The organism is Streptomyces sp. 8N706, assembly GCF_052245415.1.
Taxonomy (GTDB): Bacteria; Actinomycetota; Actinomycetes; order Streptomycetales; family Streptomycetaceae; genus Streptomyces.
Genome location: NZ_JBQQBW010000047.1, coordinates 1 through 52,428, shown reverse-complemented (window position 1 = coordinate 52,428; position 52,428 = coordinate 1). Strand labels below are relative to the sequence as shown.

Annotated in this window: 40 protein-coding genes, 1 pseudogene and 1 riboswitch; of the genes and pseudogenes, 24 read left to right on the top strand and 17 right to left on the bottom strand. The window is 71.4% G+C overall.

Translation table 11 applies throughout. From position 1 onward, the window contains the following. Window positions 1–42: 42 nt before the first annotated feature. The 4 genes from sucB to ACTWQE_RS19205 form a co-directional block, all read right to left on the bottom strand. Window positions 43–1,434 (bottom strand): 2-oxoglutarate dehydrogenase, E2 component, dihydrolipoamide succinyltransferase, encoded by a 1,392-nt coding sequence (gene sucB, locus ACTWQE_RS19220; RefSeq protein ID WP_443330204.1) that lies wholly within the window; start codon window positions 1,432–1,434, stop codon window positions 43–45. Between the two features lie 52 nt (window positions 1,435–1,486). Then, entirely contained in the window at window positions 1,487–2,875 is a 1,389-nt protein-coding gene (gene lpdA, locus ACTWQE_RS19215; protein WP_443330203.1) for a dihydrolipoyl dehydrogenase, read from the bottom strand. Between the two features lie 494 nt (window positions 2,876–3,369). Then, window positions 3,370–4,914, bottom strand: a complete 1,545-nt coding sequence (locus ACTWQE_RS19210; protein ID WP_443330202.1) for a leucyl aminopeptidase — start codon at window positions 4,912–4,914, stop codon at window positions 3,370–3,372. Window positions 4,915–5,330: 416 nt separating this feature from the next. Further along, window positions 5,331–6,065 carry an adenosylcobinamide-GDP ribazoletransferase gene (locus ACTWQE_RS19205; RefSeq protein WP_443330207.1) on the bottom strand — a complete coding sequence of 245 codons (735 nt, stop codon included), beginning with the start codon at window positions 6,063–6,065 and terminating at the stop codon, window positions 5,331–5,333. A gap of 588 nt (window positions 6,066–6,653) precedes the next feature. Between ACTWQE_RS19205 and ACTWQE_RS19200 the strand changes: the two genes are divergently transcribed. Continuing rightward, window positions 6,654–7,391, top strand: coding sequence for a hypothetical protein (locus ACTWQE_RS19200; protein ID WP_443330201.1), 738 nt, complete (start codon window positions 6,654–6,656; stop codon window positions 7,389–7,391). Between the two features lie 388 nt (window positions 7,392–7,779). Here the strand turns inward: ACTWQE_RS19200 and ACTWQE_RS19195 are convergent, their stop codons facing one another. From ACTWQE_RS19195 to ACTWQE_RS19185, 3 genes and pseudogenes are all read right to left on the bottom strand, one after another. After that, window positions 7,780–9,675 carry a phosphatidylglycerol lysyltransferase domain-containing protein gene (locus ACTWQE_RS19195; RefSeq protein ID WP_443330200.1) on the bottom strand — a complete coding sequence of 632 codons (1,896 nt, stop codon included), beginning with the start codon at window positions 9,673–9,675 and terminating at the stop codon, window positions 7,780–7,782. Between the two features lie 64 nt (window positions 9,676–9,739). Then, window positions 9,740–10,894, bottom strand: coding sequence for a nicotinate-nucleotide--dimethylbenzimidazole phosphoribosyltransferase (cobT, locus tag ACTWQE_RS19190; protein WP_443330199.1), 1,155 nt, complete (start codon window positions 10,892–10,894; stop codon window positions 9,740–9,742). Window positions 10,895–11,484: 590 nt separating this feature from the next. After that, window positions 11,485–12,693, bottom strand: a pseudogene (locus tag ACTWQE_RS19185) (bifunctional adenosylcobinamide kinase/adenosylcobinamide-phosphate guanylyltransferase). 102 nt (window positions 12,694–12,795) lie between these two features. Between ACTWQE_RS19185 and ACTWQE_RS19180 the strand changes: the two are divergent. After that, window positions 12,796–13,005: a hypothetical protein gene (locus tag ACTWQE_RS19180; RefSeq protein ID WP_443330198.1), complete on the top strand. Its 210-nt coding sequence runs from the start codon at window positions 12,796–12,798 to the stop codon at window positions 13,003–13,005. Between the two features lie 157 nt (window positions 13,006–13,162). Here the strand turns inward: ACTWQE_RS19180 and ACTWQE_RS19175 are convergent, their stop codons facing one another. Together ACTWQE_RS19175 and ACTWQE_RS19170 are read right to left on the bottom strand one after the other, a co-directional pair. Then, entirely contained in the window at window positions 13,163–13,873 is a 711-nt protein-coding gene (locus ACTWQE_RS19175; protein ID WP_443330206.1) for a class I SAM-dependent methyltransferase, read from the bottom strand. 113 nt (window positions 13,874–13,986) lie between these two features. Further along, window positions 13,987–14,583, bottom strand: coding sequence for a DUF3043 domain-containing protein (locus ACTWQE_RS19170; RefSeq protein WP_443330197.1), 597 nt, complete (start codon window positions 14,581–14,583; stop codon window positions 13,987–13,989). A gap of 359 nt (window positions 14,584–14,942) precedes the next feature. Here ACTWQE_RS19170 and ACTWQE_RS19165 point away from each other — a divergent pair, with 359 nt between their 5' ends. From ACTWQE_RS19165 to ACTWQE_RS19145, 5 genes are all read left to right on the top strand, one after another. After that, on the top strand, window positions 14,943–15,722 hold the full coding sequence (locus ACTWQE_RS19165; RefSeq protein ID WP_443330205.1) for a PspA/IM30 family protein: 780 nt from the start codon (window positions 14,943–14,945) through the stop codon (window positions 15,720–15,722). Between the two features lie 35 nt (window positions 15,723–15,757). Next, window positions 15,758–16,036 (top strand): PspA-associated protein PspAA, encoded by a 279-nt coding sequence (gene pspAA / locus ACTWQE_RS19160; protein WP_443330196.1) that lies wholly within the window; start codon window positions 15,758–15,760, stop codon window positions 16,034–16,036. Between the two features lie 164 nt (window positions 16,037–16,200). Further along, the gene (locus ACTWQE_RS19155; protein WP_443330195.1) at window positions 16,201–17,550 is read left to right on the top strand and encodes a sensor histidine kinase; all 1,350 of its coding nucleotides are present in this window, start codon (window positions 16,201–16,203) and stop codon (window positions 17,548–17,550) included. A gap of 214 nt (window positions 17,551–17,764) precedes the next feature. Then, complete coding sequence (locus ACTWQE_RS19150; RefSeq protein WP_443330194.1) at window positions 17,765–18,484, top strand: response regulator; 720 nt, start codon at window positions 17,765–17,767, stop codon at window positions 18,482–18,484. 183 nt (window positions 18,485–18,667) lie between these two features. After that, window positions 18,668–21,934: an efflux RND transporter permease subunit gene (locus ACTWQE_RS19145; RefSeq protein WP_443330193.1), complete on the top strand. Its 3,267-nt coding sequence runs from the start codon at window positions 18,668–18,670 to the stop codon at window positions 21,932–21,934. Between the two features lie 420 nt (window positions 21,935–22,354). Here ACTWQE_RS19145 and nadA read toward each other — a convergent pair whose 3' ends face one another. Further along, complete coding sequence (gene nadA, locus ACTWQE_RS19140) at window positions 22,355–23,542, bottom strand: quinolinate synthase NadA (RefSeq protein ID WP_443330192.1); 1,188 nt, start codon at window positions 23,540–23,542, stop codon at window positions 22,355–22,357. Window positions 23,543–23,804: 262 nt separating this feature from the next. Here nadA and ACTWQE_RS19135 point away from each other — a divergent pair, with 262 nt between their 5' ends. Further along, complete coding sequence (locus ACTWQE_RS19135; protein WP_443330191.1) at window positions 23,805–24,161, top strand: iron-sulfur cluster assembly accessory protein; 357 nt, start codon at window positions 23,805–23,807, stop codon at window positions 24,159–24,161. Window positions 24,162–24,374: 213 nt separating this feature from the next. Here ACTWQE_RS19135 and ACTWQE_RS19130 read toward each other — a convergent pair whose 3' ends face one another. Next, window positions 24,375–26,024, bottom strand: a complete 1,650-nt coding sequence (locus ACTWQE_RS19130; RefSeq protein WP_443330190.1) for a hypothetical protein — start codon at window positions 26,022–26,024, stop codon at window positions 24,375–24,377. A 114-nt stretch (window positions 26,025–26,138) separates the two neighbouring features. Then, a complete protein-coding gene (locus ACTWQE_RS19125) occupies window positions 26,139–26,354 on the bottom strand; it encodes a hypothetical protein (protein WP_443330189.1) in 216 nt (71 codons plus the stop codon). A 377-nt stretch (window positions 26,355–26,731) separates the two neighbouring features. Between ACTWQE_RS19125 and ACTWQE_RS19120 the strand changes: the two genes are divergently transcribed. Then, window positions 26,732–27,706 (top strand): carbohydrate kinase family protein, encoded by a 975-nt coding sequence (locus tag ACTWQE_RS19120; protein WP_443330188.1) that lies wholly within the window; start codon window positions 26,732–26,734, stop codon window positions 27,704–27,706. A 234-nt stretch (window positions 27,707–27,940) separates the two neighbouring features. Here ACTWQE_RS19120 and ACTWQE_RS19115 read toward each other — a convergent pair whose 3' ends face one another. Further along, entirely contained in the window at window positions 27,941–29,353 is a 1,413-nt protein-coding gene (locus ACTWQE_RS19115; RefSeq protein WP_443330187.1) for a cysteine desulfurase/sulfurtransferase TusA family protein, read from the bottom strand. A gap of 960 nt (window positions 29,354–30,313) precedes the next feature. Here ACTWQE_RS19115 and ctaC point away from each other — a divergent pair. The 4 genes from ctaC to ACTWQE_RS19095 all read left to right on the top strand — a co-directional run bounded on the left by ctaC (window position 30,314) and on the right by ACTWQE_RS19095 (window position 34,749). Beyond that, the gene (gene ctaC / locus ACTWQE_RS19110; protein ID WP_443330186.1) at window positions 30,314–31,276 is read left to right on the top strand and encodes an aa3-type cytochrome oxidase subunit II; all 963 of its coding nucleotides are present in this window, start codon (window positions 30,314–30,316) and stop codon (window positions 31,274–31,276) included. Beyond that, window positions 31,273–33,003, top strand: a complete 1,731-nt coding sequence (gene ctaD / locus ACTWQE_RS19105) for an aa3-type cytochrome oxidase subunit I (protein WP_443330185.1) — start codon at window positions 31,273–31,275, stop codon at window positions 33,001–33,003. The genes ctaC and ctaD overlap by 4 nt, the downstream gene beginning before the upstream one ends. Continuing rightward, entirely contained in the window at window positions 33,000–33,398 is a 399-nt protein-coding gene (locus ACTWQE_RS19100) for a cytochrome c oxidase subunit 4 (RefSeq protein ID WP_443330184.1), read from the top strand. The genes ctaD and ACTWQE_RS19100 overlap by 4 nt, the downstream gene beginning before the upstream one ends. 112 nt (window positions 33,399–33,510) lie before the next feature. Continuing rightward, window positions 33,511–34,749 carry an Ig-like domain-containing protein gene (locus ACTWQE_RS19095; protein WP_443330183.1) on the top strand — a complete coding sequence of 413 codons (1,239 nt, stop codon included), beginning with the start codon at window positions 33,511–33,513 and terminating at the stop codon, window positions 34,747–34,749. 236 nt (window positions 34,750–34,985) lie between these two features. Here ACTWQE_RS19095 and ACTWQE_RS19090 read toward each other — a convergent pair whose 3' ends face one another. Then, window positions 34,986–35,387 carry a hypothetical protein gene (locus ACTWQE_RS19090; protein ID WP_443330182.1) on the bottom strand — a complete coding sequence of 134 codons (402 nt, stop codon included), beginning with the start codon at window positions 35,385–35,387 and terminating at the stop codon, window positions 34,986–34,988. Window positions 35,388–35,659: 272 nt separating this feature from the next. Here ACTWQE_RS19090 and ctaE point away from each other — a divergent pair, with 272 nt between their 5' ends. The 6 genes from ctaE (at window position 35,660) to ACTWQE_RS19060 (ending at window position 43,522) form a co-directional block, all read left to right on the top strand. After that, complete coding sequence (gene ctaE, locus ACTWQE_RS19085) at window positions 35,660–36,280, top strand: aa3-type cytochrome oxidase subunit III (protein WP_443330181.1); 621 nt, start codon at window positions 35,660–35,662, stop codon at window positions 36,278–36,280. 75 nt (window positions 36,281–36,355) lie between these two features. Then, window positions 36,356–37,165, top strand: coding sequence for a cytochrome bc1 complex diheme cytochrome c subunit (qcrC, locus tag ACTWQE_RS19080; protein ID WP_443330180.1), 810 nt, complete (start codon window positions 36,356–36,358; stop codon window positions 37,163–37,165). Next, window positions 37,162–38,229: a cytochrome bc1 complex Rieske iron-sulfur subunit gene (qcrA, locus tag ACTWQE_RS19075; protein WP_443330179.1), complete on the top strand. Its 1,068-nt coding sequence runs from the start codon at window positions 37,162–37,164 to the stop codon at window positions 38,227–38,229. Before qcrC ends, qcrA begins: the two co-directional genes overlap by 4 nt. Continuing rightward, window positions 38,226–39,848: a cytochrome bc1 complex cytochrome b subunit gene (qcrB, locus tag ACTWQE_RS19070; protein WP_443330178.1), complete on the top strand. Its 1,623-nt coding sequence runs from the start codon at window positions 38,226–38,228 to the stop codon at window positions 39,846–39,848. Before qcrA ends, qcrB begins: the two co-directional genes overlap by 4 nt. Before the next feature lie 317 nt (window positions 39,849–40,165). After that, window positions 40,166–41,233 (top strand): anthranilate phosphoribosyltransferase, encoded by a 1,068-nt coding sequence (gene trpD, locus ACTWQE_RS19065; RefSeq protein ID WP_443330177.1) that lies wholly within the window; start codon window positions 40,166–40,168, stop codon window positions 41,231–41,233. A 351-nt stretch (window positions 41,234–41,584) separates the two neighbouring features. Continuing rightward, a riboswitch (SAM riboswitch) is annotated at window positions 41,585–41,702 on the top strand. Between the two features lie 392 nt (window positions 41,703–42,094). After that, on the top strand, window positions 42,095–43,522 hold the full coding sequence (locus ACTWQE_RS19060; RefSeq protein WP_443330176.1) for an aminotransferase class V-fold PLP-dependent enzyme: 1,428 nt from the start codon (window positions 42,095–42,097) through the stop codon (window positions 43,520–43,522). A gap of 164 nt (window positions 43,523–43,686) precedes the next feature. Here ACTWQE_RS19060 and ACTWQE_RS19055 read toward each other — a convergent pair whose 3' ends face one another. Then, window positions 43,687–43,968, bottom strand: a complete 282-nt coding sequence (locus tag ACTWQE_RS19055; protein ID WP_443330175.1) for an Lrp/AsnC family transcriptional regulator — start codon at window positions 43,966–43,968, stop codon at window positions 43,687–43,689. A 110-nt stretch (window positions 43,969–44,078) separates the two neighbouring features. Further along, window positions 44,079–44,831 (bottom strand): rhomboid family intramembrane serine protease, encoded by a 753-nt coding sequence (locus ACTWQE_RS19050; RefSeq protein WP_443330174.1) that lies wholly within the window; start codon window positions 44,829–44,831, stop codon window positions 44,079–44,081. Window positions 44,832–45,005: 174 nt separating this feature from the next. Here ACTWQE_RS19050 and ACTWQE_RS19045 point away from each other — a divergent pair, with 174 nt between their 5' ends. From ACTWQE_RS19045 to ACTWQE_RS19025, 5 genes are all read left to right on the top strand, one after another. After that, on the top strand, window positions 45,006–45,245 hold the full coding sequence (locus ACTWQE_RS19045) for a hypothetical protein (RefSeq protein ID WP_443330173.1): 240 nt from the start codon (window positions 45,006–45,008) through the stop codon (window positions 45,243–45,245). A 17-nt stretch (window positions 45,246–45,262) separates the two neighbouring features. Beyond that, entirely contained in the window at window positions 45,263–46,624 is a 1,362-nt protein-coding gene (locus ACTWQE_RS19040; protein WP_443330172.1) for an NYN domain-containing protein, read from the top strand. Window positions 46,625–46,938: 314 nt separating this feature from the next. Beyond that, window positions 46,939–47,961 carry an NlpC/P60 family protein gene (locus tag ACTWQE_RS19035; protein WP_443330171.1) on the top strand — a complete coding sequence of 341 codons (1,023 nt, stop codon included), beginning with the start codon at window positions 46,939–46,941 and terminating at the stop codon, window positions 47,959–47,961. Between the two features lie 225 nt (window positions 47,962–48,186). Beyond that, entirely contained in the window at window positions 48,187–49,227 is a 1,041-nt protein-coding gene (locus ACTWQE_RS19030; protein WP_443330170.1) for an NlpC/P60 family protein, read from the top strand. Between the two features lie 77 nt (window positions 49,228–49,304). After that, the gene (locus tag ACTWQE_RS19025) at window positions 49,305–50,579 is read left to right on the top strand and encodes a hypothetical protein (RefSeq protein ID WP_443330169.1); all 1,275 of its coding nucleotides are present in this window, start codon (window positions 49,305–49,307) and stop codon (window positions 50,577–50,579) included. Here the strand turns inward: ACTWQE_RS19025 and ACTWQE_RS19020 are convergent. Then, complete coding sequence (locus ACTWQE_RS19020) at window positions 50,558–52,171, bottom strand: glycosyltransferase 87 family protein (RefSeq protein WP_443330168.1); 1,614 nt, start codon at window positions 52,169–52,171, stop codon at window positions 50,558–50,560. The two genes, ACTWQE_RS19025 and ACTWQE_RS19020, sit on opposite strands and share 22 nt — an antisense overlap. Window positions 52,172–52,428: the final 257 nt, after the last annotated feature.

Genomic DNA, 52,428 nt, shown 5'->3' with positions numbered 1-52,428 from the left:
GGACCCGGGCGGGGGCGCGGCCGTGGATGCCGTGCGGCGGCGTCAGAGACCGAGATCGACCTCGAACTCGCCCGCCTCCAGGATCTCCTTGACGGTCGTCAGGTAGCGGGCCGCGTCGGCGCCGTCCACCAGGCGGTGGTCGTAGGAGAGCGCCAGGTAGGTCATGTCGCGGACCGCGATGGTCTCGCCGAGCTCCGGGTGGTCCACGACCACCGGGCGCTTGACGGTCGCACCGATGCCCAGGATGGCCACCTGGTTCGGGGGCACGATGACCGTGTCGAACAGCGCACCGCGCGAGCCGGTGTTGCTGATCGTGAAGGTCGCGCCGGACAGCTCGTCCGGGGTGATCCTGTTGGAGCGGACCTTGCTTGCCAGCTCCGCGGTCTTCTTGGAGATACCGGCGATGTTGAGGTCACCGGCGCCCTTGATGACCGGGGTCATCAGACCCTTCTCGGAGTCCACCGCGATGCCGATGTTCTCGGCATCGAAGTAGGTGATCGTGGACTCGTCCTCGTTGATCCGGGCGTTGATGACCGGGTGGGCCTTCAGCGCCTGGGCCGCGGCCTTGACGAAGAACGGCATCGGCGAGAGCTTGACGCCCTCACGCTGCGCGAACGCGTCCTTGGCCTTGCCGCGCAGCCGCATGATGCGGGTGATGTCCACCTCGACCACGCTGGTGAGCTGCGCCTGCTCGAGCAGCGCCTTCTTCATGTTGTCGCCGATGACCTTGCGCATCCGGGTCATCTTGACCGTCTGACCGCGCAGGGGCGACGCCTCGACGGCGGCGGCCTTCGGCGCGGCGGCCTCGGCGGGAGCCGCGGCCCTGGCGGCCTCGGCGGCGGCGAGGACGTCCTGCTTGCGGATACGGCCGCCGACTCCGGTGCCCTTGACGGTCGCCAGGTCCACGCCGTTCTCCGCGGCGAGCTTGCGCACCAGCGGAGTGACGTACGCGCCGTCGCCCTCACGGGACGGAGCCGCCGGAGCCGGCGCCGGGGCCGGGGCGGGCGCCGGAGCGGACGGGGCCGGCTCCGGAGCGACCGCGGCCGGGGTGACGGCCTGCGGCGCCGGTGCGGCCGGAGCCTGCGGCGCGGGGGCGGCCGGAGCCGGGGCGGGTGCCGGGGCCTCCTGCCGCGGAGCCTCCGGGGCCGGGGCGGGCGCCGGTGCGGCCGGAGCCGGAGCGGCGGCCGGAGCGGCACCGGCGGCACCGATGACGGCGAGCTTGGCGCCGACCTCGGCGGTCTCGTCCTCGCCCACCAGGATCTCGAGCAGTGTGCCCGCGGCCGGAGCCGGGATCTCGGTGTCGACCTTGTCGGTGGAGACCTCGAGCAGCGGCTCGTCGGCCTCGACCTTCTCGCCCTCGGCCTTCAGCCAGCGGGTGACGGTGCCCTCGGACACGCTCTCACCGAGCGCCGGAAGGGTTACGGAAACCGCCATGGTTTCGGTTGCTCCTTAACGATCTGTGCGGATGTGGTCGCGCCCGGGACTGCTAGTCGTGGGAGTGCAGGGGCTTGCCGGCCAGGGCCAGGTGGGCCTCGCCGAGCGCCTCGTTCTGCGTCGGGTGCGCGTGGACGAGCTGCGCGACCTCGGCCGGCAGCGCCTCCCAGTTGTAGATCAGCTGCGCCTCGCCGACCTGCTCGCCCATACGGTCACCGACCATGTGGACGCCGACCACGGCGCCGTCCCGCACCTGGACGAGCTTGATCTCGCCCGCGGTCTTCAGGATCTTGCTCTTGCCGTTGCCGCCGAGGTTGTACTTGAGGGCGACGACCTTGTCGGAGCCGTACAGCTCCTTGGCCTTCGCCTCGGTGATGCCGACCGAGGCGACCTCCGGGTGGCAGTACGTCACCCGCGGTACGCCGTCGTAGTCGATCGGCACGGTCTTCAGCCCGGCCAGCCGCTCCGCCACCAGGATGCCCTCGGCGAAGCCGACGTGGGCGAGCTGGAGCGTCGGGACGAGGTCGCCCACGGCCGAGATGGTCGGCACGTTCGTCTGCATGTACTCGTCGACCAGGACGTAGCCGCGGTCGATGCCGACCCCGGCCTCCTCGTAGCCCAGACCCTGCGACACGGGGCCGCGGCCGACGGCGACGAGCAGCACCTCGGCCTCGAAGGTCTTGCCGTTCTCCAGCGAGACCTTCACACCGTCGGAGGTGTACTCCACGCCCGAGAAGCGGGAGCCGAGGGAGAAGTTGATGCCGCGCTTGCGGAAGGCGCGCTCCAGCAGCTTGGAGCTGTTCTCGTCCTCGACCGGGACGAGGTGGGGAAGCGCCTCGACGATGGTGACGTCGGCCCCGAAGGACTTCCAGGCGGAGGCGAACTCGACGCCGATGACGCCGCCACCGAGCACGATCGCGGACTTCGGTACCCGGTCGAGCACCAGGGCGTGGTCGGAGGAGATGACGCGGTTGCCGTCGATCTCGAGGCCCGGGAGCGACTTCGGCACGGAACCGGTCGCCAGCAGGATGTGGCGGCCCTCGTAGCGCTCACCGTTGACATCCACCGAGGTGGGGGAGGACAGCCGGCCTTCACCCGTCACGTAGGTGACCTTGCGGGAGGCGACCAGGCCCTGCAGGCCCTTGTACAGGCCGGAGATCACACCGTCCTTGTACTTGTGCACGCCCGCCATGTCGATGCCCTCGAGCGAGGTCTGCACACCGAAGGAGGCGCCGTCCCGCGCCTGGTCGGCGATCTCACCGGCGTGGAGCAGAGCCTTCGTGGGGATACATCCGCGGTGCAGGCAGGTGCCGCCCAGCTTGTCCTTCTCGATCAGGGCGACGTCCAGGCCCAGCTGCGCCCCGCGCAGGGCAGCGGCGTAACCGCCGCTGCCGCCTCCGAGGATCACTAGGTCGAAAACGGTGCTGGCGTCGTTCGCCACGTCACGTCCTCCATGCATGGGTACGCCGGAGCCGGTCGTCTTCAGACCGGGCGACGGCTGTTGTTCGGCCGCTTTTCTTCGGCCCTTGCGTCGGGCTCGGTGTGTCGATGAGCCTGGGCCCTGTTCCTGCCGAGACAACATCTTCGCACTTGTTGGCGGGCAGCGGGACGCGGGGCCGCGCTGTGAGATGGCTCTCCCGGCCTGCGGAAGGGTTACTCGCGCGTAGCCGGTGCGGATTTCGTCGACGGCGAACTCCTCGCCTCCGGCGGACGCGGGGCTTCCTCCGGCGGGCGCGGGCTCCTCGCCTCCGGCGTACGAGCCGGTCCGGCTCCCGGGTTCCGTCCCGGCTCCGGTGCTCCGGCTCCGCGTCCGGGCGGCGGTTCGGAGTCGTCCCCGTAGGCCCCATCCCGTATGGGTATTAATGGGGCACTAATAGGGCGCATGAGAACGAAGCTCCGCCCGGACCCGCCGTCCGGCGGGCGGCGCCGCGGCCGTCAGGCGAGGTCGCCCGCCGCGGTGCGCTCGGCCAGCCGCACGAGGGTGCGGACGGCGGAGCCGGTGCCGCCCTTGGGGGTGTAGCCGAACGGCGCCCCCTCATGGAAGGCCGGTCCCGCGATGTCCAGGTGTGCCCAGGTGATGCCGTCGCCGACGAACTCCTTGAGGAAGAGACCGGCGACCAGGCCGCCACCTGCACGCTCGCCGATGTTGGCGAGGTCGGCGACCGGGGAGTCCATGCTCTTGCGCAGCTCCTTGGGCAGGGGCATCGGCCAGGACTGCTCGCCCGCCTCCTCCGCGATCCCATGGACGGCGGTACGGAACGCCTCGTCGTTGGCCATGATCCCGAACGTGCGGTTGCCGAGGGCGAGGATCATCGCCCCGGTGAGGGTGGCCACGTCGACGATCGCGTGCGGCTTCTCCTCCGAGGCGCGGGTGAGGGCGTCGGCCAGCACGAGGCGCCCCTCGGCATCGGTGTTGAGCACCTCGACGGTCTTGCCCGAGTACATCCGCAGCACGTCACCGGGGCGGGTGGCGGAGCCGGAGGGCATGTTCTCGGCGAGCGCCAGCCAGCCGGTCACATTGACCTCCAGCCCCAGTCTGGCCGCGGCCACGACGGCGGCGAACACGGCGGCCGCACCGCTCATGTCGCACTTCATCGTCTCGTTGTGACCGGCCGGCTTCAGCGAGATGCCGCCCGAGTCGTAGGTGATGCCCTTGCCGACGAGGGCGAGGGTCTTCTTGGCCTTGGGGTGGGTGTAGGCGAGCCTCACCAGCCGCGGCGGGTTCGCCGAGCCCTGTCCGACGCCCGTCAGGCCGCCGTATCCGCCCTTGGCCAGGGCCTTCTCGTCCAGCACCTCGGCCTTGAGGCCGTGCTCCTTGGCGGCGGTCTGGGCGGCGGCGGCGAAGGCCTTGGGGGTGAGGTCGTTGGAGGGGGTGTTGACGAGGTCGCGGGCGCGGTTGACCTCCGCGGCCAGCGCGGTGGCGCGCTCCGCGGCGGCCTTGAAGGCCTTGTCGCGGGGCTTGGCCCCGAGCAGGGTGACCTCGGCGAGCGGGGTGGTCTTGTCGTCGGCGTTCTTCTTGCCGTTCCCGGTGCCGTTGCCGTTGGAGTTCCGGTAGGCGGTGAAGGCGTAGGCGCCGAGCAGCGCGCCCTCCGCCACCGCGGCCGCGTCCGCCGCGCTCCCGACGGGCAGTGCGAACGCGCCCTTCTTGGATCCCGACAGCGCACGGGCCGCGGCTCCGGCGGCGCGGCGCAGGGCCTCGGCGCCGTACCCCTCGCCCTTGTCAGGGGTGTCGCCGAGCCCGACCGCCAGCACGACCGGGGCCTTGAGGCCGGACGGCGCGGGGAGCTTGGTCACCTCGCCCTCGCCGCCGGTGGCGCCGAGGGTCTCGAGAACGGTGGCCAGCTTCCCGTCGAACGCCTTGTCCACGGCCTCGGCGCCTGACGCGACGACCGGGCCCTTCTCACCCTTGGCGACGCCGATGACGACGGCGTCCGCGCGCAGCGTCGCCGCTGAGGAGCTGCTGAGAGTCAGTGCAGTCACGGTGTTGGGGTTCCTCTTCCCTTGCGTTTCTCGGCCAGTCGGTGGGCCGGCCGCCGCTCGGGCCTGTCGCACAGGCCCAGCCCGCCGCCGTAACGTCGTGCGCACGGCCTCGGGCGCTCCTGCATCGTATTCCGACCGGCTGTACGAAGACGTCGCCCGCCGGAAGCGCAGGCCCGGGGCCCCGGCGCCGCGTGGCTCCGCGCCCCGGCGTACGCCTGCCGGGCGGGCACGGGTGCCGCCGCGGACGGCGCGGCCCGGCGCCGGTGCCCTGGCCCGTACCCGGCCGCTTGCTGTGGTCCCTGCATCACTGGCTCTCGCCGCTGCGGGTACGGCCTCCGAGCGTCTCGTCGACGTCTTCGCGAACGGGCCGCCGCCGAACGGTTGCCGGAACGGAGCGGCAGGCGGGCCGACGGGTGTCAGCCCAGGGCGAGGACCAACAGGGCGGCTGTGGCCGCCGATTCGGCGAGGGCCCCGAAGACATCGCCCGTGACGCCGCCGAAGCGCCGGCGACAGCGGCGCAGCAGCAGCTCGGCGGCGGCCACGGCGGCGAGGGCGGCCAGGGCGTGGTGCACGGCGGCGTACGGGCCGAGGGCCGCGCCCGCGGCCGCGCAGAAGGCGACCGAGCCGGCCGCCACCGCCGTCGCGTCCCGTACGGGGACGGCCCCGGCGACCGCCGCCCCCAGCCCGTCCGGCCGGGCCGCCGGCACCCCGGCCCGGGAGGCGAGGGTGAGGGCCAGTCGGGCCGCGACCGCCGCGACGACGGCCGCGGAGGCGCCGCGCGCCCAGCCCGCCGCGTACAGCTCGGAGACCACCGCGACCTGTGCCAGCAGCACGAAGAGGAGCGTGATGACACCGAAGGGCCCGATGTCCGACTGCTTCATGATGCGCAGGGCGTCCTCGGCCCGCTTGCCGCTGCCCAGGCCGTCGGCGGTGTCGGCGAGCCCGTCCAGGTGCAGCCCGCGGGTCAGCAGCGCCGGTACGGCCACCGTGGCCACCGCCGCGAGCGGCGGACCCCCACCGAAGAGCAGCAGCAGGGTGCCCGAGACGGCGGCGGCGAGCCCGACGACCGCGCCCACGAGGGGGGCGCAGAGCATGCCGCCCCGGGCCGCCTCCCGGTCCCAGCGGGAGACCCGTACGCGGAGCACGGTCAGCGTGCCGAAGGCGAAGCGTGCCGCGTCGTCGAGGGAGACGCGACAGGCCGGAGCGGCGGGGGTCGCTGCGCCGGAGTGCCCGGAGTTCTCGGATGCTTCAGGATCTTCGAGGTTCCGGCGCTCCCCGGATTCTTCGCGACCCTTGAAGTCCTGGGGGTGTCCGGATCCTTCGGGACCGTCGGAGTCCTGGGGCTCCCCGGCTTCGGGATCCTTGAAGTCCTGGGACTCGCCGGATCCTTCGGGATTCTCGAAGTCGTGGGACTCCCCGGGCCCTTCGGACTCCTCGACGTTCCGGGAGTTCTCGGGCTCCCGGGTCCCTTCGGAATCCCCCGAGGCCGTGGAGGAGGCGGACGGTCCGGCGATGTCGGCGCCGACGGGGTCCGCGGAGGGCTCGGTGGAGCCGGACGGTCGGGAGACCTCGGCGGAGCCGGAGGCGGCTGCGGCGGCTGAGGCGTCGGAGGGGCCGGACGGGCCGGGGGCAGGTTCCGGAGTCGTGTCGGTCATCGCGCGCAGGCTATCCCGAGCCCCCCGGCAGTAAATTGCGCAGAGGCGGTCATGCCGGGCATAGCCGAAGCGGGAGCGGGTGTCATGGGTCACTGGTGGGAGAGCAATGTCGCCGAGCCCGGAAAACTGCCTCTGCTCCTCGCGCTTTTCGCCTTCATCCTGACCTTTCTGATCACCCGTTCGATCACCCGTATGATCCGGGCGGGGAAAGGCCCCTTCCGTAACGTCACCCCGGGCGGCGTCCACGTCCATCACGTCGTTCCGGGTGTCATCCTCACCATCGTCGGCGGCTTCGCCGCGATCGCCGGTGGCCGGCACGGCTTCGGCACCGGTCTCGCCGCCGTCCTGTTCGGGGTCGGAGCGGGGCTGGTGCTCGACGAGTTCGCGCTCATCCTCCACCTCGCCGATGTCTACTGGACCGACCAGGGGCGGCAGAGTGTCGAAGTCGTCGTCCTCACCGCGGCCGTCGTCGGGCTGATGCTGGTCGGCTTCCTGCCGTTCGGGGTGAACGATCTCTCCTCCGACGAGCAGCAGGACCGTGCCACCGTGGCGATCACCGTCGGTCTGAACTTCTTCATCGTGCTCATCGCCCTGCTCAAGGGGAAGACCCGGCTGGCGGTGATCGGAGTCCTCGTGCCGTTTCTCGCCCTCTTCGGCGCTGTACGCCTCGCCCGCCCGGGCTCGCCCTGGGCAAAGCGGGCGTACCGCAGGCGGCCGCGCGCGCGGGCGAAGTCCCGGGTGCGGGCATACCGGCACGACAAACGCTGGGACCGGCTGAGCCGTCGCTTCCAGGATCTGGTGGCGGGGTTCCCCGAACGCTGACGGCACAACGCCCCGACGGCCCCCGGCGTCCCGACGGCCCCGACGGCGCGACGACCCCCCGGCGGGCCGACCCCGGGGCGGGACCCTCGACGGCACGGTCTCTCCGGCGGCGCGGCGACCCCCGGGCAGGCGCCGGCCGTACGCGCTGAGGCCGACGGGGCGACGCCCGGCACGGGCGGAGAGCGGCGAGGAGCGGCGGGGAGACGGCCCGCAGGGCAGACGGCCACGGGCGCGCACGGGGCGAAGGCCCAGGGAGCCGGATGCCGCCACGCCGCGCAACTCGGGCACACCGGATACGGGAGAGGAGATACGGGAGACGGGAGACGGGATGGGGCAGACGGGAGACGCGGCGTCGGGAGCGCTCGCCGCCTGCGGCCCCGCCGCTCGCTCAGCGGGGCCGTTTCGGTCCGAGCCGGTGACGGTGGCTCAGCCAGGCGGGCAGCGCGGGAGCTTCCAGGAACCCCTCGGCACGGGCGCTCGCGATGGCGATACGGGGCAGCTCGACGCTCTTCTCGAACAGGAGGTAGCGGGGCTCCCAGATCGGCCGGTACTTCGCGTTGGCCCGGTACAGCGACTCGATCTGCCACCAGCGCGAGAAGAAACTCAGCAGTGAGCGCCACAACCGCAGCACCGGGCCGGCGCCCAGCTTCGCACCGCGCTCGAAGACGGACCGGAACATCGCGAAGTTCAGCGAGACCTGGCTGATGCCGACCTCCGGAGCCCGCTGGAGCAGTTCGATGACCATGAACTCCATCAGGCCGTTCTCGGCATCCCGGTCCCTGCGCATCAGATCGAGCGACAGTCCCTCCGGTCCCCAGGGGACAAAGCTCAGCAGCGCCCGCAGTGCGCCGTCGGCGTCCGTGCATTCGAGCATCACGCAGCGGCCGTCGCCCGGGTCCCCGAGCCGGCCGAGCGCCATGGAGAAGCCGCGCTCGGTCGCACCGTCCCGCCAGTCGTCCGCACGGCGCAGCAGCTCGGCCATCTCGGTCTCCGGGATGTCCTCGTGGCGGCGGATACGGACGGTGTAGCCGGCCCGGCGTACCCGGTTGTACGCCTGGCGCACGGTCCGCATGGCGCGGCCTTCGAGGGTGAAGTCGCCGACCTCGACGAGGGCCTCGTCGCCCAGTTCGAGGGCATCGAGCCCGTGCCGGGCGTAGATGGTGCCGCCCTCCTCTCCCGCTCCCATCACCGCGGGGATCCACGCGTGTTCACGGCACTCGGCGAGCCAGCGGTCGATCGCCCCCGGCCAGGCCTCGGGGTCGCCGATGGGATCGCCGGAGGCCAGCGAGACGCCTCCCACGACCCGGTACGTGATCGCGGACTTGCCCGTCGGCGACCAGATGACGCTCTTGTCGCGGCGCAGGGCGAAATAGCCCAGCGAGTCGCGCTCCCCATGACGCTCCAGCAGCGCGCGCAGCTGCGCCTCGTCCTCCGGGCCCATCGGATCCGTGGCGCGGCGGGAGCGGAACGCGGCCCACACCACGGCGAACAGCAGCAGCGTGCTCATCACATTGATGAAGACATCCACCCAGGGCGGAGGGGAGATGCCCTCGAAGACGGACTCGTCGGCCGCGAGGGAGATCAGCCGCAGCACCGCGTAGTGGAAGCGGTCCAGGAAGGTCGAGCGAGCGCTGTCGTCGGCGGTGTTGCTGACCGTGACCAGGAGCGTCGCGACGAGCGAGGCGGCCAGGAAGCCGCCGGCCGCGACCACCGCCGCGAGCCTGGGGTTGGACCGGTCGCCCGTGGCGTAGAACTCGCGGCGGCCCACGAGCAGCGACACGACGAAGAGGAGGGTGAGGAGAAAGGAGATCCAGTTCTGCACATGCCGGTTGAACTCCGGCAGCGTCATCGCCAGGCACAGGAGGGCGCAGAACGGACTCGCCAGTACGAGGTTGAGGATCCACGCCGCCCGCTTGCGGCGGCGCATCGTGACCGCCAGGAAGAACGTGAAGACGCCCGAGGCGAAACCCGCGGTGAGCAGGTACGGCGTGAAGAACTCGTCGATGTTGTGCCGGCGGACGCCCTGGCCCAGGGACACCCAGACGGCGCCGAGGAGATTGACGAAGGTGACCACGCGCAGATACCAGACGGCGAAGGCGGCACTGCGGGCCCGCGCCCGGCCGGACCTCGGCCCGGCTTCCGCCCCGCGGCCGCGCTCCGCCCCACGGGCCCCCTCCGGCTCCCCGGTGCGCCCCGGCCGGCGCGCCTGTCCAGGCGTACGAGCGGGAGTTGATGCACGGTCAACCACATCGGTGCGATCGTGACTCAAGCGGACGTCTCCCATGAAAAGCGATCATATGGCTCTGAAGTTATGGCGGGAGAACCCAACGATCGCGAGGTGCTGGTGATCAGTCGCGTTCGGAATCCTCCGACGGTTCGTCGGCCGAAGCGGCCGCAGCGTCCGGGCCGCCCAGGTCCGCCGGCTCTGGCGGGTCTGCTGTCGTACCGGGCCCGGCGGACGGACGCTCCGGGAGTTCCGCCCAGAGAGCGGCGGCCGCCTGCACCAGTGGCAGGGCGAGCAGCGCTCCCGTTCCCTCGCCCCCGGTGACGCCGTGGTCGAGCAGAGGGTTGAGCGCCATCCGGTCCAGGGCCTTGGCCTGCGCCGGCTCGCCGCTCGTATGACCCGCCAGCCACCAGTCCGGCGCCCGGAACGCCACCCGCTGGGCGACCAGCGCACACGCGGCGGACACGACGCCGTCGAGCACCACGGGGGTGCGCCGGACCGCGCACTGGAGCAGAAAGCCGGTGATGGCGGCGACGTCCGCGCCGCCGGTGGTGGCCAGCAGTTCCAGCTGGTCGCCGAGGACGGGGCGGGCGCGCCGGAGCGCGTCACGGATCGCCGCACACTTGCGCATCCAGGCGAGGTCGTCGATACGGGCGCCGCCACGACCGGTGACCACGGACGCGTCGGTGCCGCAGAGCGCGGCGATCAGCGCACCGGCCGCAGTCGTTCCGCCCACGCTGAGATCCCCGAGGACGACGAGGTCCGTGCCGGAGTCGGCCTCCTCGTCGGCGACCGCCATTCCGGCGCGGAACGCCTGCTCCGCCTCCTCGGCGGTCAGCGCGTCCTCGATGTCGATACGGCCCGAGCCACGGCGGACCCGGTGCCGTACGACGTCCTCGGGCAGCTCGGCCGGGTCGCAGTCCAGCGCCATGTCGACGACCCGCACGGAGGTCCCGAAGCGGCGGGCGAGTACGGCGACGGGGCTCTCGCCCTCGAGGACGGCCCGTACGAGCCGGTGGGCGGTACCGGCGGGGCGGGCGGACACCCCGAGCGCGGCGATTCCGTGGTCGCCGGCGAAGAGGACGACGCGGGGCCGCTCGACGGGCTTCACCGGCACCGCGCCCTGCGCGGCGGCGAGCCACTCGCCGAGCTCGTCGAGGCGTCCGAACGAACCGGGGGGCGCGACGAAGCGCTCCCGCCGCTCCTCGGCGTCGCGCCGGACGCCGGAGTCGGGGCGCTCGATCACATTGCCGAAGTCGTCGAGATTCAGGCCGCTCATCCGCCGAACCCTACCGGGGCGGCGCGACCGTTGCGTGCCGGGCCCGTGCCACCCGGGCGGAGACCCGATGAACGCCCACGGCGGGGCGGACCGACGGGCCGAATGCCGCTGTGGCGGGCGTCGGAAGGCTCACGGGGGCACCAAGCTCCAGGGGGGCACCAAGCTCCAGGGGGGCACCAAGCTCCACGGGGCCACTCGCTGCCGGGCGCTCCCTGCCACGGGGCAGCGGCCCGCCATGGCAGGGCGCGGGACGGGCTGTCGGCGCGGTGCCGAGCGCGGCCGCCGGACCGGAGGCCCGCACGTGGGCATCAAGCCCTCAGGCGGTTCCTCCGCTGAGGCATTACCTGACGCGGCGGGGGCGGGGGACCGGCGGGGGCCGGTGTGGCGGTCGCTGGGTGACTCCGCCGGCATCGGCTGCCGGTCATCCGGTGCCATGGGGGCCATGCCCTGCGGGCCGTGGTGCTCGCCCGGGGCGGAGCCGCAGCCCGCAGCCGCCGTACGGGAGGTGTGGCTCCGGGCGGAGGCGCGGCCCGCAGCCGCCGTACGGCAGGTGTCGCCGTGCGGGCCGTGCGGCCCCGGGCGGAGGCCGTTCAGCGGAGGGGGAGCGCCTGGCCCGCCACCACCAGGAGGACGTGTTCGCACTCCGCCGCGAAGGCCGCGTTGAGGCGCCCGAGTTCGTCGCGGAAGCGACGGCCGGCCGCGGTCGCCGGGACCACACCGGAGCCGACCTCGTTCGAGACGGCGACCACCCGGCGACGCGTCCCCCGCACCGCCGACACCAGCGCGTCCGTCCGCTCGCGCAGCTCACGGCGGCCGCCCGCCGCCCAGCGCTCGTCGTCCCACGCCCCGGCCGCGTCCATCGCGTCCGTCAGCCACAGCGCGAGGCAGTCGATCAGCAGCGGAGGCCCGTCCTCCGCGAGCAGCGGGACCAGGTCGCAGGTCTCCAGCGTCCGCCAGGAGCCCGGGCGGCGCTCCCGGTGGAGGGCGATCCGGTCCGCCCAGTCGCCGTCGCCCTCACGGGTGCCGCCCGTCGCGACGTACACCACTTCGGGGAACGACTACAGCCGCCGCTCCGCCTCCACCGACTTCCCCGAGCGTGCCCCGCCGAGGACCAGGGTGCGCCGCGGCGGGGCGGGCAGGGCCGCGTACTCGCCGTGCTCACCGACGCGTACGGTCTCCCCGTCCGTCACGGCGCGCGTCCCCGCCGCCGCCAGCCTGCGGCGCAGTTCGGCCCCCGGCGGCACCTCGTGGTCGATGTGGGCGGCGATCACATCGGTGGCCGCCGTGACCGCGCCCGCCGCCCGCAGCCGGGCGAGCGCGTCGGGGCGCACGATCACATCGAGCACGGCCATGTCGTACGGTTCGAGGCCGCCCGCCCCGAGCCCCGCGGGCGACGCCCCCGGCGGGAGGTACAGCAGTTTCTCCCCGTCCGGCCCCGTGACCGCGTAGCCGGTGCCCGGCACGTCCATCGCGACGGCCCGGACCCGATGACCGCTGATCAGCGCCAGCTCCCGCCCGTCCGGCACCCGCCCGGGGGCGGGCAGCCCGGCCGGCACGTCCACGGCCGGCCCGTCGTGCGGGTGCGACAGCAGCACCTGTCGTACGCCGACCAGTGACTGCCCCGCGCGCGCGGCGGCGAGCGCGGCGCCGGGGGTGAGGTCGAGCAGCAGCGCGCCGTCCACGAGCAGCGCTGTGGCGGACCGCGCCTCCTCGCCGGTGGCGGTCGCGCACGCCGCGCACGGACAGTCGGGGCGGGGCAGTCCGCCGGGGGCTCCGGTGCCGAGGAAAGTGAGTTCCACGCCCCGATCGTCTCGCGTCGCCGCGTCACGGGCGCGCGGGGCCACCCGTACAGCCCGTTAGGCTGCGGGCAGCACGTACTCGGAGGGACTCAGGAGGCGGACATGGCGTGGACGTGGCGGTTCGAGAAGTCCGACGGGACGGAGACGGTGCCCGCGGTGGAGCCCGAGGAGTTCAGCACCCAGGGGGACGCGGAGTCCTGGATCGGCGAAGTCTGGAAGGACCTGCTGGAGGGCGGGACCGCACAGGTGACCCTCTTCGAGGACCGCACCAAGATCTACGGGCCGATGAGCCTGCACGCCGAGGAGGCGTAGAAGGGCGGCCGCCAACCCCGCCGCCGGGGCCTCGGAGCGGCCGTCACCGTTGTTCCGGGGCCGACCCCCGATCGGCGCTCCGAGCCGGGCCCCGGCCGGCCCGGGTCCCGCGGCGCAGCTTCCGGTTCCGGCCCGGCCGGATCGGGTTCACCCCGCTTCAGCCCCGGACGCCGCACAGGTGCAGCAGGGCCGCGACCGCGCGATACGGGTCGGTGCGGCCCGCCCGTTCCTCCGCGGCGAGTATCCGCTCCAGCTGCTCGGGGCCCGGCGGCCGCTCGTCGTCGGCGGCGAGGTCGGTGAAGACACGGACGCCGTACCAGGTGTGCAGCGGCGCGCCGATCCCGTCCAGCGTGGTCGTGAGCGCGGACAGCCGGTCGGCGCGCACCCGCAGACCGATGCGGTTGGTGTACGCGGGGGAGTCGAACGAGGCCAGCGCGGTGTCCCAGTCGCCGGCCAGCCCGGGGCGCATCGCCAGCGCGTCGGCGTTCCGTACGAGCAGCGAGAGCAGGCCGCCGGGGGCCAGCACCCGGGCGAGGCCCGCCAGGAACGGGTCCGGCTCGCTGAGGTACATCAGCACGCCATGGCACAGCACCACATCGAAGCTGCCCGGAAGGAAGTGCACGCCCGTCTCGCGTCCGTCGCCCTCGATCAGCCGCACCCGCTCGCGGATGCCCTCCGGCTCGGCGGCCAGCGCGGTCCGGGCCGTCGCCAGCATCCGGGCGTCGGACTCCAGTCCGGTGACCTCGTGTCCGGCGCGGGCGAGCCGGAGCGCCTGTGTGCCCTGACCCAGCCCCACGTCGAGGATCCGCAGCCGCCGGCCCACCGGGAAGCGCCCGGCCATCTGTTCCTCGAGCTGCCGGGCGACCAGCTCCTGGCGGACGGTGTTCCGCAGACCTCCGAGTCCACTGAGCCAGCCCGTCGCCCCACCGGGGTTCCATGCGGCCGACGGTGCGTCCCCGGCCCCCTGGCAGGGCGCAGCGCTCAGGGCCGCTCTCCCCGCTTGACCTGCGGCTTCGGCAGCCGCAGCCGACGCATCTGGAGGCTGCGCATCAGGGCGTACGGCACGGCGCCGCGGAGGTTCTCGTTCGGGAAGCGGCTCCGCAGCTGCTTCTTCAGACGGATGGCGACACCGATCGAGTCGATCACGATCAGTACGATCACGACCAGCCAGAGCAGCAGAGAGAGGTTCTTGACCTGCGGCGACGGCAGCATGCTCAGCACCAGGATGAGCACCGCGAGCGGCAGGAAGAACTCGGCGACGCTGAAGCGCGAGTCGATGAAGTCGCGGGCGAACCGGCGGATGGGGCCCTTGTCACGGGCCGGGAGATACCGCTCGTCACCGCTCGCCAGCGCCTCGCGCTGCTTGGCCAGATCCGCGCGTCGCGCTTCGCGCTGGCGCTTGGCGGCGTCCTTGCGGTTGGTCGGCGTGGACGCCATGCTCCGGCGCTGCGACTGGGCCACGCTGCGCTTGGGAGTGGGGCGGCCCTTGGGCGCCTGCGGATCACGGGGCTGCTGCGGCTGGTCCGCGGTCATCTTGGTGACAGCGGCCTGCTCGTCCTTGGAACGGCTTCGGAACACAAAGCCCAAGGGTACGGGGTCCCGCCGGTGGACCCCAGCCCGCCGTGGGAACGATCCGGCAACGGCATGGCCGACACCAGCGGCACCGGCAACATCACCGGCATCGGCACCGGGGCACGGCGTCCCCCGGCGCCGGAGAACCGAGGGCCGCCCGGACGCCGCCGGGGGCGCCGTCCGGGCGGCCCTCCCTCCCTCTACTCCCTGGGCCGGAGAAGACCTGTGTGTGATCGTCCTGGAGGAGGAGCGCATCCGCGTCCGAACAGTGCGGTAATGGAAGCAGGGCCCGTACTGTGGGGTCTGTAGAACTGAGTGCTTGAGTCCGAGCCCGAAGGGGGCGCGCGAGGCCCATGAGCGGTGTCATGAAGCGGATGGGGATGCTCTTCCGCGCGAAGGCCAACAAGGCCCTGGACCGGGCCGAGGACCCGCGCGAGACCCTCGACTACTCGTACCAGAAGCAGCTCGAGCTGCTGCAGAAGGTCCGCCGGGGCGTCGCCGACGTGGCGACCTCCCGCAAGCGGCTGGAGCTCCAGCTCGGCCAGCTGCAGGGCCAGTCCACCAAGCTGGAGGACCAGGGCCGCAAGGCACTCGCGCTGGGCCGTGAGGACCTCGCCCGGGAGGCGCTGTCCCGCCGGGCCGCCCTTCAGCAGCAGGTCACCGACCTCGAGACCCAGCACCAGACGCTGTCGGGCGAGGAGGAGAAGCTGACGCTCGCCGCCCAGCGCCTGCAGGCGAAGGTGGACGCCTTCCGCACCAGGAAGGAGACCATCAAGGCCACCTATACCGCCGCACAGGCCCAGACCCGTATCGGCGAGGCCTTCTCCGGCATCTCCGAGGAGATGGGTGACGTCGGCATGGCGGTCCAGCGGGCCGAGGACAAGACCGCGCAGCTCCAGGCGCGCGCCGGCGCGATCGACGAGCTGCTCGCCTCCGGAGCGCTGGACGACCCCACCGGTATGGCCAAGGACGACATCACCGCCGAACTGGACCGGATCTCGGGCGGTTCGGACGTCGAGCTGGAGCTCCAGCGGATGAAGGCCGAACTGGCGGGCGGCAGCGGTTCCCAGCAGGCTATTGAGGGTGGGGCTCAGGACCAGAGCGAGCAGCAGCCGCAGGAGCGGCACAAGTTCGACAAGCAGTAGACCCCTCGCCCGGCGAGGCGTATCGGGAGGTCGTCATGATCGTGCGGATCATGGGTGAGGGGCAGCTGGTCCTGGCGGACAGCCACCTCGCCGAGCTGAACAAGCTCGACGACGAACTGCTCGCGGAGATGGAGGGCGGCGACGTGGACGGCTTCCGCCGGACGCTCGGCTCGCTGCTGGACGAGGTGCGCCGGCTCGGCGAGCCGCTGCCCGACGACTCCCTGGAACCGTCCGAGCTGATCCTGCCGTCCCCGGACGCCACGCTCGGAGAGGTACGGGCGATGCTCAGGGACGACGGCCTCATCCCGGGCTGAGAGCGCCCGGGCCCGGAACGCCGGGCCCGGAACGCCCTGGAATCCCGGACGACAGCACTCGCCGGCCCAGGTCACACCCCGCGGCAGGCGTCGTCCCGCGCGGTCCGGTCCGTTCCGGGTGACCGGGCCGTATGGTGCCTGCGCCACCGCGCGAGCACTTACCGTTGCTTCTCGTGACTTCCCTCGCCGTCGGACAGGGCCTCGCCCGCCCGCAGCGCTGGCTGCGTGCCCATCCGCTCGCCCTCGACGCGGCGGTCGCCGCGGTCGTGCTCGCGCTCGTCCTCCTCACTCTGGTGACCGACCCGCAGGGGCCCACCGGCCCCCGTATCGGGGAGCGCAGGCCGGATGTGTGGAGCGTCGGCCTCGCCGGCCTCGCGTGCCTGGCGCTGGTACTGCGCCGCCGTACACCGCGACGCGTTCTGGCCGTCACCGGCGCACTCACCCTGCTCGAGCTGCTGTCCGGCCCCGACGACCTGGGAGCACCGGTCGCCTTCACCGCCGCCGTGGCGCTGTACACCGTCGCCTCACGCACCGACCGGTCCACGACCTGGCGAGTCGGCGCGTTCACGGTCCTCGGACTCACCGCCGCCGCGATGTACCTCGGCACCTGGCCCTGGTACGGGTACCAGAACCTCAACATCTTCGCCTGGACGGGCATGGCCGCCGCGGTGGGCGATGCCGTCCGCAGCCGACGGGCCGTCGTCGACGCGATACGCGAGCGGGCCGAACGGGCCGAGCGGACCCGTGAGGAGGAGGCCCGTCGCCGGGTCGCCGAGGAGCGCATGCGCATCGCCCGCGAGCTGCACGACGTCGTCGCCCATCACATCGCGCTGGTCAACGTCCAGGCCGGAGTGGCGGCCCATGTCATGGACAACCGCCCCGACCAGGCCAAGGAGGCCCTGGCCCACGTACGGGAGGCCAGCCGTTCCGCGCTGCACGAACTCCGTGCGACGGTCGGGCTGTTGCGCCAGACCGGTGACCCGGAGGCCCCCACCGAGCCGGCCCCCGGCCTCGGCGTCCTCGACCAGCTGGTCGACGGGTTCACCCGCGCCGGGCTGCCCGTGGACGTCGAGGTGTCCTCGCTCGCGCCGAAGGGCCCCTGGCACAGCCGCAGTCCGCGGCAGGCGGTCACGGTCGTCGGCGACCTCCCGGCGGCCGTCGACCTGACCGCCTACCGGGTCGTCCAGGAGGCGCTGACCAACGTCCACAAACATGCGGGCGAGCAGGCGCGCGCCACGGTCCGTATCGCCAGGGCACCGGAGTCCCTGGAGATCACGGTCCTCGACGACGGGGTGGGCGCACCGTTGCGGGCGCAGGCGGGGGAGCAGGGCACCCGGCGCGACAGCCGCCCGGACGCGGGTGGCGCGGACGACGGCGGCGGGCACGGCCTGATGGGCATGCGGGAACGAGCCGCGGCGCTCGGCGGGGACTGCGAGGCGGGCCCTCGTTACGCAGGCGGCTTCCGGGTCCACGTACGTCTGCCGCTCACGACCGCGAGGGACACCAGGGATTGACTCCGGTTCCGGTTCCGGTTCCGGGTCCGGCTGCTGCTCGCGAGCGGGGCGCCCCCGTGCCGTCCCGGGCTCGTACAGAGGCACCCTGACGCACCGTGGAGCGCGGCGCTCGGCCCGCCGCGCCCACTCGGTGCGAGCCGGAGGGGAGGAGACAACCGCGGGGCCGTGCTGCCCGCGGCGGACGGGCAGGGGATCCGGTGCTTACTCTGTGCGCATGACCGACGAGCCGCCGAAGCCGCCGACCATCAGAGTCCTGCTCGCCGACGACCAGGCGTTGCTGCGGAGCGCGTTCCGGGTTCTCGTCGACTCCGAGGCCGATATGGAGGTGGTCGGAGAGGCGTCCGACGGCGCGGAGGCCGTACGGCTCGTACGCGAACTCGGCGTCGACGTCGTCCTCATGGACATCCGGATGCCCGGCACCGACGGACTCACCGCCACCCGCGAGATCAGCGCCGACCCCGCCCTGGACGGCGTACGGGTCGTGATGCTCACGACCTTCGAAGTGGACGAGTACGTCGTGGAGTCGCTGCGCTCGGGAGCCTCCGGGTTCCTCGGCAAGGGCGCCGAGCCCGATGAGCTGCTCTCCGCGATCCGCGTCGCGGCGGCCGGTGAGGCGCTGCTGTCACCGGTGGCGACCAAGGGGCTGATCGCCACGTTTCTCGCCCAGAGCGACGGCCGGGCCGGTGGCGGCACCGGTGGAGGGCACGGCCGGGAGGCCGCCCGGCTCGCCGCGCTCACCAGCCGTGAGCGCGAAGTCCTCGTCCTCGTCGCGGGCGGGCTCTCCAACGACGAGATCGCCGATCGGCTCGCCGTCAGCCCGCTGACCGTCAAGACCCATGTGAACCGGGCGATGGCCAAGCTCGGTGCGCGTGACCGGGCCCAACTGGTGGTCGTCGCCTATGAGTCGGGGCTGGTACGCCCCAGGGTGGAGTGAGGGTGGAGAGGGCCGTACTGCGCCTGCGGTACTCGCCCCTGACCGAGAACCGACCTGGGAGCGAGGAAAAACACCTAGCGCATGGCTGATCGTATAAGCGGGCCGTAAAGTCCCGCCGGCCAGAGAGACTGCCCGGCCGCTGAGCCCTCCTGCCGATCAGCAACAGAAGAGAGACCTCCACCCATGTCCTGGCTGTCCAGAATCAGCCTCGTACAGCGGGGTTTGATCGCCCTGATGGCGGTTGTCGCGATCGCCTTCGGTGCCATCGCCATTCCCCAGCTCAAGCAGCAGCTGCTGCCACCCATCGACCTCCCCATGGTCTCGGTGCTGGCTCCGTATCAGGGTGCGTCCCCCGATGTGGTCGAGAAGCAGGTCGTCGAGCCTCTCGAGGACACCATCGAGGCCGTCGACGGCATCACCGGGGTCACCTCGACGGCGAGCGAGGGCTCGGCCGTCATCATGGCCAAGTTCGATTATGGCAACGGCTCGGACCAGCTCGTCGCCGATGTCCAGCAGGCCGTCAACCGGGCACGCCCCGAGCTGCCGGAGGACGTCGACCCGCAGGTCGTCGCGGGCTCCACGGACGACATACCGACCGTCGTCCTCGCCGCCACCGCCGGCGGCGACCAGCAGGCGCTTGCCGACCGGCTCGACCGCAGCGTGATCCCCGTTCTGAAGGACATCGACGGCGTCGGCCAGGTCACCGTGGACGGCGTCCAGGACCGGATCGTCTCCGTCACTCCGGACGACGCGAAGCTCGCCAGGGCCGGTCTCACTGCCGCCGCGCTCGGCCCGGTGCTGGAGGCCAACGGGGCGTCCGTGCCCGCCGGTTCCTTCGCCGAGGACGGCAAGAGCAAGACCGTCCAGGTCGGTGGCGGGTTCACCTCGCTGCGGCAGATCCAGGACCTGCGTGTGTCGCCCGCGGCGGGCGGCCAGGGCGCGGGCGCCGGCGGCGAAGGAGCCGGGGGCCAAGGAGCCGGGGGCCAAGGAGCCGGGGACCAGGGGCCGGGCGCCGGCGGTCAGGGCGCGCCGGCCGGCGGTGACACGGGCGACGCCGCGAAGCCCGTACGCCTCGGCGACATCGCCACCGTCAAGGAGGAGGCCTCCACGCCGACCTCCATCACCCGGACGAACGGCAGGCCCAGCCTCGGCATCGTGATGACAATGGGCCAGGACGGCAGCGCCGTCGCGATCTCCGAAGCGGTCCGGGACAAGCTGCCCGAACTGCGCAAGGACCTCGGCTCCGACGCGAAGCTGACGGTCGTCAGCGACCAGGGCCCGGCGGTCTCCAAGGCCATCGACAGCCTGACCACCGAAGGGCTTCTCGGCCTGCTCATGGCCGTCGTGGTGATCCTGGTCTTCCTGGTGTCGCTGCGCTCCACGATCGTGACCGCGGTGTCCATTCCGCTGTCCGTCGTGATCACTCTGATCGTGCTGTGGAGCCGCGATCTGTCGCTCAACATGCTGACGCTCGGCGCGCTGACCATAGCCATCGGACGGGTCGTCGACGACTCGATCGTGGTGCTGGAGAACATCAAGCGGCATCTGTCCTACGGCGAGGAGCGGCAGTCGGCGATTCTCACCGCGGTCAAGGAGGTCTCCGGCGCGATCACCTCCTCCACCCTCACCACGGTCGCCGTCTTCCTGCCGATCGGTGTCGTCGGTGGCATGATCGGTGCGCTGTTCGGCCCGTTCTCGCTGACCGTCACGGTCGCCCTGCTCGCCTCGCTGATCGTGTCGCTCACCGTGGTACCCGTGCTGTCGTACTGGTTCCTGCGCGCCCCGAAGAGCACGCGCGACGGTGACCCGGAGGAGCAGCGCCGCGTCACGGAGGAGAAGGAGGCGCGCAGCCCGCTCCAGCGGCTGTACGTCCCGGTGCTGCGGTTCGCCACCCGCCGCCGCTTCACCAGCCTGGTGATCGCCGTCGTGGTGCTCATCGGCACCTTCGGCATGGCTCCGCTGCTGAAGACCAACTTCTTCGACCAGGGCGAGCAGGACACCCTCTCGATCAAGCAGGAGCTGAAGCCGGGGACGAGCCTCGCCGCCGCCGACGCCTCTTCGAAGAAGATCGAGAAGATGCTCGACGGCATCGAGGAGATCAAGGACTACCAGGTCACCGTCGGCTCGTCCGGCCTCATGGCGGCCTTCGGCGGCGGTACGGGCGCCAACCAGGCCTCGTACCAGCTCAAGCTGAAGGACTCCGCCGCCTCCGAGGCGACGATCGACACCATCCGCGACGGCCTGGACGGGCTCGGCGAGGGCATCGGCCAGACCACGGTCAACGTCGGTGACGGCTTCGGCAGCCAGGATCTGAGCGTGGTGGTCAAGGCGGCGGACGCCGACGTGCTGAAGAAGGCGTCCGAGCAGGTACGCGGTGAGGTCGCGGAGCTCGACGACGTCACGGACGTCCAGAGCGACCTGGCGCAGAGCGTTCCGCGGATTTCGGTCAGGGGCAACGAGCAGGCCGCCCGGTTCGGCTTCACCGAGGCCACCCTCGGCCAGGCCGTCGGCCAGGCGGTGCGGGGCACCACCTCGGGCAAGGCGGTCCTGGACGACACCGAGCACGACATCGTCGTGAAGTCGGAGAAGGCCGCCACGACGGAGGCCCAGCTGAGGAAACTCCCGCTGGCCACCCCGGCGGGCGTGGTCGAGCTCGGCCGGGTCGCCGAGGTCAAGACGGTCCCCGGCCCGGTCCAGAAGACCCGTATCGACGGCGCGCGGGCCGCGACGATCACCGCGAAGCCGACCGGTGACAACACCGGAGCGGTGGGCGCCCAGCTCCAGTCGAAGATCGACAAGCTCGATCTTCCGGAGGGCGCCACGGCGGAGATCGGCGGTGTCTCGCAGGACCAGCAGGAGGCGTTCTCCTCGCTGGGTCTGGCCATGCTGGCGGCCATCGCGATCGTCTTCATGCTGCTGGTCGCGACCTTCCGGTCGCTCGTACAGCCGCTGATCCTGCTGGTCTCCATCCCGTTCGCGGCGACCGGGGCGATCGGTCTGCTGGTCGCCACGGGCACCCCGATGGGCGTCCCGGCGCTGATCGGCATGCTGATGCTGATCGGCATCGTGGTCACCAACGCCATCGTGCTGATCGACCTCGTCAACCAGTACCGGGCACAGGGCTACGGCATCGTCGACGCGGTGATCGAGGGCGGCCGGCACCGGCTGCGGCCGATCCTGATGACGGCGCTGGCGACCATCTGCGCGCTGCTGCCGATGGCGCTGTCGGTCACGGGTGACGGCGGCTTCATCTCGCAGCCGCTGGCCGTGGTGGTGATCGGTGGCCTGGTCACCTCGACGCTGCTCACGCTGCTGCTGGTGCCGACGCTGTACGCGATGGTGGAGCTGCGCAAGGAGCGCCGCCGCACGAAGAAGACGGCGAAGCGGGCCGGGAAGTCGGCCGCGGCGACCTCCTCGGACGAGCGCCAGGCGGAACCGGCGGGCGTGTAACCCGCGCCGCCACCGGCCACGATGCCGCGGCGCCCGTCCCCGCGCGGGGGCGGGCGCCGCTTTGCTCTCCAGGCCCGTGTGACACCTTCCGGGCCCTCGGCGGCTCCGGAGGGAAGCCTGGATTCCCGCCGGCCCCATGGAGGCGAGGAACCCCGCAGCCCCTGGCCCCCGCCCTCGGCCGCGCACCGGCGTACCCCCGGAACCTGACCGACGACGGATGGTGCGGATCAGGACGCTGTGGACTCCTCGAGGGCGGCGCCCGGGCGGTGGTCGGCGCGTACAGGCAGTGCCCCACCCGGGCACGGCGGTTCGGCACGTCGCACGATCCCGGTAGTCATCCGGCCGCTGTACGACACCGGGGCCCGGTCACGCACCGCACGGTGTGTGACCGGGCCCCGGATGTCCGGCGATCGGCACTGCCTACGGCAGCATCAGCATCCGCTCCAGCGCCAACTTCGCGAACTTCTCCGTCTCCGGGTCCACCTGGATGCGGTTGACGACATTGCCCTCGGCCAGGGACTCGAGCGCCCACACCAGGTGCGGCAGGTCGATCCGGTTCATCGTCGAGCAGAAGCAGACCGTCTTGTCGAGGAAGACGATCTCCTTGCCCTCGTCCGCATAGCGATTCGCGAGGCGGCGGACCAGGTTCAGCTCGGTGCCGATGGCCCACTTCGACCCTGCCGGTGCGGCCTCAAGGGTCTTGATGATGTACTCCGTCGAGCCGACGTGGTCGGCCGCCGCGACGACCTCGTGCTTGCACTCCGGGTGGACCAGCACGTTGACGCCCGGTATCCGCTCCCGTACGTCCCGTACGGACTCCAGCGAGAAGCGCCCGTGCACCGAGCAGTGGCCGCGCCAGAGGATCATCTTCGCGGCGCGCAGCTGCTCGGGAGTGACGCCGCCGCCCGGCTTGTGCGGGTTGTAGACGACGCAGTCCTCCAGCTCCATCCCCATGTCCCGGACAGCGGTGTTGCGGCCCAGGTGCTGGTCGGGGAGGAAGAGGACCTTGTCGCCCTGCTCGAAGGCCCAGTCCAGGGCCCGCTTGGCGTTCGAGGAGGTGCAGATGGTGCCGCCGTGCTTCCCCGTGAACGCCTTGATGTCGGCGGAGGAGTTCATGTAGGAGACGGGGACCGTGACGTCGGCCACCCCAGCCTCGGCCAGCACGTCCCAGCACTCGGCGACCTGTTCGGCCGTGGCCATGTCGGCCATCGAGCAGCCCGCGGCCAGATCGGGGAGTACGACCTGCTGGTCGTCGGTGGTGAGAATGTCCGCGGACTCGGCCATGAAGTGGACACCGCAGAAGACGATGTACTCGGCCTGCGGCCGGGCGGCCGCGTCCCGCGCCAGCTTGAAGGAGTCACCGGTGACATCGGCGAACTGGATGACCTCGTCACGCTGGTAGTGGTGACCGAGCACGAAGACCTTGTCCCCGAGCTTCGCCTTCGCCGCGCGCGCCCGCTCCACCAGGTCCGGGTCGGACGGGGCGGGCAGGTCGCCGGGGCACTCCACGCCGCGCTCGCTCTTCGGGTCGGCCTCGCGGCCGAGCAGGAGGAGGGCAAGCGGCGTCGGCTGGACATCGAGAGTTTGGGCGGTGGTCACTGCACGCACCCTTTCTGTATTCCGCAGACAAGCCTTTTCGTCTGATTGACGCTATCTATCATAACTGCTTCATGTCAGTTTGACGATGGCCATCGTGTCGATGTGACGCATTCCCGGGCGGGAAGGCCCGGGCGGGCAACCCCGTGCCCCGCGGTGCGGGGGTGTGCGAGCATGAAGTCGGAAGAGAACGTGCCAGGCCCCGGAATGAATCCGCGGCCCCGCCGGTTACAGCCGACGGCAAGCAGTCCCTCACAACCCGGGAGAGAAGCAGATGTCCGTTCAGGACGAGAAGACCACCGCGAGTGACGGCATCCTCCTGTCCGACGCCGCCGCGGCCAAGGTCAAGGCCCTGCTGGAGCAGGAAGGCCGCGACGACCTCGCGCTGCGGGTGGCCGTCCAGCCCGGTGGCTGCTCCGGCCTGCGCTACCAGCTCTTCTTCGACGAGCGCTCGCTCGACGGCGATGTCGTGAAGGACTTCGGCGGCGTCAAGGTCGTCACCGACCGGATGAGCGCCCCGTACCTGGGCGGCGCCTCCATCGACTTCGTCGACACCATCGAGAAGCAGGGCTTCACCATCGACAACCCGAACGCCACCGGCTCCTGCGCCTGCGGCGACTCCTTCCAGTGAGTCCCACCGGCGGCCACTGCTGAACACGGGCGGCCACTGCTGAACGCCGAGGGCGGCGGACCATCAGGTCCGCCGCCCTCGGCGTTTTTCCCGCCCGCACGACGTCCTGGACGACGTGTCGGTACGCGTGCCCGAACGACGTGCCGGTACGCGTGCCCGTACCAGCCTCGCGCCCGCAGGACCCGGTACGGCGTCCGGCAGCGCGCCGCCCGCTCACTTCTTCTTCGGGACGTCCCTGCCGGTCGAGGCGTCCACGACCTCGCGGTCGCCCAGCGGCTCGTCGAGCGTCACCTTCTTCTCGAACTGCTTGGCGATCTTGATGCACACCTTCCCGGGCTTCTTCTCCACGCCTGTGACCTGCGCCTTCACCGTGCCGTCCGAGGCGTCGGCGGAAGCCGAGTAGTTACTGCACACCCCGCCCCAGAAATGCAGGGTCAGCGTCCGGCCGTCGACGCTGTACGACTCGATGTGCGTCCGCGTTTTCGCCGCGCCGCCCGGCTTCTCCGGGGACGAGGTGGGCGGTGTTCCGCCGGGAGTGGACCGCGCGATGTACTTCGGCTGGACCGCCGGGTGAGTCACCGTGTACGTGCTCCGCGGGCCGGTCGCGCCGGGCTGCTCCACCTCGAACATCCACGACGGCACCAGGGCCTGCTTCCCGGCCACGAAGTGGATGGCCAGTCCGAACACCGCGTCGCGCACGGTCATCGGCTCCGACTTCGGCGCCGTCTGCGTCTGTGACGTCGTCCCGCCGGCGGACGCGCACGCCTCCGCCCCGGGCTGGTCGCCCCGCCGCTGCTCGCTGTCCGGACCGCTGTCCTTCGGCGCGTCACCGCCCTCGATACCGACGGCACCGTGGTCCGGGGCCGCCGACGCGCAACCGTCGATTCCCACCCTGTCGCCGCCGGAGGACTTGTTGAGCTCCTTCAGCGTCTCCTCGGCGCCGAGCACCGGATAGTCGGGGCCCTTCGTCAGCTCCGTCAGATGCCCGCTTCCCCCGGCCACCTGACCGTCCGAGCCCACCTGGAGCCCGGTGTGCCAGCCGTACGTCGGCAGACCCTCGAACACCGGGTCGGCGTTCACGAGCCGCAGCGCGCCCATGGTCCGGCTCGCGTCCAGCTTCGCGTCACTCAGCCCGATGCTCTTCAGCGCCGGCCCGGCCGCCTTCTTCGCCTCCCGCTCGGAGACCGGCCCCGCACCGTCGCCCTCGCCGTCCTTGGGCTCCTGCGAGAGGTCGCCCGGAGCCGGGCAGCGGGCGTCGGAGGCCGAGGAGGAGGTGCCGCCCTTCTGGTCCTTCGGCCCGCTCATCGGCGGCTCCGTGCACCCGCCGGCGCCCCCCTTGCCGTAGCGGACATACGTCCAGGTGCCCGGAGCCTTCTTCTGCACATCCAGCGTGGGCCCCGACGCGTCGCGCGTCAGTCCGAACTTCCAGGTGTCGTCGACGAGTCGCGGCGCGCCCGGCACATCCAGGGCCTTCGCCAGCCGCTGGGCCCGCTCGCGCGAGACCTCGCCCTGCGCCCGGTACACATGTGCCGAGTCCGGACCGTCGGGCAGCGACCCCTTCGCGCGGTAGCGGGCACCCGACGGGTCCGGTTCGCCCGGCGCGATCCCCTCGTCCGGCCCGGCGCTCCCGGATCCGCCCGTTCCGTACCCGTCCAGCTTCAGCGGCGGCGGGTCGCCCTGACCGGCGGCCGGAGTACCGTCTCCGCCGCCGTCCGAAGCCGTCGAGGCCCAGTACGCCCCGCCGCCACCGGCCAGAAGCACCGCGGCCGCGACGGATACGGCCACGAGCGTGGAACGCCGGTGCCTCGGGTTTTCGGGAGTGCGATCCTCCGGTGTGCCCTCGGGGCTGTGCTCGGTGCTCACCGTATTGCTCCTTCGGCTCCGCTCGACAGATGATGTCGGGTCCCTCATCCGGGGGACGCGGATTGGACGGAGCGGAGGAGCGCGCGGTTCCCGCGACTCTGGCCGGTTCCGGCGTCAGTCGCCGTACTCGGACATACCGTCCAGCAGACGGGCGGATGCGGGCGGAACCGAGATCCCATGGATGCGCGACGGCGGTACGGGCTCGGCGGGGGCTTGGGAGGAGACCGTCCAGTGCGGAGCCATCCGCGCGCAGTCACCGCGCAGCTCGGCCAGGGACTCGGGCTCGGTGGCGAGAGGCAGAGGTACGGACTCGACGTGCTGCTTCGGCATACGTACTCCCAGTCCGAGGGGGTCGACTCGTCGCGGACCCCGTATACAGGAACCGTATGCAGCCTGTACCGGCCGAGATAGACCTACTATCGGGTAAATTTGCCGAGGCGGGGGAGCGAACTCGGACAGAAAGTCTCTGCCCCGCCGTCCGGAGGGGGACATGCCCGCCGCGTCCGGTACCTGGCGGGGGTTCACTGCCGAAGGCCAGGGCAGTACGGGGACGAGCCCGCCGCCCAGGCCCGGGTCCCTGGTCCGAGGCAGGAGGCCGGAGGAGTGCCTGCCGGACGGCGCGAAGCAGGCGGACCACAGGAGGTGGTCCTCCAGCGGGTAGCGTTGGGTGTCCTCTCATCTCTCACCGTCACAGGAGCAGATCCGCCGTGCGAATCGCTGTCACCGGTTCCATCGCCACCGACCACCTGATGACCTTTCCCGGCCGTTTCGCCGACCAGCTGGTCGCGGATCAGCTGCACACGGTCTCGCTCTCCTTCCTCGTCGACACGCTCGACGTACGCAGGGGCGGCGTCGCCCCCAACATCTGCTTCGGCATGGGCCTGCTCGGCCTGCGGCCCATCATGGTCGGTGCGGCGGGCACGGACTTCGCCGAATACCGCGCCTGGCTCGACCGGCACGGTGTGGACACCTCCTCGGTCCGTATCTCGGAGGTGCAGCACACCGCACGCTTCGTGTGCACGACCGACACCGACCACAACCAGATCGCCACCTTCTACACCGGTGCGATGAGCGAGGCCCGCAATATCGAGCTGTATCCGGTGGCGCAGCGGGTGGGCGGGCTCGACCTGGTGCTCGTCGGAGCCGACGACCCGGAGGCGATGATCCGCCACACCGAGGAGTGCCGTTCGCGCGGTATCCCGTTCGCCGCGGACCCCTCCCAGCAGCTGGCGCGCATGGGCGGCGACGACATCCGTGTCCTCGTCGACGGTGCGGCCTACCTCTTCACCAATGAGTACGAGAAGGCCCTGATCGAGAGCAAGACCGGCTGGACGGGCGACGAGATCCTGGAGAAGGTCGGCACGCGCGTGACGACGCTGGGGGCCCGCGGCGTACGGATCGAACGGCAGGGTGAGAAGCCGATCGACGTCGCCTGCCCCGACGAGGACGCCAAGGTGGACCCGACCGGCGTGGGCGACGCCTTCCGGGCAGGCTTCATGGCGGGCGTGTCCTGGGAGCTCTCGCTGGAGCGGGCGGCGCAGCTGGGCTGCATGCTCGCGACCCTGGTGATCGAGACGGTGGGCACCCAGGAGTACGAGCTGCGGCGCGGCCACTTCATGGACCGCTTCACCAAGGCCTACGGCGAGGACGCGGCGGCCGAGGTCCAGGCCCATCTGAACTGACGCGCCTCCGCGCCTGTCCCGCTCGCCGACTGCCCCCGCCGGAATCCCGCGGGGGCAGTCGGCTGTCACGGCGGCAGAGCCGCGTCGGCCCGGGTGCGACCCCAGGCCCTGTCCGGCACACCCCGCCCGGCGCGCCTCTGCCGGGTACCGCTGGGGCGCCCGGCCGAAGGCCGGCGGAGTGCCCCCTCGCCGGACGCCGCTCGCCGATCCCCTCGGGGCGCCGTCGGACACGCCTCAGGCGCGACGGCGGACGAGGTACGCGGTGCCGCCGTCCCCCGCCCGTTCGCCCACGTACTCCTGCTCCCGCATCTCGCACCACGCCGGGATGTCCAGCCGCGCCGCCTCGTCGTCCGAGAGCACCGCCACCACAGCGCCCACCGGCACGTCCCCGATCACCTTCGCGAGCTCGATCACCGGGATCGGGCAGCGCTTGCCGAGCGAGTCGACCGTCAGCGCCGCCTCCTCCGCACCGGCGGTGGTGGGGGCCGTCGCCGTCGCGCCGTTGGCGGCGGCAGCCGAGGGCGCGCCCAGCCGTTCGCGTACGTCGCGGACCGTGTCCGGCAGCACCGAGAGAAAGCGCTCGAGGTCCTCCTCCGCCGTGCCGGGAGGCAGTGACACCCGTACGTTGCCCTCGGACAGTACGCCCATGGCCCGGAGGACATGGCTGGGCGTGAGGGTGCTCGAGGTGCAGGAGGACCCGGAGGACACCGAGAACCCCGCCCGGTCCAGGGCGTGCAGCAAAGTCTCCCCGTCGACATAGAGACAGGAGAAGGTGACCAGATGCGGCAGCCGCCGCAGGGGGTCGCCAACGACCTCGACATCCGGCACCAGCCGGGGAACGCGCGTGCGGATCCGGTCGACGAGTGCCCGCAGCCGCGCCGCTTCGGCGACGGCCTCCTGCTGTACGGCCCGGAGCGATGCCGCGGCCGCGACGACCGCCGGGATGTTCTCGAACCCGGGGGCCCGCCCCGACTCCCGCTCGTCCGCCGGTCCTTGGGGGGCGAACCGGACACCCTTCCGTACGGCCAGCATCCCCACCCCGGGCGGTCCGCCCCATTTGTGGGCACTTGCGGTCAGCAGTGACCAGTCGCCCGCGACCGGCCCCCACCCCAGCGACTGCGCCGCGTCCACCAGTAGCGGCACCCCTGCCTCGCCGCACACCTGTGCGACGTCGGCCACCGGCTGCTCGGTCCCCACCTCGTGGTTCGCGGACTGGAGACAGGCGAGCGCGGTGTCCGCCCGGAGCGCCTTCTCGTACGCGTCGGGCGCCACCCGGCCCGTACGGTCCACGCCGACCTCGGTGACCGTGCCGCCGGCCGACTCATGGGACTCGGCGGCGTGGAGGACGGAGGAGTGCTCCACCGCGGACACGACCAGATGGGCGCCGACACGCCGCCGCCCGGCCAGCGCGCCGGCGATCCCGCGGTGCACGGCGCGGGTGCCGGAGGAGGTGAAGACGAGCTCGTCGGGCCGGCAGCCCACGGCGGACGCGGCGGCCTCCCGCGCGGCGTCCAGCAGAATCCGGGCACGCCGCCCCTCGCGGTACAGCCGCGCGGGATCGGCCCACCCCTCGTCGAGGGAGGCGAGCAGCGCCTGCCGGGCGACGGGGTGCAGCGGGGCGGACGACGCGGAATCGAAATAGGCCACGTACGAAACGTAACGCGCCCGCGCTCCGGGCCCCATGTCGCTGCCCCTCTCAGGGCCCCCAATCGCTACCCGGATATCGCTACCCGGCCGGGAGGAGGCCCGGCCCCGCGCCGAGCCGCTACGCGTCCCGGATGCTCTGCCGAGGCCGAAGGCACTCCGTACCGGTCCGCCCGGGCTCGGAGGTGTTCCGCATGGGGTCCGCTCGGGCTCGGCGGTGTTCCGCATGGGGTCCGCCCGGGCTCGGAGGTGTTCCGCATGGGATCCGCCCGGGCTCGGCGGTGTTCCGCATGGGGTCCGCCCGGGCCGGGATGTGTTCCGCATCGCAGCCGCCCCGGCCGCGGAGGTTCCGTACCAGATCCGTACGGTCCGCGGGGGTCTTCCGTACCGGTACAACGCGCGGGAGTGTTCCGCGTCGCAGCCGCCCGCGCTGCGGGAGGTGTTCCGTACGGGATTCGTACAGTCTGCGGAGGCTTGCGTACCGGATCCGGCCGCGGGGGCGTTTCCGTACCGGATCCGCCCAGGCCGTGGAGACATTCCGTACCGGATCCGCCCGGACCGGTGCCTGTCCGCAGCGGATCAGCCCGGGGCTGTGGCGTTCGGCACCGAAGCCGCCCGGACCCGCGGCCGATCCGCGCCGGAGCCGGTCATCGCGCGCGCAGCACCGCCCGCCGGGGCGCGCCGGGCGGTGGCGCGCGGATCGGTGTCGGACCGGTCGGCAGGACGGTCCCGCCGCAGGTGAGAGGCTGGGCGAAGATGCGTCAGAAAACTCGCGGAGACCCGTATTCCACCCCTTCGGGGTGCGCCGCGGCGCGTTGGGCACCCTCCCCGCGCGACCCCAAATAGCGTCCAGTAAGGTTTGGCCCGCATAAACATCCAAACCCCTGCCCGCGCCAGGGCCGGCGACCGACCAGCAGACGGCCGCAGCCGGCCGCGCGGGCGAGACTCTCGGGAAGGCGCTACGTGAGTCCCAACGGCTCCGACCGCTCGTCGCGGCGCCCGATGCGGCGGAAGCTGCCGCAGGCGCTGGCCGCGGGCCTGGTCCTTGCGACCGCCACCGGTTGCACATATAAGGACTTCCCCCGCCTCGGTATGCCCACCCCCGTCACGGAGGAGGCGCCGCGGATCCTCTCCCTGTGGCAGGGCTCCTGGGCGGCAGCGCTCGCCACAGGCGTGCTGGTCTGGGGCCTCATCCTGTGGGCGGTCGTCTACCACCGCCGCAGCAGGACCAAGGTCGAGGTCCCCGCGCAGACCCGGTACAACATGCCGATCGAGGCCCTCTACACCGTGGTCCCGATCATCATCGTCGCGGTGCTCTTCTACTTCACCGCACGCGATGAGAGCGAGCTCCTCAAGACCTCCAAGAAGCCGGACCACGTCGTCAACGTGGTGGGCTACCAGTGGAGCTGGGGCTTCAACTACCTGGAGAACGTCGACGGGAACCTCAGCACCCCGGCCAAGATCCCCGCGCAGCTCAACTCCATCCCGGACAAGAAGCTCGCAACCGCCCCGAAGGGCGCCGAGGGTGTCTACGAGACGGGCACCCCGGGCGAGCGCAACCCGCAGACCGGCGACCCGGGCCCGACGCTGTGGCTGCCCAAGGGTGAGAAGGTCCAGTTCATCCTGACCTCCCGGGATGTCATCCACTCCTTCTGGGTGGTGCCGTTCCTCTTCAAGCTGGACGTCATTCCCGGGTACACCAACGTCTTCGAGGTGACGCCGAACAAGGAGGGCACCTTCCGGGGCAAGTGCGCCGAGCTCTGCGGCGTCGACCACGCCCGGATGCTCTTCAACGTCAAGGTCGTCTCCCCGGAGCGCTACCGGGCGCACCTGAAGGACCTGGCGAAGCAGGGCCAGACCGGCTACATCCCGTCGGGCATTTCCCAGACGGCAGCCGAGAAGAATGCGGAGACGAACACCGAATGAGCATCCTCAACGAACCCCAGGGTGCCGACACTGCCTCGTACGAGGACGAGCTGCCGGTGCGTGGCAGGCAGCCCGGCAATGCCGTGGTGAAGTGGCTGACGACCACCGACCACAAGACGATCGGTACGCTCTACCTCGTCACGTCGTTCGCGTTCTTCTGCATCGGCGGAGTGATGGCGCTGCTCATGCGCGCCGAACTCGCCCGCCCGGGACTGCAGGTCATGTCGAACGAGCAGTTCAACCAGGCGTTCACGATGCATGGCACGATCATGCTGCTGATGTTCGCGACGCCGCTGTTCGCCGGTTTCGCGAACTGGATCATGCCGCTGCAGATCGGTGCGCCCGATGTGGCGTTCCCGCGGCTGAACATGTTCGCCTACTGGCTCTACCTCTTCGGCTCGCTGATCGCGGTGGGTGGCTTCCTCACCCCGCAGGGCGCCGCCGACTTCGGCTGGTTCGCCTACTCCCCGCTGTCGGACGCGGTGCGTTCGCCGGGCGTGGGCGCCGACATGTGGATCATGGGTCTGGCCTTCTCCGGTTTCGGTACGATCCTGGGTTCGGTCAACTTCATCACCACGATCATCTGCATGCGCGCCCCCGGCATGACGATGTTCCGGATGCCGATCTTCACCTGGAACGTGCTGCTGACCGGTGTGCTGGTGCTCATCGCCTTCCCGGTGCTGGCCGCCGCGCTGTTCGCGCTGGAGGTGGACCGGAAGTTCGGGGCGCACATCTTCGACGCGGCGAATGGCGGCGCGTTGCTCTGGCAGCACCTCTTCTGGTTCTTCGGCCATCCCGAGGTGTACATCATCGCGCTGCCGTTCTTCGGCATCGTTTCCGAAGTGGTCCCGGTCTTCAGCCGTAAGCCGATGTTCGGCTACATCGGTCTGATCGCGGCGACGATTTCGATCGCGGGTCTGTCGGTGACGGTGTGGGCGCACCACATGTACGTCACGGGCGGTGTGCTGTTGCCGTTCTTCTCGTTCATGACGTTCCTGATCGCGGTTCCGACCGGTGTGAAGTTCTTCAACTGGATCGGCACCATGTGGAAGGGGTCGTTGAGTTTCGAGACGCCGATGCTGTGGACGGTGGGCTTCCTGGTCACCTTCCTCTTCGGTGGTCTGACCGGCGTCATCCTGGCGTCGCCGCCGATGGACTTCCACGTCTCGGACTCGTACTTCGTGGTGGCCCACTTCCACTACGTGGTCTTCGGCACCGTGGTGTTCGCGATGTTCGCCGGATTCCACTTCTGGTGGCCGAAGTTCACCGGCAAGCTGCTGGACGAGCGCCTCGGCAAGATCACCTTCTGGACGCTGTTCATCGGCTTCCACGGCACCTTCCTCGTCCAGCACTGGCTGGGTGCGGAGGGCATGCCGCGGCGTTACGCGGACTACCTGGCCGCCGACGGCTTCACCGCACTGAACACCATCTCGACCATCAGCTCCTTCCTGCTCGGTCTGTCGGTCCTGCCGTTCTTCTACAACGTCTGGAAGACCGCCAAGTACGGGAAGAAGGTCGAGGTCGACGACCCGTGGGGCTACGGCCGCTCGCTGGAGTGGGCGACCTCCTGCCCGCCGCCGCGGCACAATTTCCTCACCCTGCCGCGGATCCGTTCCGAATCCCCGGCGTTCGACCTGCACCACCCGGAGATCGCCGCGCTCGACCAGCTCGAGCACGCCGCCCCGGGTGCGACGGCGCTGGCCGGTGGCAAGGAGGCAGGAAAGTGAAGATCCAGGGACGTATGTTCATCTGGCTGGCCATCTTCATCCTGGCCATGGCCATCGTGTACGGCGTGTGGTCGAAGGAGCCGGTCGGCACCACGGCGCTGTTCCTCGCCTTCGGCCTGAGCATCATGATCGGCTACTACCTCGCCTTCACCGCCCGCCGGGTGGACACGGGGGCGCAGGACCGCAAGGACGCGGACGTCGCCGACGACGCCGGCGAGCTGGGCTTCTTCAGCCCGCACAGCTGGCAGCCGCTGTCCCTGGCCATCGGCGGTGCCTTCGCCTTCATGGGCATCGTCTTCGGCTGGTGGCTGCTCTACTTCTCGCTGCCCATCATCCTCTTCGGCCTGTTCTTCTGGGTCTTCGAGTACTACCGGGGCGAGAACGCCAACCAGTAGCTCCTCGCGGAGCACCGCACGATGAGGCCCGGCAACCTTCCAGGTTGCCGGGCTTCACCCATTTGCCCGCGCTCGACGCGCCGATCCCTCACCTATTTCCTAATTTGTGACCATGAGTCACACTTCGCGATTCCGGACAGCAGCGAGCTGCGCATTGCTGATAGCCCCTCTGACGGTGTTCGCCACCGCCTGCGACGGCGACGGGCACCCCCTGTCCGCCCAGCCGTTCGACGCATCCGGCCAGGTGGCCCTGAACGCGGACGAAGGCGGGAAGATAGACCCCGACAAGCCGCTGGAGATAACCGCCAAGGGCGACAACGGCCGAATAACCGACGTGACCGCCACGGACGCCTCAGGCCGCTATCTGCGCGGCGAACTCTCCGCCGACGGGGCTCGATGGCGCAGCACGACATCGCTGGCCGCAGGCGCCCACTACACCGTCCGGGTGAGCACCGAGAACGAGGAGGGCGCCCCCGGCCTCCGTACCGTCGGCTTCGACACGAAAGCGGCGGACAAGCTCATACGGGTGAAGTTCGGCCCCGACAGCGGTACCTACGGCGTGGGCCAGCCCGTCACTGCCGAGCTGAGCGCCCCCGTCACCGACCGCGCCGCCCGCGAGACCGTCGAACGGGCGCTGAAGGTCGACTCCCAGCCCCGGGTGGACGGCGGCTGGCACTGGGTGAACGACAAGACCCTGCACTACCGTCCGCAGGAGTACTGGCCCGCCCGGACCAGGATCCAGGTGCGTAGCTCCCTGGACGGGATCAAGGTGGGCAACGGCCTCTACGGAGGCCCGGCGAATTCCCTGAAGCTGAAGATCGGCGACCGGATCGAGGCCATCACCGACGCCGCGGCCCATGTGATGACCGTCAAGCGCAACGGCAAGGTCATCCGCACCATCCCGGTGACCACCGGAAAGCCCGGCTACGACACCCGCAACGGGGTCAAGGTCGTCCTCGCCAAGGAATCCTTCGTACGGATGACCAGCGCCAGCATCGGCTCCTCGGACTTCTACGACCTCGGGGTCTACTGGGCCACCCGGGTCACCTGGAGCGGCGAGTACGTGCATGCAGCCCCCTGGTCCGTCGGATCGCAGGGCGCGGCCAACGTCAGCCATGGATGCACGGGCATGAGCACCGCGAACGCCAAGTGGTTCTTCGACACCGTGAAGCTCGGCGACATCGTCCAGGTGGTCAACAGCGGCGGTTCGATGATGACCGCCTTCGACAACGGCTTCGGGGACTGGAACGTGGACTGGGCGAAGTGGCGCCAGGCCAGCTCCCTGACCCCCGTGGGGAGCCATGTCGAAAGCACGCCCGTCGACGCGGCCCGCCTCCGCCCCCAGATCTGACGCCCGGCCCAGAGACCCCGCCTCGAGACCCGGCCCTGAGACCCTGCCTCGAGACCCGGCCCTGGGGGTCCCGGCTTGAGACCCGGCCCTGAAGGCCCCGCCTCGAGACCCGGCCCTGAGGCTCGGTCCAGGGGCCCGGCCCTCAGGCCTTGGACCTGACGCTCCAACCCTGCGGGACGTAGCCCTGAGCGCCAGGCCCGAGGTCCCAGGGCCCTCAGGCCCTGGGCAGCGCAATCTCAGGCCTCGATGGCCAGCCGCGTACGCAGCAGCCCGGCCAGTGCATCCGCGAACTCCACCGGATCGACCGGGTGCGTCACCGCGGCGTCGGCCCGGCTCCAGGTCGCCAGCCAGGCGTCCTGGGGGCGGCCGATCAGCAGCAGCACCGGCGGGCAGCGGAAGATCTCGTCCTTGATCTGCCGGCAGACCCCCATCCCGCCGGCGGGAACCGCTTCGCCGTCCAGTACGCAGACGTCGACGCCGCCCGCTTCCAGGGCGCTCAGAACCGCCGGCAGGGTGGCGCACTCCACGAACTCGACCGTCGGCAGACCGGCGGCCGGGCGCCGCCCCGTCGCCAGCCGTACCTGCTGGCGGGTGTCGGCGTCGTCGCTGTAGACCAGCACCGTGGCGGTCGGCTGCATAGTTCCTCCATGCTTGTCGTCAGCGCGTCCCGGAGCCGGGCCGTTGCGCGGATGCTACTCCGCGACGCGCCCGCCGGAGGAGGGGTCGTACGGATCCGGAACCGGGCGGACGGCACGTCAGGACTGGTCCGCGCGGCCCCCGGCCAAAAGGCCCGGAAGCGGTGCTTCCCTCCTTCGAGCTACGGCTTCCCTGGGCCGTATGAGCAGGGCACACGTCGTTGACACACCGAACGGCACCCCCCGGGGTGAGGGCGGGATAAGCGACCGACATAATGTCGGTCGTGGCGACAGCAACGACAGTAGAAACCGGGCCCGCGCACCCGTCGGTCAATCGGCCGAACCTCACCAGCGTCGGAACCATCATCTGGTTGAGTTCCGAGCTGATGTTCTTCGCGGCCCTCTTCGCGATGTACTTCACCCTGCGATCGGTGACCGGCGCCGAGTTCTGGAAGCAGCAGGCCGACTTCCTGAACTTCCCCTTCTCGGCGGCCAACACGACGATCCTGGTGCTCTCCTCCCTCACCTGCCAGCTCGGCGTCTTCGCCGCCGAGCGCGGTGATGTGAAGAAGCTGCGCGCCTGGTTCGTGGTCACGTTCATCATGGGCGCGATCTTCATCGGCGGCCAGGTCTTCGAGTACACCGAGCTGGTCAAGCACGAGGGCCTGTCGCTCTCGTCCGACGCGTACGGCTCCGTGTTCTATCTGACCACCGGCTTCCACGGCCTGCACGTGACGGGCGGTCTGATCGCCTTCCTGCTGGTTCTGGGCAGGACGTACGCCGCCAGGAGGTTCACCCACGAACAGGCCACGGCGGCCATCGTCGTGTCCTACTACTGGCACTTCGTCGATGTCGTCTGGATCGGCCTTTTCGCCACGATCTACATGATCAAGTAACGGGCCCACCGGACCCGCGCTCCACAGACATATCCAGAAGCATCGACGCAGAAGATCCTGACACCGGGGTAATCCGTGAAAAAGCTCTCCGCACGACGGCGCCATCCGCTGGCGGCGCTCGTCGTCCTACTCTTCGCGCTGGCGGTCACCGGGGGGCTGTACGCCGCGTTCGCGCCCGCGGACAAGGCACAGGCCGATGACACCGCCCAGTCCCTTGCCATCGAGGAGGGCAAGAAGCTCTATTCCGTGGGCTGCGCCAGCTGCCACGGCACCGGCGGTCAGGGGACCACCGACGGACCGAGCCTGGTCGGCGTCGGCTCCGCCGCGGTGGACTTCCAGGTCGGCACCGGCCGTATGCCGGCCCAGCAGCCCGGTGCCCAGGTGCCGCGGAAGCCCAAGGTCTACACCCAGGCCCAGACCGACCAGCTGGCCGCGTACATCTCCTCGCTCGGTGCGGGCCCGACCACACCCACCGAGGAGCAGTACGACCCCCAGGGCGCGGACATCGCGAAGGGCGGAGACCTCTTCCGCACGAACTGCGCGCAGTGCCACAACTTCACCGGCAAGGGCGGCGCCCTCACCGGGGGCAAGTACGCCCCGGAACTCGACAACGTCGAGCCGAAGCACATCTACGAGGCCATGCAGACGGGCCCGCAGCAGATGCCCTCCTTCCCGGACACCACGATGCCCGAGCAGGACAAGAGGGACGTCATCGCGTACCTCCACACGGTCAACAGTGATGAGGCGGAGTCGCCGGGCGGCTTCGAGCTGGGTGGGCTCGGCCCGGTCAGCGAGGGCCTCTTCGGCTGGATCTTCGGCCTGGGCGTGATGATCGCCACCGCCATCTGGGTCGCCGCGCGCACCGCAAAGGCCAAGAAGTCATGAGTCAGAGTGGATCCAACAAAGACGTGTCCGAAGAACACCTGCCGAGTGAGCAGGCAACGGCCGGGACCGGCACGGTAGCCGTCGCGGAAGCCCCGTTCGCCGACCCCGGGCTGCCGCCCCACGAGCACCGCATCCAGGACATCGACAAGAAGGCAGCCAAGCGCTCCGAGCGCGTCGTCGCCTTCCTGTTCACGCTCTCGATGCTGGCCACCATCGGTTTCATCGCCGCCTACGTGGCCATCCCGATCGAGAAGATCGTCTACATCTTCCCGATCGGCAACATCAGCGCGCTGAACTTCTCGCTGGGCGTCACCCTCGGCGCGGCGCTGTTCTGCATCGGCGCGGGCGCGGTCCACTGGGCCCGCACCCTGATGTCCGATGTGGAGACCGCCCAGGAACGGCACCCGATCGAGGCCGAGCCCGAGGTCAAGGCCAAGGTCATGGCCGACTTCAAGGCAGGTGCCGAGGAGTCGGGCTTCGGCCGGCGCAAGCTGATCCGCACCACCATGTTCGGAGCGCTGGCCATGGTGCCGCTCTCCGGTCTGGTGCTCCTGCGTGACCTCGGCCCGCTGCCCGAGACCAAGCTCCGGCACACCCTGTGGGAAAGGGGCAAGCTGCTGGTCAATGTGAACACCCAGGAGCCCCTCCGTCCCGAGGACGTCGCTGTCGGCTCGCTGACCTTCGCCCAGCCCGAGGGGCTGGAGGAGGACGAGCACGACTTCCAGAAGGAGATCGCGAAGGCGGCCCTGATGATCGTCCGGCTCCAGCCGGAGAACATCAAGGACAAGCGCGAGCTCGACTGGTCGCACGAGGGCATCGTGGCGTACTCGAAGATCTGCACCCACGTCGGTTGCCCGATCAGCCTGTACGAGCAGCAGACGCACCACGTGCTCTGCCCGTGCCACCAGTCGACCTTCGACCTCTCCGACGGCGGTCGAGTGATCTTCGGCCCGGCCGGTCACGCTCTGCCGCAGCTGCGGATCGGTGTGAACAAGGACGGTTACCTCGAAGCGCTCGACGACTTCGCGGAGCCGGTCGGCCCGAGCTTCTGGGAGCGCGGATGAGTACTGCAGAGGACAGGCGCCAAGCGCCCCGCGGCGAGCGGCTCGCCGACTGGGCGGACGGCCGCCTGGGCATCTACGGCCTGGCCAAGGCCAATATGCGCAAGATCTTCCCGGACCACTGGTCCTTCATGCTGGGTGAGGTCGCGCTCTACAGCTTCATCGTCATCATCCTCACGGGTGTGTATCTGACGCTGTTCTTCCACCCGGCGATGAACGAGGTCGTGTACGACGGCAGTTACGTTCCGATGCAGGGCGTGCGGATGTCCGAGGCGTATGCCTCGACGCTGGACATCAGCTTCGACGTCCGTGGTGGTCTGCTCATCCGGCAGATCCACCACTGGGGCGCCCTGATCTTCATCGCGGCGATGTTCGTCCACATGATGCGGGTGTTCTTCACCGGAGCCTTCCGCAAGCCGCGTGAGCTCAACTGGCTGTTCGGCTTCCTGCTGCTGGTGCTCGGTATGTTCACCGGCTTCACCGGCTACTCGCTGCCGGACGACCTGCTGTCCGGTACCGGTGTCCGGTTCATGGAGGGCGCGGTCCTCTCCATGCCGATCGTCGGCACGTACCTCTCGTTCTTCCTCTTCGGCGGGGAGTTCCCCGGGACGGACTTCGTGCCGCGGTTCTTCTCGATCCACGTACTGCTGCTGCCGGGCATCATGCTCGGCCTGCTGGTGGCGCACCTGATCCTGGTCTTCTACCACAAGCACACGCAGTTCCCGGGACCCGGCAAGACGGAGAAGAACGTCGTCGGCATGCCGCTGCTGCCGGTCTACATGGCCAAGGCGGGAGGCTTCTTCTTCCTGGTCTTCGGTCTGATCGCGGCCATCTCCGGTGTCGCCAGCATCAACCCGATCTGGGCGCTCGGCCCCTACCGGCCGGACCAGGTGTCCACCGGCGCCCAGCCCGACTGGTACATGGGCTTCTCCGAGGGCCTGATCCGTCTGATGCCGGGCTGGGAGATCAACTTCTGGGGGCACACCCTCGCTCTGGGTGTCTTCATCCCGCTGATGATCTTCCCGCTGGTGCTGGTCGCCATCGCCATCTGGCCGTTCCTCGAGTCCTGGGTGACCGGGGACAAGCGCGAGCACCACATCCTGGACCGCCCGCGCAACGCCCCGACCCGTACGGCCTTCGGCGTGGCCTGGCTCAGCGTCTACTTCATCCTGCTCGTCGGCGGTGGAAACGACATCTGGGCGACGCACTTCGATCTGTCGATCAACGCGATCACCTGGTTCGGCCGGATCGGCTTCTTCGTCCTGCCGGTGCTCTCCTTCGTGGTGACCAAGCGGATCTGCCTGGGTCTGCAGCGGCGGGACCGGGACAAGGTGCTGCACGGTCGCGAGACCGGCATCATCAAGCGACTGCCGCACGGTGAGTACGTGGAGGTGCACGAGCCGCTCCGGCAGGAGGCGCTCTACACGCTCACCCAGCACGACCAGCACCAGCCGCTCGAGCTCGGGCCGGAACTCGACGAGAACGGCGTCCGGCGCAAGATCTCGCCTACGCAGAAGCTGCGGGCGAAGCTCTCGAAGGGCTTCTACGGGGAGGGCAACCAGATCCCCAAGCCGAGCGCCGAGGAGTACCAGGAGATCACCAGCGGCCACGGCCACCACTGAGCCGCGATCGCCTGTCGTCACACACGAGGGCCCCGTTCCGACCCCGCCCGGGTCGGCGCGGGGCCCTCGGGCTCGGGCCATCGGCGGTGGGGGGCGCGGCGGTGGGCTCCGTGCGCAGCCCCGGCGGGGCCCTCGTGTGGGGCCCGTGCCCTGGGCCTCGTCCGCGCTCCGGTCCTGTCCGCACTCCGGTCTTGTCCCCGCACACCGGTCCTGTCCGCACTCCGGGCGCCGGGTCGTACGACTGCGCTACGCCGATAGGCTTACCTGTGGCCCCCAGGGGCCGCACTCCCTGTTCACGACGGATCCAGGAGCGGACCATGGGCACGGTGACCTCAGCCGGTAGCGACAGTGGCGAGGCGGCCCGCACCTGGGCGGACGTCCTCAGCTCACTGCTGGCGGGCCAGGACCTGAACGCCGACGACACCGCCTGGGCCATGGACCGCATCATGCGAGGCGAAGCGACGGACGCGCAGATCGCGGGCTTCGCGGTCGCTCTGCGCGCCAAGGGAGAGACCGTCCCGGAGGTCACCGGCCTCGTACGCACCATGTACGAGCACGCGAACCTCATCGAGGTTCCGGGACCGAGCGTCGACATCGTCGGCACCGGCGGTGACCGTGCCAAGACCGTGAACATCTCCACGATGTCGGCGATCGTCGTGGCCGGGACCGGCGCGAAGGTCGTCAAGCACGGCAACCGCGCTGCCTCGTCGGCGAGCGGGGCCTCGGACGTCCTGGAGAAGCTGGGCGTCAATCTGGAGCTGTCGCCGCGGCGGGTGGTCGAGGTCGCCGAGGAGGCCGGCATCACCTTCTGCTTCGCGGTCAAGTTCCACCCCGCGCTCCGTCATGTCGCCGTCGCGCGGCGCGAGCTGGGGATCGCCACCATCTTCAACTTCCTCGGCCCGCTGACCAACCCGGCGAGGGTACGGGCGCAGGCCACGGGTGTCGCGGACGCCCGGATGGCGCCGATCATGGCCGGAGTGCTGGCCGAACGCGGCTCGTCCGCCCTGGTCTTCCGCGGCGACGACGGCCTGGACGAGCTCACCACGACCGCCACCTCGCAGGTGTGGGTCGTACGGGACGGGGCCGTGCGGCGGGAGGCCTTCGACCCGCGCGACGTGGGCATCGACGTGGTGCCGGTCGAGGCGCTGCGCGGCGCCGACGCCTCCTACAACGCGGATGTGGCGCGGCGGCTGCTGGCCGGCGAGGAGGGCCCCGTACGGGATGCGGTGCTGCTCAACTCGGCCGCGGCCCTGGTGGCCATGGAGCCCACCGACGCGCCGCTGGCCGAGCAGATCGCGGCGGGTATGGAGAAGGCCGCGGAATCGGTCGACTCGGGCGCGGCCCGGCGGACCCTGGAGCGCTGGATCGGCGCCAGCAACGGCTGAACCGCAGTGCGATGTGCACGGCATTGACCGGTGCCCTGCCCACTGCCGAGCGCGGTGTCGCCGTGGTGGTGAAGCCGTCCGCCGAAGGCTGCGGGGTGGTGACAGTCCCCCGCTGACGGCCGGCGGGGTCCTGCCTGCGTCTTTGCGGTGTGGTCCTGCGGTCCTGTCCGGCCGGTCGGACGACTCCCGCCGTACCGACGCAACCGGACCGACGAAACCGCACCGACGAACCGCACCGACGAAAGGGCCCCGGCTCTTCCCGGGCCCCTTCGCGCATCCGTTGCCGGACCCGTATGTCCGTCATCCGGACACGAGTTGCCCACCGTTGATGACCTGGCATAATTCCCGTCAGGTCACGAGTGACAGCGCAACAGGCCCCGGCTCGCTGTCCGGCAACCCTCCGTCCGTGGCGGGGTGCCCCGGGTGATGACCAGGTCGCAGTCAGCAAGGTCTGCGGCAAGCGCGGACCCCTCGCGATCCAGGGGTCCTGGTGGTCGAGGGAGATCTCTGTGAGTCAGCGAATGCGCTAGGGCGTGTTTCGAAAGTCCCTCCCCCAGACTCCGTCCGGGAGGTGCCCCCAGGCCCGCGACGCCTGGCACGCACGCTCGCTGCGTTGTCGGGCTCGTCCGAGTACGCCCAGTACGAGGACGACCCTCCGCCTTGCGATCGCACGCACCAGCCGCCGCGACCCCCGCCCTTCGGGCGGACGGCGCTACTTTCGAAACACGCCCTCGGGCCGAAGGCCCCTTCACACCTCCGTGCCGTCTCAGCGGCGCGTCGAGGCCATGTCCCGTACGCCCCGACTCATGTCGCCGCGTGCGTTGTCGAGCCATTTCGCCGGTACTCCGAGGAGACTCCGCCATGTCCGCACGCCCTGCCGCCCCCGCGGCCTCCGCCGCTCTGTCCGCCGCCTCCGCCGATCCCGCCCCTGGGGCGACGGACGGTCCGCTGCCGGTTCTCGGCCGGGATGTGCTCGTACCGCTCGTCACCGGCGGTGAGGTGACCTACGCGGCGCTCGACTACGCGGCGAGCGCACCGGCGTTGCAGCGCGTCTGGGACGACGTCGCCGCCTACGCCCCGTACTACGGCAGCGTGCACCGCGGCGCCGGATACCTCTCCCAGCTGTCCACCGACCTCTTCGAGAACAGCCGCGCCGCCGTCGCCCGGTTCCTGGGCTGCCGCGACGAGGACCAGGTCGTCTTCACCCGCTCCACCACCGACTCCCTCAACCTTCTGGCCTCCGCCCTTCCGCACGGCACCCGGGTGTTCGTCTTCGAGACCGAGCACCACGCCTCCCTGCTGCCGTGGCAGCAGCGTGCGGGCGTCGACGTCACCTACCTGGGCGCGCCGCGCGCACCGGAGCAGGCTGTCGAGGCTCTGGAGCGGGCCCTGGCCGCGCGGGAGCCCTACGGCCCTGCGCTGGTGTGCGTGACGGGGGCGTCCAATGTGACCGGTGAACTGTGGCCCGTACGGGAGTTGGCGGCGGCGGCCCATGCGCGCGGCGCGCGGATCGTGCTGGACGCCGCGCAGCTCGTCCCGCACCACCCGGTGGACATCGGCGCGTTGGACGTCGACTGGGTCGCCTTCTCCGGACACAAGCTGTACGCGCCGTTCGGCTCGGGGGTGCTGGCGGGCCGTGCCGACTGGCTGCGGGACGCCGAGCCGTACCTCGCGGGCGGCGGCGCGAGCCGCACGGTCAGCCGGCGCGCCGACGGTGGTGTGGACGTGGACTGGCACACCACCGCGGCCCGCCACGAGGCCGGTTCGCCGAACGTCATCGGCGTCCACGCCATCGCCTCGGCCTGCAAGGCGCTGACCGAGGCGGGCTTCGACGCGCTGGTCGCGCGGGAGCAGCGGCTCCTCGCACGCCTGCGGGAGGGCTTGGCGAGGGTGCCCGAGGTGAAGGTGCTGTCGCTGTTCGGGGAGGACGCTCCGAGGGTCGGCGTCATCTCCTTCGTGGTGGAGGGCTGGAACAGCTCCCACTTCGCGGCCGCGCTCTCCGCCGAGTACGGCATCGGGGTGCGCGACGGCCTCTTCTGCGCGCACCCGCTCGTACGGACCCTGCTCGGCGGGGAGCCGGAGCCCCCGGGGGAGTGCGGGGCGCCGGACGCGGCCCCCGGTGAACCGTCGCTGAACGCCATCCGCGTCAGCTTCGGCGCCGGGACCCCGGACGAGCACATCGACCGCTTTGCCGACGCGGTGCAGCAACTCGTCCGCGACGGCGCCCGCTGGAGCTACCGCACGGAGGACGGCCGCTGCGTCCCGGACCGTGGCACGACCGTGGCCTGAACCCCGGCGGGGCCCGTCACGGCGCGTACCCCGAGCGGTCTCGGCGGAGCCGCCGTCCCGCGGACCGCACGACGGAACCCAGCACCGCGGAGGCCTTCCCGGGCCCCGCTGGAGACCGGACGTCCGGGGCGCGGGAGGCGCCGAAGGCCCGCAGCGGCAGACGGCTACGCGTCGAGGCCGATCGCGAAGGCGGCCTCGAGGTCGTGCTGGGAGTACGTGCGGAAAGCCACATGCGTGTCCGTGGCCGCCACGCCGGGGATCTTGCTGATCCGGCCGGGGATGACGTCCGCCAGATCGTCGTGCCGCGCCACCCGGACCATGGCCACCAGGTCGTACGTGCCGGTGACCGAATAGACCTCGCTGACCCCCTCCAGCGCCGCGATCGACTCGGCGATCTCGGGGATCTGGTCCACGCTGGTCTTGATGAGCACGATCGCGGTGATCACGGCTGGCTGTCTCCCTCGGTCGCCCTGACTGGGCTGCTCACTCTAGCCCGCGACCGACGGCGCTCCGCGCCGCTGCCTCAGCCCCTGGGCGTTCTCCCACGACCACCCCCTCAGCGCTCCTGTGGCCCCCCGCCCCCCTGGGCGGACGGCGCTCCGCGCCACTCTCGCTCCCCCCGGTAACGGGCCCACGCGTAGAGGAAGCCGAGGCAGAAGCCGATGAGGTGGGCCAGATAGGCCACCCCCGGCTGGTCCGTGGCCCTGCCCGCGGCCAGCCACTGGAGCACGAACCAGAAGATCAGCACCATCCAGGCCGGGAAGCGGAGCGGCAGAAAGAAGAGGAACGGAAAGAGGCTGGTCACCCGCGCTCCGGGGAAGAGGTAGAGAAAGGCGCCCAGCACTCCGGAGATCGCGCCGGACGCCCCGACCAGGGTCTGGGCGGAGTCGGCGTGGACGGCCGCGTAGCCGGCCAGGGCCAGACAGCCGACGGTGAGATAGAACAGCGCGAAGGCGAACCGGCCCATCCGCTCCTCGGCCATCCCGCCGAAAACGAAAAGGAAGAGCATGTTGCCCAGCAGGTGCAGCCAGTTCCCGTGGACGAACAGGGCGGTCAGCGGGGTCAGCAGCGCGCGCGGGGACCCGGCCAGGAGCTCGCTGGGAATCACCCCCCAGCGTTCGAAATGGGCGGTCTGCGCCGCCAGCAGGTCTCCTTCGGAGCTGTGAGCGGGGTCGAGACCGGAGGCCGGTCCGATGGCGAAGATCAGACAGCAGAGACCGAGGAGGGCGTACGTCACCACGGGCCCGCCGCGTGCGGCCCGCAACGCGCCCATCACCTCCTGCTTCGTCCTGAGCGCCTTGGGGATCATGAGCAGAGCATGGCCTAACTGGATCAACCTGCACAGAGCGCCTCGCCGTGCCCGGTGGCGCCGCCCGGCCCCGGCGCCCTCCGCCCCGCAGGCCGTAGGGTTACGGAAAGCACTCCCGCAGTTCGACGGCGCACTGCGGACGAGCAAGCAAGCGATGAGGACGAGGACGACACGATGGGCGTTCCCCAGCCGACGGCCGACACCCGGTGGCGCTGCACCCTGTGCGGCAATCTCACCCGGTTCGATGTGACCCGCTCGACCCGGGCCGTCGAGTATGTGCACCTCGACCTGGCCGGGGAGCCGAGGATCGAGGAGCGCGAGGTGGTCAGTGAGACCATCGAGTCGGTGCGCTGCCGTTGGTGCAACGCGGTGGACCAGATCGAGCTGGTGGACCGTCCGGGCGCGAACGCCTGAGAACGGAGCGGTGACAGGTGGTGGAGCGTAGCGAGGGCGCCGGCGGGGCCGATGAGGCCGCCGGTCCCGCTGAGGTGCTCGACCGCCCGCTGCCCGAGGGCGTACGGCGCAAGGTCGTCACGCTCGCCGCGGATGCCTTCGGCGGCCTCACCATGGCCGAACTCCCGGCCCAGCTGAGACAGTACGCCCGTTTCACCCCGACCCGCCGGGCCAAGTTCGCGGGCAATGCCATGGCCGCCGCGCTGGAGAGTCACGCACTGTTCCGGCAGCGCATCGGCGAGCGGCTGCGTGAGGCGCAGCCCGAGCTGGCCGAGGCCCTGGAGTCGGGCTCGCCGCCCGCCGCCGCCGATCCGCTGGATGTGGCAGCGGCGGCGTATGTGCTGCGCCCGCAGGGCTGGGTCAAGCTGGTCGCCGCCGCGGGCGAGGAGGCGCAGCGGGCCCAGGCCGAGCGGGCGGAGGAGGACGCCACGCGCCAGGTGCGGCGGCTGCGGGAGGAGCTGGCCGAGGCGCGTACCGCGGCCCGTGCCGAGTCCGACCGGATGCGCGCGGAGCTGGACGCGGCCCGCAAGGAGACCGACGGGCTGCACCGCAAGCTGCGCAGCGCCGTCAGTGACGTACGGCGCGGGGAGGCGGCGGTGCGCAAGGCCGTGGCCGAGCTGGAGTCCGTACGGTCCGCCGCCGCCGCGGACAGGGCCACCGCCGAGAGCGAGGCCCGGCGGCTCAAGGCGCGCCTCGCGGAGACGGAGGGGGCCCTGGAGGCGAGTCGGCGGGCCGTGCGCGAGGGTCGCAGCGTGGAGGACATGCGGGTGCGGTTGCTGCTGGACACGGTGCTGGACGCGGCGCAGGGGCTCCGGCGCGAGCTGGCACTGCCGCCCGCGTCGATGCATCCCGCCGACACCGTGGACGCGGTGGAGCCGGGGAGGATGACTCCGAAGGACATCGCGAGCCGTGCGCTGTCCGACACCGACCCGGCGCTGCTGGACCAGCTGCTCGCGCTGCCGCAGGCGCATCTGGTGGTCGACGGCTACAACGTCACCAAGACCGGATATCCCACCATGCCGCTGGAGAAGCAGCGGCTGCGGCTGCTGGGCGGCCTGGCCGTCCTCGCGGCCCAGACCGGCGCGGAGATGACCTGTGTCTTCGACGGTGCGGAGCTGGCCGCGCCGGTGCTGCTGGCGCCGCCGCGGGGAGTCCGGGTGCTCTTCAGCAAACCCGGGCAGACCGCCGACGAGTTGATCCGCCGGCTCGTACGGGCCGAGCCGCCCGGCCGTCCGGTCGTCGTGGTCTCCACGGACCGCGAGGTGGCCGACGGTGTGGCGCGCGCGGGCGCCCGCCCGGTTGCGTCCGCTCTGCTGCTGAAGCGGCTTTCGCGCACCTGAGCAACTCTTGGGTTCAATGCCCGAATTGATGGAACGTAGTGTCAGGCGCTCACTACTGGCTGTATGACGTTTGTAAAGAATGCGCGGCACAACAGAGTTTTTTCGCATCAGGATTTGAACCGATCACAAGAAGGTCACTAGGGTCAGGCCCCGAACCTTCGCGCGGTTGATCATCCATCCGGGATGTCAGCGGAGGAACCGCCGAGTCCGCGGTGTTCTGCAGGCTTCAGGGGGAGGCCGGGGCACCCGGAGCCGGGGTTTAACAACCCCCCACTCACCCGGTAGGCGGCTGGAGGAAGAAGGAGCTCGCCCCCGTGGCGTCCCACCGTCGACCCAAGCAGCCGAGCCGCACCCGCGTGTCAGTGCTCACCGCAACCGCTGCCGCCGCAGTCGCTCTCACGTCCCAGGCAGCGCACGCCGACCCCAAGCCGACCAAGAAAGAGGTCAAGGCCAAGGTCGACAAGCTGTACGAAGAGGCCGAGGTCGCCACGGAGAAGTACAACGGCGCCAAGGAGAAGCAGCAGAAGCTCGAGGAGCAGGTCGGCGACCTCCAGGACAAGGTCGCCCGCGGCCAGGAGGAGCTGAACGAGCTCCGCAACGGCCTGGGTTCGATGGCGACCGCGCAGTACCGCTCCGGCGGTATCGACCCGTCCGTGCAGCTGATGCTCTCCTCCGACCCGGACAGCTACCTCGACCGGGCCTCCACCCTGGATCAGTTGAGCACGAAGCAGGCCGACGCGCTCCAGAAGATCGCCGACAAGCAGCGCTCGCTCACGCAGCAGCGCGAGGAGGCGTCCCAGAAGCTCGAGGAGCTGGCCGACACCCGCGAGGCGCTGGGGACCAAGAAGAAGGAGATCCAGGGCAAGCTCTCCGAGGCCCAGTCCCTTCTCAACTCCCTGACGGCCAAGGAGAAGGCGGCGCTCGCCGCGGCCGAGGCCCGTGCCAACCGCGCCAACAGCCGTGTGAACCTGGGCAGTGACGTGGCGGACTCGCAGCGCGCCGCCGCCGCCCTCGCCGCCGCCAAGACCAAGATCGGTTCGCCCTATGTCTGGGGCGCGACCGGGCCGAGCTCCTTCGACTGCTCCGGTCTGACCTCCTGGGCGTACTCCCAGGCCGGGGTGTCCCTGCCCCGGATGTCGCAGGACCAGGCGAACGCCGGCACCCGTATCGGCCAGAGCGAACTCAAGCCGGGCGACCTGGTCATCTTCTACGGCGACCAGCACCACGTCGGCCTGTACGCGGGCAACGGTCAGATCCTGCATGCCCCGAAGCCCGGCGCGAGCGTGCGTTTCGAGGCCATCGGCAACATGCCGTTCCAGACGGGCGTCCGCATCTGACGCCCCGGCGGAGGGACCGTCCATCCGGGCGAATCGCAACCACCCCGCTGACTCCACGCCCCGCCGGTGACCTGCGTCTCCGGCGGGGCATCACTTTCCGTGTCCGGAACGCACTTTGGACGCTCCGCAGTCGCACCGCTACTGTCTGCGAGCGCAGTTCCCGGATGAAGATCCGCCCGACCGGGCGGCAGGGGCTGCACACCGTGGAAGGGAGTGCGGCTTCCCGTGGCATCCCATCGCCGTCCCTCGCCGTCGAACCTCACCCATACGACGACCCGGGTGTCGGTCCTCTCCGCCGCCGCGGCGACCGCGGCGGCGGCTCTGTCGGCCGCGCCCGCGGGCGCCGACCCGCGTGACACCGCGGCCGATGTGAAGTCCAAGGTGGACCGGCTGTACGAGCAGGCGGAGCGGGCCACCGAGAAGTTCAACGCGGCGAGCGAGCGCCGCGACCGGCTGCGCGAGCAGGTCGGACAGATCCAGGACGAGGTCGCCCGGGCCCAGGAGCGGGTCAACCGGATGCGCAGCGGCCTGGGCGCCGTCGCCGGTGCCCAGTACCGCTCCGGCGGTCTCGACCCGGCCGTCGCCCTGCTGCTCTCCGAGGACCCGGAGAGCTATCTCGCCAAGGCGTCCACCCTGGACCGCATCAGCAGCCACCAGGCCGGCCGGCTGCGCGCCCTCCAGGAGGGCCAGCGCTCCCTGCGGCAGGAGCGCGAGGAAGCCGCCGGGAAACTCACCGAGTTCGAGCGCAGCCGCGCCGAGGTCGCCCGGCACAAGAAGGCCGTGGAGCGCCGGCTCGCCACCGCCCGCCGGCTGCTCAACTCCCTCACCGCCGAGCAGCGGGAGGCGTACGGCCGGGCCTCGCGCGCCGGCTCCCGTGCCGGTGGCCCCTTCGGCGGATTCTCGGATCTGGGCCCGTCCTCCTCCCGTGCCGCGGCTGCCGTGGCGGCGGCCCGCGCGGCCGTCGGACGGCCGTACGTCTGGGGAATGGCGGGGCCGGGCGGCTTCGACTGCTCGGGGTTGACCCAGTGGTCGTACGCCCAGGCCGGGGTGGCGATCCCCCGGACCTCGCAGGGCCAGCGCCATGCGGGGCGCCAGGTGCCGCTCTCCCAGGCCCGGCCCGGTGACCTCGTCACCTATCACGACGACGCCAGCCACGTCGGGATGTACATGGGCAACGGGCAGGTGGTCCACGCTCCTTACCCCGGCGCCCAGGTGCGTTACGACCCGGTGACCATGATTCCCGGCCCCACGGTCACCCGGGTCTGACTCGTACGACCGGTCCGACCCGTACGACCGGTCCGGCGCGTACGGACCGCGGCCGTCTCGCCCGTACGATCGACGGCGTGGCGGAACGGAGAACCGGGGCGAGATGCTGGGCCGCGCTGTCCCTGGCGCTGTTCCTCATCCTGCCGGGGGCGCTGGCCGCCTGCGGCTCCTCCGAGGGCCGGGGCGGCACCGAGCGGGCCGTCCAGCGGATGCTGGACCGGCGTTCCGCGGCGCTGCTGGACCGGGACGCCGATCGCTTCCTGGCCGCCACCGACCCGCGGGCGACCGGCTACCGGGCCGGACAGCGGCGGCTCTTCCACAACCTCGCGGACGTGCCGCTGCGGGAGTGGCGGTACCGGCTCACCCGCACCGGCGGATTCGAACCCGCCCGGGGCGAGGGCCGGCGCATCGCGGCCGAAGTCCAGCTCCGCTACGGCATCGAGGGATACGACACGGCCCCGGTGACCGCGGTGCGGCGGCTGACGCTCACCGAGCGGGACGGCCGCTGGTACGTCGCGGCCGAGGACCCCTGGTCGGCCGATGGTGAGCACCCGGCTCGCCAACTCTGGGAGCAGGGCGAGGTCGACGTCGCCCGTGGCAGGCACAGCCTGGTGCTGGGCGTCGGCCAGGACGCGCACCGGCTGCGCCGGCTGGCGCGGACGGCCGACCGCGCCGTACCGGCCGTGGACGGTGCCTGGCGGGGCCGCTGGGCCCGCCGGGTGATGGTCCTCGTACCGCGGTCGCCGGCGGGGATGGGGGAGCTGCTGGGCGCGCCCGCTGCTGATTACCGGAGGACGGCGGCGGTGACGACGGGAGAGGCGGGGGCGTCACGGCACGCGCCCGCGGACCGGGTGATCGTCAATCCGGAGGCGTACGCCGGGCTGGGCGAGTTCGGGCAGCACGTGGTGCTGACCCATGAGACGGCCCATGTGGCGACCCGCGCGCACACCTCCGCCACCACCCCGCTGTGGCTGTCCGAGGGGTTCGCCGACTGGGCGGGCTACCGCGGCACGGGCCGTACGGCGCGGGAGGCCGCCCCCGGACTCACCCAGGAGGCGGCGGCGGGGCGGCTGCCCCGGCACCTGCCCCGCGACGAGGACTTCGGCTTCGCGGGGCCCGGCAACAGGCAGGCGGTCGCCTACGAGGGCGGCTGGCTCGCCTGCCGGATGATCGCCGACCGTTGGGGTGAGGACCGGCTGCGGGAGCTCTATCGGGCGATCGGCGGGGCGGAGAAGCGCGAGGACGCCGTGGACCGGGCGCTGCGCGAGGTGCTGGGCGTGGACCTGGCGCACTTCACCGCGCAGTGGCGCGGCTACACGCCCCAGCCGCGTCAGTCGGGGTCCGCCCGGTAGCGAGGTGGCCCGGTGCCGTCAGCCGCAAGGCGCCGGACCGGCCGCGTAGGGCGCCTGCTCGGCCGCTCGGGCAACGCGGGTGGGGGCACTTCCCCGGCCTCCGGCGGGGGGACCCCCGCCGAGCCGCCGGGGGAGGCCGTGCCGGGGCGGCGAGCGGGGCCGACCGTGGCCGACGTCATCAGCCACAGGCGGCGGCAGCACACCAGGGTGGCGGCGACGAGCAGCCCGTTGCGCAGTGCCAGGAGCGCGATCCCCGGCAGGTCGCTCGCGACCACGTGCGAGAACCAGACCGGGAACTCCAGCAGTGTGGTCGCCGTCGCGGCCAGCACCAGCACCGCCGGCAGCCCCTGGCGGCTGCCGCGCAGGGTGAGGCAGACCGCGGCGAGGCCGACCAGCCACAGCATGTACTGGGGACTGATCACCCGGCTCGTGGTGGTGAAGAGCAGGACGGCGGCGAAGGCGGCGTCGTACGGCGTGGACAGTGGTGCATGACCCTCCGCGCGCCGGTCCCCGTACCGCCGGGACATCGCGCGCAGCCGCCACAGCAGCAGCCAGCCGAAGGCCGCCACGGTGAGGGCGAGAGCGAGGCGGCTGACCACGGTGACGTAGGGACCGAGGAACTCCACCGACCCGTAGTTGAGCAGCACCCGGCCCTCCCAGCCGAAGTGCCGCGCCACATGGAAGACCAGGGCCCCCAGGGACTCGACCTCGGTGCCCCGGTCGCGCTGGGCGGTGAGGAAGCCGAAGGCGCCCGGCACGGCCGCGGCGGCGAGCAGGACGACGGCGCCCCCGGTGGCCGCGGCCGCCCTCCAGCACGCGCGCGTGCGTCCGCCGCGCGGGACCCCGGCGAGCAGCAGGACCGGCCAGACCTTCAGCAGCGCGCCGAAGGCCATGAGTGCCCCCGCCGTACGCGGGTGGCGCCGCAGGGCGAGGAGCGCGGCCACGGCGACGGCCGTCACCATCACGTCGTAGCGGGCGTACGCGGTGGGCCCGAGCAGCGGGGCTCCGGCGACCCACACCCAGGCCCCGGTGAGCTGTCGGCCGGGTGCCCGGCCGGCCCGGAGCAGCAGGGCGAGGACCGTCGCGTCGGCCAGACAGGCCAGCACGAAGAAGGCGGAGGAGTAGTCCAGGAACGGCAGCAGGGCGGGGGAGAGGACGGGCAGCGCGGCCGCGGGCGGGTACTGCCAGGTCACGTCGTCCAGGGGGAAGGTGCCGGTCCGCAGCACCTCGTACCAGCCCTGGTAGATCACCGTGATGTCGCCGGTGACATCCGGACCGGGCAGGCCCACGACCTTGAACACGCAGAGCAGCAGCACGGCGCGGGTGACCGCCCACACCGCCACCGGCCGGGCGAGCGCGCGCCCCGGGCCCGGCGGGCGCGTCCGGAGGCCGCGACGCGCCCCGTCCGTGCCCGTACGCCCGCCGCGCCGGCCGGCGCTCCCCTCCGCCCCTCCCGCCGGGGCGATGAGCGCCTCCTGCGCGGGCGGCAAGGCCTGCGTCGCGCTCGCCGGGCGGTCCATGCGCTTACGGGTCCTGCCGTCTGCCATGGTCGCCTCGTCCTGTTCCATGTCGTTCTGCGGTGCTCGGTGCATCATGCCGGGCGTGGCCGCGTACGGGCCACGAGGCACGGGCGGGCGTGGCGTACGGGGGGCGCGGTCAGGGTCGGGGGTGGCCGGTGCCGTGCGGCGAAGGGGGCGGGGTACGGGCCGGGGGAGACGGCGGGGCGCGGTCGGTGCAGGGCGGTCAGGGGCGGAGGGCTCAGCCCGTGCGGGGCCCGCTCCGGCGACCCGCTACTGTCGGCAGGCGATGGACAAGACCCTGATCGTCACCAACGACTTCCCTCCCCGGC

What these genes read in the sequence shown, in the direction of transcription:
- ACTWQE_RS19050 (WP_443330174.1), bottom strand. Translation starts at nt 44,831, where the DNA reads ATGATCCCCAAGGCGCTCAGGACGAAGCAGGAGGTGATGGGCGCGTTG.
- ACTWQE_RS19020 (WP_443330168.1), bottom strand. Translation starts at nt 52,171, where the DNA reads ATGCACCGAGCACCGCAGAACGACATGGAACAGGACGAGGCGACCATG.
- ACTWQE_RS19150 (WP_443330194.1), top strand. Translation starts at nt 17,765, where the DNA reads ATGACCGACGAGCCGCCGAAGCCGCCGACCATCAGAGTCCTGCTCGCC.
- ACTWQE_RS19095 (WP_443330183.1), top strand. Translation starts at nt 33,511, where the DNA reads ATGAGTCACACTTCGCGATTCCGGACAGCAGCGAGCTGCGCATTGCTG.
- pspAA (WP_443330196.1), top strand. Translation starts at nt 15,758, where the DNA reads ATGATCGTGCGGATCATGGGTGAGGGGCAGCTGGTCCTGGCGGACAGC.
- ACTWQE_RS19145 (WP_443330193.1), top strand. Translation starts at nt 18,668, where the DNA reads ATGTCCTGGCTGTCCAGAATCAGCCTCGTACAGCGGGGTTTGATCGCC.
- qcrA (WP_443330179.1), top strand. Translation starts at nt 37,162, where the DNA reads ATGAGTCAGAGTGGATCCAACAAAGACGTGTCCGAAGAACACCTGCCG.
- cobT (WP_443330199.1), bottom strand. Translation starts at nt 10,894, where the DNA reads ATGAGCGGCCTGAATCTCGACGACTTCGGCAATGTGATCGAGCGCCCC.
- sucB (WP_443330204.1), bottom strand. Translation starts at nt 1,434, where the DNA reads ATGGCGGTTTCCGTAACCCTTCCGGCGCTCGGTGAGAGCGTGTCCGAG.
- ACTWQE_RS19200 (WP_443330201.1), top strand. Translation starts at nt 6,654, where the DNA reads ATGGGTCACTGGTGGGAGAGCAATGTCGCCGAGCCCGGAAAACTGCCT.
- ACTWQE_RS19125 (WP_443330189.1), bottom strand. Translation starts at nt 26,354, where the DNA reads ATGCCGAAGCAGCACGTCGAGTCCGTACCTCTGCCTCTCGCCACCGAG.
- ACTWQE_RS19180 (WP_443330198.1), top strand. Translation starts at nt 12,796, where the DNA reads ATGGCGTGGACGTGGCGGTTCGAGAAGTCCGACGGGACGGAGACGGTG.
- ACTWQE_RS19060 (WP_443330176.1), top strand. Translation starts at nt 42,095, where the DNA reads ATGTCCGCACGCCCTGCCGCCCCCGCGGCCTCCGCCGCTCTGTCCGCC.
- ACTWQE_RS19090 (WP_443330182.1), bottom strand. Translation starts at nt 35,387, where the DNA reads ATGCAGCCGACCGCCACGGTGCTGGTCTACAGCGACGACGCCGACACC.
- qcrB (WP_443330178.1), top strand. Translation starts at nt 38,226, where the DNA reads ATGAGTACTGCAGAGGACAGGCGCCAAGCGCCCCGCGGCGAGCGGCTC.
- ctaD (WP_443330185.1), top strand. Translation starts at nt 31,273, where the DNA reads ATGAGCATCCTCAACGAACCCCAGGGTGCCGACACTGCCTCGTACGAG.
- ctaE (WP_443330181.1), top strand. Translation starts at nt 35,660, where the DNA reads ATGTCGGTCGTGGCGACAGCAACGACAGTAGAAACCGGGCCCGCGCAC.
- ACTWQE_RS19045 (WP_443330173.1), top strand. Translation starts at nt 45,006, where the DNA reads ATGGGCGTTCCCCAGCCGACGGCCGACACCCGGTGGCGCTGCACCCTG.
- ACTWQE_RS19195 (WP_443330200.1), bottom strand. Translation starts at nt 9,675, where the DNA reads ATGGGAGACGTCCGCTTGAGTCACGATCGCACCGATGTGGTTGACCGT.
- ACTWQE_RS19135 (WP_443330191.1), top strand. Translation starts at nt 23,805, where the DNA reads ATGTCCGTTCAGGACGAGAAGACCACCGCGAGTGACGGCATCCTCCTG.
- ACTWQE_RS19165 (WP_443330205.1), top strand. Translation starts at nt 14,943, where the DNA reads ATGAAGCGGATGGGGATGCTCTTCCGCGCGAAGGCCAACAAGGCCCTG.
- trpD (WP_443330177.1), top strand. Translation starts at nt 40,166, where the DNA reads ATGGGCACGGTGACCTCAGCCGGTAGCGACAGTGGCGAGGCGGCCCGC.